Annotated in this window: 53 protein-coding genes (2 of these 53 cut by a window edge); 30 read left to right on the top strand and 23 right to left on the bottom strand. The window is 66.2% G+C overall.

Features of this window, described 5'->3' with window-relative positions:
- Positions 1–1,087, bottom strand: partial view of an HD-GYP domain-containing protein gene (locus IE083_RS00785; protein WP_189351733.1) — the 5' portion only. 62 nt of this gene lie to the left of the window's left edge; the window shows 1,087 of its 1,149 coding nt (coding positions 1–1,087); the start codon lies at positions 1,085–1,087; its stop codon lies beyond the left edge, outside the window.
- A 137-nt stretch (positions 1,088–1,224) separates the two neighbouring features.
- On the opposite strand from IE083_RS00785, the gene IE083_RS00780 reads away from it, so the two are divergent.
- A complete protein-coding gene (locus tag IE083_RS00780; RefSeq protein WP_189351732.1) occupies positions 1,225–1,827 on the top strand; it encodes a phosphorylase family protein in 603 nt (200 codons plus the stop codon).
- Positions 1,828–1,926: 99 nt separating this feature from the next.
- Here IE083_RS00780 and IE083_RS00775 read toward each other — a convergent pair whose 3' ends face one another.
- Positions 1,927–2,322, bottom strand: a complete 396-nt coding sequence (locus tag IE083_RS00775) for a ribonucleotide reductase subunit alpha (protein ID WP_189351731.1) — start codon at positions 2,320–2,322, stop codon at positions 1,927–1,929.
- Between the two features lie 348 nt (positions 2,323–2,670).
- Between IE083_RS00775 and IE083_RS00770 the strand changes: the two genes are divergently transcribed.
- On the top strand, positions 2,671–3,273 hold the full coding sequence (locus IE083_RS00770; protein WP_189351730.1) for a CBS domain-containing protein: 603 nt from the start codon (positions 2,671–2,673) through the stop codon (positions 3,271–3,273).
- A gap of 206 nt (positions 3,274–3,479) precedes the next feature.
- On the opposite strand, the gene IE083_RS00765 is transcribed toward IE083_RS00770, so the two are convergent.
- The gene (locus tag IE083_RS00765) at positions 3,480–3,944 is read right to left on the bottom strand and encodes an Lrp/AsnC family transcriptional regulator (protein ID WP_189351729.1); all 465 of its coding nucleotides are present in this window, start codon (positions 3,942–3,944) and stop codon (positions 3,480–3,482) included.
- Positions 3,945–4,082: 138 nt separating this feature from the next.
- On the opposite strand from IE083_RS00765, the gene IE083_RS00760 reads away from it, so the two are divergent.
- Positions 4,083–4,994, top strand: a complete 912-nt coding sequence (locus tag IE083_RS00760) for a DMT family transporter (protein ID WP_189351728.1) — start codon at positions 4,083–4,085, stop codon at positions 4,992–4,994.
- 19 nt (positions 4,995–5,013) lie between these two features.
- Here IE083_RS00760 and IE083_RS00755 read toward each other — a convergent pair whose 3' ends face one another.
- The gene (locus IE083_RS00755; protein ID WP_189351727.1) at positions 5,014–6,105 is read right to left on the bottom strand and encodes a tellurite resistance/C4-dicarboxylate transporter family protein; all 1,092 of its coding nucleotides are present in this window, start codon (positions 6,103–6,105) and stop codon (positions 5,014–5,016) included.
- Positions 6,106–6,493: 388 nt separating this feature from the next.
- Here IE083_RS00755 and IE083_RS00750 point away from each other — a divergent pair, with 388 nt between their 5' ends.
- Complete coding sequence (locus IE083_RS00750) at positions 6,494–6,688, top strand: DUF1059 domain-containing protein (protein WP_189351726.1); 195 nt, start codon at positions 6,494–6,496, stop codon at positions 6,686–6,688.
- 430 nt (positions 6,689–7,118) lie between these two features.
- On the opposite strand, the gene hutH is transcribed toward IE083_RS00750, so the two are convergent.
- The 6 genes from hutH to IE083_RS00720 all read right to left on the bottom strand — a co-directional run bounded on the left by hutH (position 7,119) and on the right by IE083_RS00720 (position 14,653).
- Positions 7,119–8,654: a histidine ammonia-lyase gene (hutH, locus tag IE083_RS00745; RefSeq protein WP_189351725.1), complete on the bottom strand. Its 1,536-nt coding sequence runs from the start codon at positions 8,652–8,654 to the stop codon at positions 7,119–7,121.
- Positions 8,655–8,897: 243 nt separating this feature from the next.
- Positions 8,898–10,586: a urocanate hydratase gene (gene hutU / locus IE083_RS00740; protein WP_189351724.1), complete on the bottom strand. Its 1,689-nt coding sequence runs from the start codon at positions 10,584–10,586 to the stop codon at positions 8,898–8,900.
- Positions 10,587–10,782: 196 nt separating this feature from the next.
- Positions 10,783–11,715, bottom strand: coding sequence for a formimidoylglutamase (hutG, locus tag IE083_RS00735; RefSeq protein ID WP_229799522.1), 933 nt, complete (start codon positions 11,713–11,715; stop codon positions 10,783–10,785).
- 3 nt (positions 11,716–11,718) lie between these two features.
- Positions 11,719–12,954: an imidazolonepropionase gene (gene hutI / locus IE083_RS00730; RefSeq protein ID WP_189351723.1), complete on the bottom strand. Its 1,236-nt coding sequence runs from the start codon at positions 12,952–12,954 to the stop codon at positions 11,719–11,721.
- Positions 12,955–13,152: 198 nt separating this feature from the next.
- On the bottom strand, positions 13,153–13,878 hold the full coding sequence (gene hutC / locus IE083_RS00725; RefSeq protein ID WP_189351722.1) for a histidine utilization transcriptional repressor HutC: 726 nt from the start codon (positions 13,876–13,878) through the stop codon (positions 13,153–13,155).
- 76 nt (positions 13,879–13,954) lie between these two features.
- Positions 13,955–14,653: a dienelactone hydrolase family protein gene (locus IE083_RS00720; RefSeq protein WP_189351721.1), complete on the bottom strand. Its 699-nt coding sequence runs from the start codon at positions 14,651–14,653 to the stop codon at positions 13,955–13,957.
- 122 nt (positions 14,654–14,775) lie between these two features.
- Here IE083_RS00720 and IE083_RS00715 point away from each other — a divergent pair, with 122 nt between their 5' ends.
- Positions 14,776–15,645, top strand: coding sequence for a D-hexose-6-phosphate mutarotase (locus IE083_RS00715; protein ID WP_189351720.1), 870 nt, complete (start codon positions 14,776–14,778; stop codon positions 15,643–15,645).
- Between the two features lie 35 nt (positions 15,646–15,680).
- Positions 15,681–16,265, top strand: a complete 585-nt coding sequence (locus IE083_RS00710) for a hypothetical protein (protein ID WP_189351719.1) — start codon at positions 15,681–15,683, stop codon at positions 16,263–16,265.
- Positions 16,266–16,500: 235 nt separating this feature from the next.
- Here the strand turns inward: IE083_RS00710 and IE083_RS00705 are convergent, their stop codons facing one another.
- Positions 16,501–17,229 carry a 16S rRNA (uracil(1498)-N(3))-methyltransferase gene (locus IE083_RS00705; protein WP_189351718.1) on the bottom strand — a complete coding sequence of 243 codons (729 nt, stop codon included), beginning with the start codon at positions 17,227–17,229 and terminating at the stop codon, positions 16,501–16,503.
- Positions 17,230–17,400: 171 nt separating this feature from the next.
- Here IE083_RS00705 and IE083_RS00700 point away from each other — a divergent pair, with 171 nt between their 5' ends.
- Positions 17,401–18,186, top strand: coding sequence for an inositol monophosphatase family protein (locus IE083_RS00700; RefSeq protein ID WP_229799528.1), 786 nt, complete (start codon positions 17,401–17,403; stop codon positions 18,184–18,186).
- A gap of 148 nt (positions 18,187–18,334) precedes the next feature.
- On the opposite strand, the gene IE083_RS00695 is transcribed toward IE083_RS00700, so the two are convergent.
- Positions 18,335–21,829: an indolepyruvate ferredoxin oxidoreductase family protein gene (locus IE083_RS00695; RefSeq protein ID WP_189351716.1), complete on the bottom strand. Its 3,495-nt coding sequence runs from the start codon at positions 21,827–21,829 to the stop codon at positions 18,335–18,337.
- Between the two features lie 356 nt (positions 21,830–22,185).
- On the opposite strand from IE083_RS00695, the gene rarD reads away from it, so the two are divergent.
- The 4 genes from rarD to IE083_RS00675 all read left to right on the top strand — a co-directional run bounded on the left by rarD (position 22,186) and on the right by IE083_RS00675 (position 24,975).
- A complete protein-coding gene (gene rarD, locus IE083_RS00690) occupies positions 22,186–23,115 on the top strand; it encodes an EamA family transporter RarD (protein ID WP_189351715.1) in 930 nt (309 codons plus the stop codon).
- 326 nt (positions 23,116–23,441) lie between these two features.
- A complete protein-coding gene (locus IE083_RS00685) occupies positions 23,442–24,005 on the top strand; it encodes a YIP1 family protein (protein ID WP_189351714.1) in 564 nt (187 codons plus the stop codon).
- Positions 24,002–24,439, top strand: coding sequence for a DUF488 family protein, N3 subclade (locus tag IE083_RS00680; RefSeq protein ID WP_189351713.1), 438 nt, complete (start codon positions 24,002–24,004; stop codon positions 24,437–24,439). Before IE083_RS00685 ends, IE083_RS00680 begins: the two co-directional genes overlap by 4 nt.
- Before the next feature lie 86 nt (positions 24,440–24,525).
- Positions 24,526–24,975, top strand: a complete 450-nt coding sequence (locus IE083_RS00675; protein ID WP_229799521.1) for a MarR family transcriptional regulator — start codon at positions 24,526–24,528, stop codon at positions 24,973–24,975.
- Positions 24,976–25,147: 172 nt separating this feature from the next.
- Here IE083_RS00675 and lptM read toward each other — a convergent pair whose 3' ends face one another.
- Positions 25,148–25,258: an LPS translocon maturation chaperone LptM gene (gene lptM, locus IE083_RS16030; RefSeq protein WP_189351712.1), complete on the bottom strand. Its 111-nt coding sequence runs from the start codon at positions 25,256–25,258 to the stop codon at positions 25,148–25,150.
- Between the two features lie 88 nt (positions 25,259–25,346).
- On the opposite strand from lptM, the gene cyaY reads away from it, so the two are divergent.
- The 9 genes from cyaY to IE083_RS00625 all read left to right on the top strand — a co-directional run bounded on the left by cyaY (position 25,347) and on the right by IE083_RS00625 (position 32,558).
- Positions 25,347–25,664 carry an iron donor protein CyaY gene (gene cyaY / locus IE083_RS00665; RefSeq protein ID WP_189351711.1) on the top strand — a complete coding sequence of 106 codons (318 nt, stop codon included), beginning with the start codon at positions 25,347–25,349 and terminating at the stop codon, positions 25,662–25,664.
- Positions 25,665–26,075, top strand: a complete 411-nt coding sequence (locus IE083_RS00660; protein WP_189351710.1) for a YqaA family protein — start codon at positions 25,665–25,667, stop codon at positions 26,073–26,075.
- A gap of 187 nt (positions 26,076–26,262) precedes the next feature.
- Positions 26,263–27,045, top strand: a complete 783-nt coding sequence (gene rsmA, locus IE083_RS00655; protein WP_189351709.1) for a 16S rRNA (adenine(1518)-N(6)/adenine(1519)-N(6))-dimethyltransferase RsmA — start codon at positions 26,263–26,265, stop codon at positions 27,043–27,045.
- A gap of 113 nt (positions 27,046–27,158) precedes the next feature.
- Complete coding sequence (locus tag IE083_RS00650) at positions 27,159–27,893, top strand: amino acid ABC transporter ATP-binding protein (RefSeq protein WP_189351708.1); 735 nt, start codon at positions 27,159–27,161, stop codon at positions 27,891–27,893.
- Between the two features lie 104 nt (positions 27,894–27,997).
- A complete protein-coding gene (locus IE083_RS00645; RefSeq protein ID WP_189351707.1) occupies positions 27,998–28,897 on the top strand; it encodes a glutamate/aspartate ABC transporter substrate-binding protein in 900 nt (299 codons plus the stop codon).
- Positions 28,898–29,018: 121 nt separating this feature from the next.
- Entirely contained in the window at positions 29,019–29,762 is a 744-nt protein-coding gene (locus tag IE083_RS00640; RefSeq protein ID WP_189351706.1) for an amino acid ABC transporter permease, read from the top strand.
- Positions 29,762–30,427 carry an amino acid ABC transporter permease gene (locus IE083_RS00635; protein ID WP_189351705.1) on the top strand — a complete coding sequence of 222 codons (666 nt, stop codon included), beginning with the start codon at positions 29,762–29,764 and terminating at the stop codon, positions 30,425–30,427. The genes IE083_RS00640 and IE083_RS00635 overlap by 1 nt, the downstream gene beginning before the upstream one ends.
- Before the next feature lie 2 nt (positions 30,428–30,429).
- Positions 30,430–31,164 carry an amino acid ABC transporter ATP-binding protein gene (locus tag IE083_RS00630; RefSeq protein WP_189351755.1) on the top strand — a complete coding sequence of 245 codons (735 nt, stop codon included), beginning with the start codon at positions 30,430–30,432 and terminating at the stop codon, positions 31,162–31,164.
- A gap of 188 nt (positions 31,165–31,352) precedes the next feature.
- On the top strand, positions 31,353–32,558 hold the full coding sequence (locus IE083_RS00625; RefSeq protein ID WP_189351704.1) for an EAL and HDOD domain-containing protein: 1,206 nt from the start codon (positions 31,353–31,355) through the stop codon (positions 32,556–32,558).
- A gap of 78 nt (positions 32,559–32,636) precedes the next feature.
- Here IE083_RS00625 and IE083_RS00620 read toward each other — a convergent pair whose 3' ends face one another.
- Together IE083_RS00620 and IE083_RS00615 are read right to left on the bottom strand one after the other, a co-directional pair.
- Positions 32,637–33,773 (bottom strand): PilT/PilU family type 4a pilus ATPase, encoded by a 1,137-nt coding sequence (locus tag IE083_RS00620; RefSeq protein WP_189351703.1) that lies wholly within the window; start codon positions 33,771–33,773, stop codon positions 32,637–32,639.
- Between the two features lie 15 nt (positions 33,774–33,788).
- Positions 33,789–34,826, bottom strand: coding sequence for a type IV pilus twitching motility protein PilT (locus IE083_RS00615; RefSeq protein WP_189351702.1), 1,038 nt, complete (start codon positions 34,824–34,826; stop codon positions 33,789–33,791).
- A gap of 115 nt (positions 34,827–34,941) precedes the next feature.
- On the opposite strand from IE083_RS00615, the gene IE083_RS00610 reads away from it, so the two are divergent.
- The 6 genes from IE083_RS00610 to aroG all read left to right on the top strand — a co-directional run bounded on the left by IE083_RS00610 (position 34,942) and on the right by aroG (position 39,464).
- Positions 34,942–35,634 carry a YggS family pyridoxal phosphate-dependent enzyme gene (locus IE083_RS00610; protein ID WP_308426726.1) on the top strand — a complete coding sequence of 231 codons (693 nt, stop codon included), beginning with the start codon at positions 34,942–34,944 and terminating at the stop codon, positions 35,632–35,634.
- Positions 35,635–35,687: 53 nt separating this feature from the next.
- Positions 35,688–36,497: a pyrroline-5-carboxylate reductase gene (proC, locus tag IE083_RS00605; protein WP_189351701.1), complete on the top strand. Its 810-nt coding sequence runs from the start codon at positions 35,688–35,690 to the stop codon at positions 36,495–36,497.
- Positions 36,494–37,078: a YggT family protein gene (locus tag IE083_RS00600; protein WP_229799520.1), complete on the top strand. Its 585-nt coding sequence runs from the start codon at positions 36,494–36,496 to the stop codon at positions 37,076–37,078. Before proC ends, IE083_RS00600 begins: the two co-directional genes overlap by 4 nt.
- A 76-nt stretch (positions 37,079–37,154) precedes the next feature.
- Positions 37,155–37,460: a c-type cytochrome gene (locus IE083_RS00595; RefSeq protein ID WP_189351700.1), complete on the top strand. Its 306-nt coding sequence runs from the start codon at positions 37,155–37,157 to the stop codon at positions 37,458–37,460.
- A gap of 271 nt (positions 37,461–37,731) precedes the next feature.
- Entirely contained in the window at positions 37,732–38,142 is a 411-nt protein-coding gene (dksA, locus tag IE083_RS00590; protein ID WP_189351699.1) for an RNA polymerase-binding protein DksA, read from the top strand.
- A gap of 245 nt (positions 38,143–38,387) precedes the next feature.
- Positions 38,388–39,464 carry a 3-deoxy-7-phosphoheptulonate synthase AroG gene (gene aroG, locus IE083_RS00585; RefSeq protein ID WP_189351698.1) on the top strand — a complete coding sequence of 359 codons (1,077 nt, stop codon included), beginning with the start codon at positions 38,388–38,390 and terminating at the stop codon, positions 39,462–39,464.
- Between the two features lie 164 nt (positions 39,465–39,628).
- On the opposite strand, the gene IE083_RS00580 is transcribed toward aroG, so the two are convergent.
- The 4 genes from IE083_RS00580 to IE083_RS00565 form a co-directional block, all read right to left on the bottom strand.
- On the bottom strand, positions 39,629–39,853 hold the full coding sequence (locus IE083_RS00580) for an HP1242/YdcH family protein (RefSeq protein WP_189351697.1): 225 nt from the start codon (positions 39,851–39,853) through the stop codon (positions 39,629–39,631).
- Positions 39,854–39,984: 131 nt separating this feature from the next.
- On the bottom strand, positions 39,985–44,109 hold the full coding sequence (locus tag IE083_RS00575; RefSeq protein WP_189351696.1) for a DEAD/DEAH box helicase: 4,125 nt from the start codon (positions 44,107–44,109) through the stop codon (positions 39,985–39,987).
- Between the two features lie 80 nt (positions 44,110–44,189).
- Positions 44,190–45,467, bottom strand: coding sequence for a glutamate-1-semialdehyde 2,1-aminomutase (gene hemL / locus IE083_RS00570; protein ID WP_189351695.1), 1,278 nt, complete (start codon positions 45,465–45,467; stop codon positions 44,190–44,192).
- 622 nt (positions 45,468–46,089) lie between these two features.
- Positions 46,090–46,407 carry a thioredoxin family protein gene (locus IE083_RS00565; RefSeq protein ID WP_189351694.1) on the bottom strand — a complete coding sequence of 106 codons (318 nt, stop codon included), beginning with the start codon at positions 46,405–46,407 and terminating at the stop codon, positions 46,090–46,092.
- A 251-nt stretch (positions 46,408–46,658) separates the two neighbouring features.
- Here IE083_RS00565 and IE083_RS00560 point away from each other — a divergent pair, with 251 nt between their 5' ends.
- Positions 46,659–46,850, top strand: a complete 192-nt coding sequence (locus IE083_RS00560; RefSeq protein ID WP_189351693.1) for a YgaP family membrane protein — start codon at positions 46,659–46,661, stop codon at positions 46,848–46,850.
- Between the two features lie 56 nt (positions 46,851–46,906).
- On the opposite strand, the gene IE083_RS00555 is transcribed toward IE083_RS00560, so the two are convergent.
- Both IE083_RS00555 and ompR read right to left on the bottom strand, forming a co-directional pair.
- A complete protein-coding gene (locus tag IE083_RS00555; RefSeq protein ID WP_229799519.1) occupies positions 46,907–48,217 on the bottom strand; it encodes an ATP-binding protein in 1,311 nt (436 codons plus the stop codon).
- The gene (gene ompR / locus IE083_RS00550; protein ID WP_189351692.1) at positions 48,214–48,945 is read right to left on the bottom strand and encodes an osmolarity response regulator transcription factor OmpR; all 732 of its coding nucleotides are present in this window, start codon (positions 48,943–48,945) and stop codon (positions 48,214–48,216) included. Before ompR ends, IE083_RS00555 begins: the two co-directional genes overlap by 4 nt.
- Positions 48,946–49,142: 197 nt before the next feature.
- Between ompR and IE083_RS00545 the strand changes: the two genes are divergently transcribed.
- Both IE083_RS00545 and IE083_RS00540 read left to right on the top strand, forming a co-directional pair.
- A complete protein-coding gene (locus tag IE083_RS00545; protein WP_189351691.1) occupies positions 49,143–49,547 on the top strand; it encodes a hypothetical protein in 405 nt (134 codons plus the stop codon).
- Between the two features lie 58 nt (positions 49,548–49,605).
- Positions 49,606–49,929 (top strand): hypothetical protein, encoded by a 324-nt coding sequence (locus tag IE083_RS00540; RefSeq protein ID WP_189351690.1) that lies wholly within the window; start codon positions 49,606–49,608, stop codon positions 49,927–49,929.
- Positions 49,930–50,014: 85 nt separating this feature from the next.
- Here the strand turns inward: IE083_RS00540 and IE083_RS00535 are convergent, their stop codons facing one another.
- Both IE083_RS00535 and IE083_RS00530 read right to left on the bottom strand, forming a co-directional pair.
- On the bottom strand, positions 50,015–50,989 hold the full coding sequence (locus IE083_RS00535; RefSeq protein ID WP_189351689.1) for a quinone oxidoreductase family protein: 975 nt from the start codon (positions 50,987–50,989) through the stop codon (positions 50,015–50,017).
- Between the two features lie 215 nt (positions 50,990–51,204).
- Positions 51,205–51,963, bottom strand: a complete 759-nt coding sequence (locus IE083_RS00530; protein ID WP_189351688.1) for a substrate-binding periplasmic protein — start codon at positions 51,961–51,963, stop codon at positions 51,205–51,207.
- 125 nt (positions 51,964–52,088) lie between these two features.
- Here IE083_RS00530 and metH point away from each other — a divergent pair, with 125 nt between their 5' ends.
- Positions 52,089–55,417 carry the 5' portion of a methionine synthase gene (gene metH, locus IE083_RS00525; RefSeq protein WP_189351687.1) on the top strand. 406 nt of this gene lie beyond the right edge of the window, so only the first 3,329 of its 3,735 coding nucleotides appear in the window; the start codon lies at positions 52,089–52,091; the stop codon falls past the right edge of the window.

Below are 55,417 nucleotides of genomic sequence, written 5' to 3'. Positions count from 1 at the left end.
CCGCCTTGCAGATGCGGAATGACAGCTGGCGGGTATCGCGCAGCAGCGGCTCGGCGTAGGGCGGGCCGTCGCGGCGGCGCAGCGCCGCCACCCGCGGCGTGTTGGCGCTGTCGCCACGGTAGGTGACCACCGCGATCTCGCCGCTGGCCAGCTCGACGAAGCTGCCCGGCGGGTACACGCCCAGCTCCTTCACCAGCGCCGCCAGCTGCGCCGGATCGTGGCCGCCGGCCGGATCGCGGAACAGCGTCGCCAGCGCCTGCGACGGCAATAGCCGTCCGCTCTCCACCTGTTCGCCGATCTGGTCCAAGAGCGCCAGCAGGCGCGCCAGCGGCGGCACCTCGTCGCCGCAGAGCGCCTGCGGGTAGCCGCTGCCGTCCGGCTTTTCGTGGTGACGCTGCACCAGGCTGTGCCACAGCTCGTCGTCGATGCCGGCCTCGCGCAGGATGGCGGAGCCGGTCACCGGGTGGGTGAGCAGGGCCGCGCTCTGCGCCTCGCTCAGCGGCTCGTCCTGCTGCCGCAGCTTGCCCAGCAGGCCGACGATGGCGATGTTCATGGTCAGCGCCGCGCCGCAGGCGCTGTAGAGCGTCGCCGCGTCCAGCCCCAGACGGCGGCCGAGTACCGCCAGCGTGGTCGCCACCCGCAGCCCGTGCGCGGCGGCGGGCAGGCGGCTGTCCAGCAGCAGGCTGGCCGCCAGCATGCCGTCCGGCAGGCGCTGGCTCAGCTCCAGCAGGCAGCCGAGCACCTCGTGCAGCGCACTGCCCAGGCCGCGCACCGCCAGGCCGTGGCAGAGCAGGCCCTCGGTGCGGTGCAGCAGGAATTCGAACTCCACCAGCGGATTGCACGGCTGCACCAGGCTGTCCTGCTGCCGCCGCACCGCGCGTTCCTGCTGCTCGCGTTCCAGCCGTGCCGCCACCGCCTCGCTGTCGCCGTGGCCGGCGGCGAGCAGGCGCTCGCGCTGCTCCGGGGTCAGCACGTAGTGGCCCTTCTTCAGCAGCAGGATGCCGCTCTCGTGGTAGACATCGACCGGCAGCGGCTGGCCGAGGCGGACGAAGGAGGACGGCAGTCGGGTCTTGGCGGGATCGGCCATGGCGATGGCACCGGCAAACGGGATTATTCAGTAATGGCTCAAATTCCTGAAAAGAACACCACTAAATTCAGGCTGCCGCCCGGCCGCGCCGGCCGCTATAGTGGCGGCTGTCCCTTGTCACCCGCCCGCGAGCCGCCATGAGCATCTGCATCCTGTTTCCCACCGCCACCGAGGCGCGCCAGTTCCAGCACCCCGGCGTCGACACCGTGATCAGCGGCGTCGGCCTCACCGCCACCGCCTACGCCACGCTGAAGGTGATCCGCGAGCAGCGGCCGGCGCTGCTGATCCTGGCCGGCATCGCCGGCATGTATCCGCAGGCCGGGCTGGCCATCGGCGAGGTGGTGCTGGTCAGTTCGGAAGTGGAGGGCGATCTCGGCTTTTTCACGCCGCAGGGCTTTACCCATCTGGCGCAGCTGCCGCTGGAGATGGCGTTCGAGCGCCGCCATACGCTGCACTGCCCGCACCTGCCGGCGGCAAGCACGCTGCGCCGCGCGCGCAGCCTGTCGCTGAACGCGGCGCTGGCGCCGTTCGTGGACAGCAGCGAGGTGGAGATCGAGAACATGGAGGGCGCCGCCTTCTTCCATGTCTGCCAGCAGGAAAACGTGCCCTTCATCGAGCTGCGCGCCATCTCCAACGTGGTGCAGCCGGGGCACGACGACTGGGACATGGACGGCGCGGTGAGCGCGCTGCACGCGGCGCTGCAGCAGCTGCTGGCGCAGTTGCCGGCGGAGAACGCGTAATCCCCGTTCCTGATGCGGCCGGCCGTGTGCCGGTACGCACGCAAAAACGGCCCGCCGCAGGGGAACCCCTGCCCGGGCCGTTCGACACGATGATGCTGTTTACAGGAACTGCAGCAGCGCGCCGTCGCGGTTGAACGCGAGGTAACGCGCCACGTCGCCGCCGGTCTGGATGGTCTGCACCATGCGTTTCAGCGGGCCGTCGGCATCGGCGCTGCTGTTGCTGTCGATGGCGGCGACGAATACCAGCTGCCAGCGCTTGTCCAGCGCATCGGCATCTTGCGCCAGCTGCGCGAAATCGCCCAGCTCGGCCGGGGTCTTGTCGACGCACAGGATGGGCTGCAGGATGCCGCCCTCGCCGGCGGCGAAGCGCTCTGCTTCCTGCGGAGTGTGATCGTCATGCAGGCGGCGTTCGCAAAAGGCGAACAGCAGGCGCTGCGGGGTGGGTTGGGCACGGGCGGCGGCCAGCAGGCTGGCGAAATCGGTAATGGCGGTCATGGCGGGTGATCCTGAAATACACGGGGCGGGAATCTGCAATCCTCGGCCGGGCTGCGCAGCACCGGCATGAGGACCACAGCCTGTTACGGCCACGGGCGGCGGCAGCAGGCGGTAACGGATTCTAGCAGTATACGGGCGGCAACGACTGTTGCCGATACGCCAAAAGACGGAAACAAGCCGCGGCGAAGACCGGAAAAAGCACGCCGGCTGCCGGCAAAGCATGCTTAGATAAAGACACCGGGGCGCCAATGGGGAGGCGTGATCATGTCGTCCCGGTATCGTGCCCCGCCGCCGGCATGCCGTAGCCGGCGTGCGGCAAAACCAGAATCCCGACGAGGAGCACCCGCCATGGACACCCAGTACCAAGCCCTGAGCACCCTTTCCCTGCCGCAAACCACCGACCTGATCCACGTCGAGCAGCGTCCGCAGCGCGCGCTGACGCTGAAAAGCCCGGCGCTGGAGGTGATGACCGACCTGAAGGTGATCGACCCGGTCAGCATCTGCGAGGACGCACTGCTGCACGACGCGCACGAGCGCATGGTCAGCCACGGCATCCGCCTGCTGTTCGTCACCGACCGCGAAGGCGCACTGACCGGCCTGCTTACCGCCTCCGACGTGCTCGGCGAGCGGCCACTGAAATGCACGCAGGAGCGCGGCAAGCAGCGCAAGGAGCTGCTGGTTTCCGACGTGATGACGCCGCGCCGCGAGCTGGAGGCGCTGGACATGGCCGAGGTGGCGCATGCCAGCATCGGCCAGCTGATCGCCACCATGAAACATACCGGCCGCCAGCACGCGCTGGTGGTGGAGCTGAACGGCAGCAGCAAGCACCTGGAAGTGTGCGGCCTGTTTTCCACCTCGCACATCGCGCGCCGGCTCGGCATCTCGCTGAACTTCATCCGCGTGCCGCAGGCCTTCTCCGAGATCGAGCACGCGCTGCTGCACGAAGACTGAGCCGCGGCGCGACCTTGAACAGGGCCCGGGCGCGGCCCGGCACCATTGCGGCCAACCTTGAAGGTTGGCCGCATTCATTGCCGGCCGCCGTTCAGAGCCGCTAACAAAACCTCGCAGCGCACCTGAGCCAAGGCGCGCCGACGCAGACAGTACACGTAGTACGGCAAGGAGGCGCAACGCAGGATCAGGGGTTTTGTTAGCGGCGTTCAGCCCGGATCGGTCGGTACCGCGGTGCGATACTTGCAGGTATTGATCACCACCAGCGATTCGAACTCGCGCACATGCGGGTTGTTCATCAGGTGGGCGCGGGCGAAGCGTTCGTAGTCGCCCATGTCGCGCACCAGCACCATCAGCACGAAATCCGGCCGCCCGGTCACGTTGTAGCACTCCATCACCTCCGGCGCCGCCTCCATCGCCGCCTTGAATGCGTCCACCAGCGGCGCCTGCGCGCGCTGCAGCATCACGTTCACCACCAGGCGCAGGCTGCGCCCGAACAGCGCCGGGTCCACCAGCGCCACCTCGCGCTGGATGACGCCCTCGCCGCGCAGCCGCTTCAGGCGGCGGGTGACGGCGGTGGGCGACAGGCTGACCGCCTCGGCCAGCGTATCGTGGGTCTGGCGTGCGTCTTCCTGCAGCAGTGCCAGCAGTTTGCGGTCGTAAGCATCCAGCATGTCAGGATTCCTGCGTTGAAGTGCATTGAAAAGCAGCCTGGCTGCGCTGTGGTGCATGATAACGCAGCAGGCGGCAGCGGCGGGCTTTCTACACTGTGGGCATCGCATCGGGCACATGCCCGCTACCGGAGCCGCCACATGAGCACCCTCAATCCCGCCCGCCGCCTTGCGGCCAACCTTTCCGCCAGTCTGACCGCCAGCCGCTGGCTGCCGTATGCGCTGTTCGCCGGGCTGGTGACCATGTGGGCATACAACTACGTGGTGATGAAGGTAACGCTGCAGGCCGCCACGCCGATCACCCACCTGATCATCCGCACCGCCATCGGCAGCGTGACGCTATTCGGCGTACTGCTGGCGCGCGGCCACGGCATCCGCCCGCAGCGGCTGCGCGACGCCTGCCAGGTGGGGCTGTCCAGCAACTTCCTGTACGGGCTGGCGGTGACGCTGGCGCTGGTGGCCGGCGCCGCCGGGCGCACCTCGGTGCTGGTGTTCACCATGCCGTTCTGGGTGGCGCTGCTGTCGCGCTGGCTGCTGGCCGAGCCGTTCTCGCGCAATGCGCGCCGGGCGATGGCGGCCGGCTTTGCCGGGCTGATGCTGATCGTGGCGCCGTGGCAGCTGCACGGCGGCGTGCTGCCGATGCTGTGCGCGGTGCTGGCCGGCCTGTTCTGGGCACTGGGCTCGGTGCTGTCCAAGCGTGCTACCCAGCGCGGCCAGCTGGACAGCCTGAATTTTTCCGGCTGGCAGGCGCTGATCGCCCTGTTGCCGATGGCCCTGCTGCTGCCGTTTGCCGATTTTGCCGCCATCCGCTGGTCGCCGGCCTTCGTGCTGGGCATGGTGTACTCCGGCGTGTTCTCCAGCGCGGTCGGCTGGCTGGCCTGGCTGTGGCTGCTGCGCCGCCTGCCGGCGTCCACCCTCAGCTTCAATGCGCTGGTGATCCCGGTGCTGGCGGTGGCGATGGCCGCCTGCAGCCTGGGCGAATGGCCGCGCCCCGACGAGCTGCTGGGCATGCTGCTGATCGGCGCCGGCATCGTGCTGATCGCGCGGCGCTGATCCTGTCCCGCTTGCCGCGTTATGGGCCTCCGTGCCGCCAGTGCCGCAGCAGCGAGCGGACAAAGCCCGTGAACACCGTCATCCACGCCGCGAGTGCGATGTAGACGAAGGTATCCGGCAGGAAGCGCAGAAACCCGAAGCCCATCGCTTCTATCATCTGGTGCGTGCAGACCGTATACATGCCCAGGGGGAACACCGCCCCCCAGTACAGCGGGTCGTAGGTCAGCGGAAAACGCCGGTAGCCGTGGCGCCATATCACCAGGATCAGCAGCATGGGTATCCACCACGTGCCCGTCGCCCAGTAAAAAATGGTGAAGCCCTTGATGAAGGGCTGCAGCGACAGCAGAAAAGGCGCATCGCGCGAGTTCAGCAGCAGCAGCGATCCTGCCAGCGTCGAGATCGCCATCGCACCCATGTTGATCCAGTACGGCGGCGACAGATCCGCCGGAGAAAACTGGAAGAACACATAGCGGTAGAAGATCAGCGACATCATCCAGATGTAGAGCATGCCGCCCCACAGCCACATCGACAGCACCAGGAAGTTCATCTCCAGCCTGCCGGGCTGCCCCAGCCGCGCCGCCAGCAAGGCACCCAGCACCGCGATCGACTGCGTGGCCACTACCGCCAGCAGCCAGCCGCCGCTGATGCCCTGCTGCAGCGGCGGCTTGTTCTCCTTGATCGTGAAACCGGTGAAGATCGAGTAGGTCAGCCCGATCCACAGCAGCACCGCGCCGGCCCACAGCACCGTGGCGATACGATACTGCCCCGCCAGCAGCACGAACTGGCTGCCGAGCACCGACGTGCCCGCCACCGTGGTGAAAAACCCCGGCCCGCGCAAGTGATCGATCAAGTCCTCGAAAACCCGGCGCGGATAGCGGACGATACGCAGCAGCGTAAGCGCCCACAGCACGACATAGACGACGCCATTGAGCAGGAACAGCGCCTTTGCCACCCCGGGCATGTGCATCACGTGCGCGGCAAGCGAGACGATGCCCGTAGCCATCGTCATGCCGAAATACGCCGGGGACATTTCGGACAGGCCTGCCACCTCAACGCGACGGGGAACGGCCGGGGCGGCGCTCCCGGCTTCATCCGCGGGGTTCTTCATCATATACGGGCGCCTTTGCGTGACACGGCAGGAACCGCATGCCGTGCTCTCAGCATAGGCGATGCGCCGGGACCATGGCCGGCGCATGGAAAGACGGCACCCCGATCGCATGCGGCCAAGACTCGCCCCGGCAGGTGGCGGATCCGGCGTGCCGCGTTATGCCGGCACACCCATGAGCGGCACGATGGCGATACCCGCCCGCCCGCCCTGTCCGGGCCGGCCGAAAATGCGGGCAAAGGTGCTATAACGGTGGTGCCAACAAGAAAAAACAGCCTCCCGGACGACAGCGCCCTTGCCTGTTAACGACAAGCCCGACGGCCCTGGCGAGGCAGCACGGCGCCTGTGATGCAGGATCGCCCCTGACTGCACATCAAGGGAACAGGAGACCATCATGGCCAGGAAATACATCGACTGCCGGACCTTTCCCGGCTCGCAATGCACCGTGTCGATTGCTGCCGACAGCAGCGACGAACTGCTGACGGCCGCCGTGCAGCACGCCATCGCCGCACACGGCTACGAAGACACCCCGCAACTGCGCGAGCAGCTGCGCCAGATGTTCCAGGAGGAAAAAAACGAGGACGGCTGACCGCGGGCGCAGCGGCAATCGGCCGGTCCGCACGCATGACGGAAGCCCGCAGGGGCATTCCGCCACATCGCAAGGAAAACAGGCCGGAGCCGGCACGGAAAAGGTTGGCCGCAGGCCCCTTACCGATAACGTTGGCCGCAAGTCGTGTCGGGTTACGCTGCGCTAACCCGACCTACGATTGGCCCACGCTATGTGTTGGGCTTCGCTGCACTCAGCGCCAACCGGCCAACCCGAACATCATACATCGCACCCATGACAAAAGGGCAAGCCCTCATCAGGCTTGCCCTTGTTCACATCATGTTGCGGCCAACGTTGGCCGCAAGCTAGTGTAGTGTTTCACGCTATTTGAAACATATGAAAACCAATATCCATGCGGGTTTCAAGCTGATTTCAAGTTCCATCAAGAACGCAGCACTACACTAGCCCACCCTTACAGCGACGGCAGCAGGCCGTCGATGGCGAAGCGGTTGTACTCGGCACGCTGGATCAGCGCGCAGGCTTTTTCGATGTCCGGCGCGAAGTAGCGGTCCTTGTCGTAGAACGACACTTCGGCGCGCAGCATGGCCTTGGCGCTTTCCAGCGCGTCGGCGGCCTTGTTCGGGGCGCGGAAGTCCACGCCCTGGCAGGCGGCCAGCAGCTCGACGGCCAGGATGCCGGCGGTGTTGTCGGCCATGTCGCGCAGGCGGCGGCCGGCGAAGGTCGCCATCGACACGTGGTCTTCCTGGTTGGCGGAAGTCGGCAGGCTGTCGACGGACGCCGGGTGCGCCAGCGACTTGTTCTCGGAGGCCAGTGCCGCGCCGGTCACCTGGGCGATCATGAAGCCGGAGTTCACGCCGCCGTTGTTCACCAGGAACGGTGGCAGCTTGGACAGGTTGCTGTCGATCAGCAGCGCCATGCGGCGTTCGGACAGCGAGCCGATTTCGGCAATCGCCAGCGCCAGGTTGTCGGCGGCGAAGGCCACCGGTTCGGCGTGGAAGTTGCCGCCGGACAGGATGTCGTTGTCGTCGGCGAAGACCAGCGGGTTGTCGGAAACGGAGTTGGCTTCCACCAGCAGCACGTCGGACGACTGGCGGATCTGGGTCAGGCAGGCGCCCATCACTTGCGGCTGGCAGCGCAGGCTGTACGGGTCCTGCACCTTGCCGCAGTTGGCGTGCGAGTCGGCGATCTGCGAGCCGGCGCCCAGCAGCGCGCGGTATTGCGCGGCGGCGTCGATCTGGCCCTTATGGCCGCGAACCTGGTGGATGCGGTCGTCGAACGGGGTGCGGCTGCCCTGGGCGGCTTCCACCGACATGGCGCCAGCGACGGAGGCGGCCACGTACAGGTCTTCGGCGGCGAACAGGCCTTCCAGCGCGAAGGCGGTGGACGCCTGGGTGCCGTTCAGCAGCGCGAGGCCTTCTTTCGGGGCCAGCACGATCGGCTCCAGACCGGCGGCGCGCATCGCGTCGCCACCGTGTACGCGGTCGCCATTCACGAAGGCTTCGCCTTCGCCGATCAGCACCGCGCTCATGTGCGACAGCGGGGCCAGGTCGCCGGAGGCGCCGACGGAACCCTTCTGCGGAATCACCGGGTAGATGCCCTTGTTGAACAGGGTGATCATCGCTTCCAGCACCAGACGGCGGATGCCGGAGAAGCCGCGCGACAGCGAGTTGATCTTCAGCGCCATGATCAGGCGCACGGTGGCATCCTTCATCGGCTGGCCGATGCCGGCGGCGTGCGACAGCACGATGGAGCGCTGCAGCAGTTCCAGCTCGTCCGGGGCGATCTTGGTGTTGGCCAGCAGGCCGAAACCGGTGTTGATGCCGTACACGGTGCGGTTTTCGGCCAGCACGCGCGCCACGGTGGCGGCGGAGGCGTCGATGGCGGCGTGGGCGGCCGGGTCCAGTGCCAGTTGCACGGAGGCGTCACGGGCGATCAGGCGCAGTTGGGCCAGTGTCAGCTTGCCCGGGGTGATGGTGATGGTGGTCATGATGAATACCTTATTTGTCGGCCACGAAAACCACGAAATAACACGAACAAAACCTTTTTTTAGCCACGGAATCCACGGAAAACACGGAAGAAAAACAAAACCATCTGCGGTCGATGGCGGGTTTCCGTATTTTTCTGTGCCTTCTGTGGATTCTGTGGCTAAAAAAGGTTTTCCATGTCCTTTCGTGGTTTTCGTGGCAAAAAATCTGGCCCCTGCGGCCAACGTTGGCCGCAGGGTACGGCTTTACTTGATCATCGGCAGCTTGAGGCCGAAGCGCTTGGCGGCGGCAATGGCCTGCTCGTAGCCGGCGTCGGCGTGGCGCATCACGCCGGAGCCGCAGTCGTTGACCAGCACGCGCGCCAGGCGCTCGGCGGCGGCGTCGGTGCCGTCAGCCACGATCACCATGCCGGAGTGCTGCGAGTAGCCCATGCCGACGCCGCCACCGTGGTGCAGCGATACCCAGCTGGCGCCGCCGGCGGTGTTCAAGAGCGCGTTCAAGAGCGGCCAGTCGGAGACGGCGTCGGTGCCGTCCTTCATGGCTTCGGTTTCGCGGTTCGGGCTGGCGACCGAACCGGTGTCCAGGTGGTCGCGGCCGATCACGATCGGGGCCTTCAGCTCGCCGTTCTTCACCATCTCGTTGAAGGCCAGGCCGGCGATGTGACGCTCGCCGAGGCCCAGCCAGCAGATGCGTGCCGGCAGGCCCTGGAAGCTGATGCGCTCGCGCGCCATGTCCAGCCAGCGGTGGGTGTGCTTGTTGTCCGGGAACAGTTCCTTGATCTTGGCGTCGGTCTTGTAGATGTCTTCCGGATCGCCGGACAGCGCCACCCAGCGGAACGGGCCCTTGCCTTCGCAGAACAGCGGACGGATGTAGGCCGGCACGAAGCCCGGGAAATCAAACGCGTTCTTCACGCCCTTGTCGAAGGCGACCTGACGGATGTTGTTGCCGTAGTCCACGGTCGGGATGCCCATGGCCTGGAAGTCCAGCATCGCCTGCACGTGCACCGCGCAGCTCTGCGCCGCTTCGTCGGTCAGGCGGGCGTGCAGTTCCGGCTTGGTCTGCGCGTCTTTCCACTGTTCCACGGTCCAGCCGATCGGCAGGTAGCCGTTGATCAGGTCGTGGGCGGAGGTCTGGTCGGTCACCAGGTCCGGCTTGATACTGCCGGCCTTGGCGCGTTTCACCAGCTCCGGCAGGATGTCGGCGGCGTTGCCCAACAGTGCGATGGAGACCGCTTCCTTGCGGGACGTGTGTTCCTTGATCAGTTCCAGCGCGTGGTCGATGTCGCGCGCCTGCTTGTCGACGTAGCGGGTGCGCAGGCGGAAGTCGATGCTGCTCTGCTGGCATTCGATGTTCAGCGAGCAGGCACCGGCCAGCGTCGCGGCCAGCGGCTGTGCGCCACCCATGCCGCCCAGGCCGGCGGTGAGGATCCACTTGCCGGACAGGTCGTTGTTGTAGTGCTGACGGCCGGCTTCAACAAACGTTTCAAAAGTACCCTGCACGATGCCCTGCGAGCCGATGTAGATCCAGCTGCCGGCGGTCATCTGGCCGTACATGAACAGGCCCTTGCGGTCCAGCTCGTTGAAGTGTTCCCAGTTGGCCCACTTCGGCACCAGGTTGGAGTTGGCCAGCAGCACGCGCGGGGCGCCCGCGTGGGTCTTGAACACGCCGACCGGCTTGCCGGACTGCACCAGCAGGGTTTCGTCTTCGTTCAGGTCTTTTAGCGACGCCAGGATCTGGTCGTAGCACTCCCAGTTGCGCGCGGCACGACCGATGCCACCGTACACCACCAGCGCCTGCGGGTTCTCGGCGACGTCCGGGTCGAGGTTGTTCTGGATCATGCGGTAGGCCGCTTCGGCGATCCAGTTCTTGCAGTGCAGTTCGGTGCCGTGCGGGGCACGGATCACGCGGGAGGGGTCAAAACGCGGGTCGGTCATGGGAGTCTCTCCTCTAAAAATCGTTGTCGGCCACCAAACAAAAATCTATTTGCCACAGAATCCACAGAAAACACGGAAGAAAAACCACTGTACTTTTGAATTTATTTCTGTGTCTTTCCGTGGATTCTGTGGCTAAAAAAGGTTTTTCGTGTCTTTCGTGGCAAAAATGTTTTTGCCGTTTCGTGGCCGATAAAAACTATCGGCGCAGGTTGCGGGCGATGCTCCACGCCAGCCGCGCCGCCGCCTTGGCGCCGTGGCTGTCGATGTCGTATCCCGGGTTGAATTCCACCAGATCGGCGCCCACCAGCTTGCCGCTCTTGGCGATCTTGCCGACCAGCGCTTCCACCACGCTGATGTCGACGCCGTAGCCGGCCGGGGCCGATACCGCCGGCATCTGCGCCGCCGGCAATACGTCGAGGTCGATGGTCAGGTACACCGCGTCCACGCTGTCGATGAACTCGGCCAGCTGGTGGCGGGCGTCGGCCAGCTGCCAGGCGGTCATGTCGCTGTCCAGCCGCCACTCGGCGCCAAGGTTGGCCGCAGCGTCGAACAGCGCGCGGGTGTTGGCGGTTTCGGCGACGCCCAGGCACAGGTAGCGGAAGTGCTGGCCACGGCGGGCGCACTCGGCGGCGATCTGCGCGAACGGCGTGCCGCTGGTGGCTTCGTCCGCGGTGCGCAGGTCGAAGTGGGCGTCGAAGTTGACGACGCCGATACGCTTGTCCTGATGCGCGTCGGCGAGGCCCAGCCAGTGGCCGTAGGCGGTCTCGTGGCCGCCGCCGAGCACCAGCGGCAGGTGGCCGGCGTAGACGATGGCGCTGACGCGTGCGGCCAACCTTTGGTGCGCGGCGTCCAGATCGCCGTCGTCGCAGCTGATGGTGCCGGCGTCGTACAGCGGCAGCGTCGGGTGATACGCCAGATTGGCCAGTGCGCGGCGCAAGGCCTGCGGGCCGGCGGCGGCGCCGGTGCGGCCCTGGTTGCGGCGCACGCCTTCGTCGCAGGCAAAGCCGAGGATGGCGATGCCGGGCGCGGCACCGGCGGCCAGCGGCTGCACTACCTGGTGCCAGCGACGGGCGGCGTCGCCTTCGGCGGCGTCGATGCGGCCAGTCCACATGCTCATGTCGATAGTCATGGTTTATCCCTCGTGCTGCACCACGCCACGGAACACGCGGCGGGTCAGCGGGTTGGTGCCGAGGCCGTACACGATCTCGGCCGGATGGTCGATGTCCCACAGCAGCAGGTCGGCGACATAGCCGGCGGCCAGCTGGCCGTGCGTGGCGCCGCGACCCAGCGCCTGCGCCGCGTGGCGGGTGGTGCCCAGCAGCGCTTCTTCCGGCGTCAGGCCGAACAGCACGCAGGCCTGGTTCATCGCGAGGCGAATGGAAGCGAACGGGCTGGTGCCCGGGTTCAGGTCGGTGGACACCGCCATCGGCACCTTGGCCGCACGCAGCTTGTCCACCGGCGGTTTCTGCGTTTCGCGCAGGAAGTAGTAGGCGCCGGGCAGCAGCACCGCCACGGTGCCGGCCTCGGCCAGCGCGTCCACGCCGGCGTCGTCCAGGTATTCGATATGGTCGGCGGACAGGCCGCCGAATTCGGCCACCAGCGCGGCGCCATGCAGGTTGGACAGCTGCTCGACGTGACCCTTCACTTTCAGACCATGCGCCTGTGCCGCTTCGAACACCTGGCGGGTCTGCGCCGGCGAAAAGCCGACGCCTTCGCAGAACACGTCCACCGCCTCGGCCAGCCCTTCCTGCGCCGCGGCGGGAATGATGACCTCGCACACGTGGCGGATGTAGCCGTCGGCGTCACCGGCGAATTCCGGCGGCAGCGCGTGGGCGGACAGCAAGGTGGTGGCCACTTCCACCGGCAGCGCCGCTTCCAGCCGGCGCGCGGCGCGCAGCTGCTTCAGCTCGTCGGCCAGCGTCAGGCCGTAGCCGGACTTCATCTCGATGGTGGTGACGCCTTCCTTCATCAGCGCCTTCAGGCGCGGCAGGCTGGTGAGTGCCAGCTCGTCCTCGTCCAGGCCACGGGTGGCGCGCACGGTGGAGATGATGCCGCCGCCTTCGGCCGCGATCTGCTGGTAGGGCACGCCGGTGAGGCGCTTTTCCCATTCCGCGGCGCGGTTGCCGCCGTACACCAGGTGGGTGTGGCAGTCGATGAAGCCGGGGGTGATCCACGCGCCCTTGGCGTCGCGCACCTCGCCGCTGCCGGCGAAGGCGGCCAGCGCCTGCGTTTGCGGCAGCACGGCGTGGATGCGGCCGTCACGCAGCCACAGTGCGTGGCCGTCCAGCGCGCCGTACGGCGCAAGGTTGGCCGCGTCGAAGGTGGCGAGACGGGCGTTGATCCACAGGGTGTCGGTGCTGCTGCTCATGGTGGTGTCCGCTGTTTTGCGATGAATTGTATATACATTTAGTTGATCGCAAGGCGGGCGTCAAGATTTTTCTGCGGCGGGATTGTTGGCGGCGCGAGGTGCTCCGGGTCGTCAGGCTGGCAAAAAAGCCAATAAAAACAAAAGGCCACGCGCTGGCGTGGCCTGTTTCCGGGTGTTGCGTAAATGTATATACATTTACTATTTGCGTACCCGCGTCTGCGAGCGCAGTTTGTAGCCGGCTCCGGGGTGCAGCAGCCGCGCGAAGCTGACCAGGTGCTTGCCGGACCAGGTGCGGCGCAGCACGCGCAGGCAGGGTTCGCTGGCCTGCAGCCCGAGCAGGCTCTGCGCCTCTACGTCCGGCAGCACCGCCTCGACGGTGTGCTCGACATCGGTCAGCGGACAGGCGCGCATCAGGTAGGCGTTGGGCGTGTCGCGGCCGAAGTCCTGCGCCAGGTAGTCCGGCGCCCACTGCGGATTGATGTAGCGGTCTTCGAGCTGGATCGGGGTGTCGTCCTCGAAGTGCACGATCAGCGAGTGGAACACCGGCATGCCGACGCCCAGCGTCAGTCGCAGCGCCACCTCCTCGCTGGCGGCCTCCTCGCGTACGAAGTGCACCTCCGCGCGGTAGGCGTGGCCGCGCAGCGCGATCTCCTCGGCGATGTTGTTGACGTCCAGCAGCGGCGATTCCGCCTTGCGCTCGGCGACGTAGGTGCCGTCGCCGGCGTAGCGCAGCAGCACGCCGGCCTCGGCCAGATCGCGGATCGCCTTGTTGACGGTCATGCGCGACACGCCGAACTGCTTCGCCAGCTCCACCTCGGGCGGAATCTTGGCGCCGGGGGCGAAGCTGCGGCTCCTGATACCGTCTAGAATGAAATCGCGGATGCGCAGATAGTGCGGCTTGGAGGCGGGTTTGGGCGTGTTCATGCCGGCATTGTAAGGGAAAGTCGGACTACAGGCGTCAGGCTTGGCCGCAAGCGCGCGGCCAACCCTGTGCGCCCGCTCAGCCCAGCGCGTCGGCCAGGAACTGCAGGCTGCGGCCGTGCGCCAGCGCCGCGGCGCGCTGGTCGTACATCGGCCGGCCCCAGCAGTTGAAGCCGTGGTCGACGCCGGCGTAGTCGTGGAACTGCGCGTTCGGCTTGCCGGCAAAGGCCGCCTTCACCGCCGCCACCATGTCCTGGCTGATGTGGCCGTCCTGCGCCGCGTAGTGGAACAGGATGGGCATGGTGATGTCGGCGGTCACGTCCAGGTGCTGCTGGATGCCGCCGCCGTAGTAGCACACCGCGGCGTCGGCCCGGCTCAGCGCCGCGGCGCGGTAGGCCAGCTGGCCACCGAGGCAGAAGCCCAGCGTCGCCACCTTGCCCGTGACCTGCGGCAGCTGGCGCAGCGTGGCCACCGCCGCCGCCACGTCGCTGGCGGCCAGCGCGGTGTCCACCGACTGGTAGTAGCCGAAGGCCTGCTGCGTGCCGGCGTCGTCGTAGGGGAGGTCCACGCGCGGGCTCAGGCGCCAGAACACGTCCGGCGCCAGCACCACGTAGCCGTCCAGCGCGTACTGCTCGGCCACGGCGCGAATGTGTTCGTTGACGCCCCAGATCTCCTGCACCAGCACGATGCCGGGGCCGCTACCGGTCGGCGGCAGCGTCAGGTAACCGGAGAAGGTTTCGCCTTGTGCGGTTTGAATGTCGATCCAGCGTGAATTCACGGCATCACTCCTTAAACGGGGGTTGGAACGCGGAACGCCGGCGGCATAACGCGCTTGGCAAGCCGGCAGAAACTGTTGCATTGTAGCCCTCACCCCGCTACTACGCCTGCAAGGATGTCATCATGACCCACCCTGTCCATCCCGACCTGCTGCCCGCCGGCGTGCGTGCCATCGAACTGGCCCCCGGCATGCCCGGCCTCGCCTTCAGCCACCCGGATTTCAGCGCCGTGCTCAGCCTGTATGGTGGCCAGCTGCTCGATTTCATTCCCGCCGGCGGCCAGCCGCTGCTGTACCTGTCGCCGCAGGCGCAGCTGCAGCCGGGCAAGGCCATCCGCGGCGGCATCCCGCTGTGCTGGCCGTGGTTCGGCCCCCACCCGACCGACGGCAGCCGGCCGCAGCACGGCGTGGCGCGCACCGCGCTGTGGACGGTGAACGCGGTGGCGCGCAGCGACGACGGCTTCCATGTCAGCCTCAACGGCCCGCGCGAGGGCGAGCTGCAGGCGTCGCTGACGCTGCTGCTGGCCCCGCAGCAGCTGTCGCTGACGCTGACCACGCGCAACCTCGGCAAGACGCCGCAGCCGCTGAGCCAGGCGCTGCACAGCTATGTCGCGGTCAGCGATATCCGCCGGCTGCGCCTGCTGGGTCTGGCGCAGGCGCCGTACCACGACAAGCTCGACGGCCAGTTCAAGCGCTGGCCGGACGGCGACTGGATGCCGCAGGCGGCCACCGATGCGGTAGTGGCCAGCGCCGCGCCGCTGCAGCTGCACGATGCCGGCTGGCAGCGCCGGCTGCAGCTCGCGAGCAGCGGCAGCGCCAGCACCGTCGTGTGGACACCGTGGCAGCAGGGCGCGGCCAAGCTTGCCGATCTGTCCGCCGACGGCTGGCAGCACTTCCTGTGCCTGGAGGCGGCCAATGCCGGCGCCGACGCGCGGGTGCTGGCCGCCGGTGAGGCGCACAGTCTGACGCAGCAGCTGCGCGTCGCGGCGTTATAATCGCGCTTTACCTGATACACCGGAGCGTGACGAGTATGCTCAAGCCCGATCGACTAGATCGATTCCTGCCGCAGGTCTTCCCCAGCGGCGTCAAGGTCAGCAGCTTTGCCAAGCACTGCCCGCACTGCAAGAAGCTGGTCAAGTCCGCGGCCATGCACGGCGTGGCGCTGATGGTGGTCGACCGCGTGTTCATCCTGGCGCGCGCCGAATGCCCGCAATGCGGCAGCCGCTTCGAAGTGAAGTGCATGTTCGACGACAGCAAGCAGGTGCACCCGGTGCTGCTGCCGACGCTGATGGTGCGCTGGCTGATGCAGTGGCACGCGTACCAGCTGCGCCGGCGCGGCATCCCGCTGAAACCGCTGGTGACGGTGGTCGGCGACGAGCAGCAGGACGCGGTGACGACGCAGGAGCGCGTCGGCCTGCTGCTGGCCGACAGCGAGGTGACCAAGTCGCCGGAAATGGTGGGCAGCTATCTGGGCCTGCCGATCGTGGCGTGGATCGAATACCAGGGCCTGCGCTACAACTACGACCGCGCGGTGCCGGAAGAAGGCCAGTTCCGCCTCGGCCAGTACGAGGCGCTGTTCGACCGCCGCCTGATCTACCGCCGCAGCGGGCACTGAGCGGCGCGCGACGGGCAAGCAAAACGGTGGCATGCAGCCACCGTTTTTCATTTGGCCGGGAGTCCGGCGAGGGCGTTGCGGCCAACGTTGGCCGCATCGTTTTAGCGCAGCGAACAAAACCTCGCAGAGCACCTGAGACTAGGCGTACCGACGCAGACAGTACAAGTAGTACGGCAAGGCGGCGCAACGCAGGATCAGGGGTTTTGTTCGCTGCGCTTAACGGCCAAGCGCGGTCTCAGGCGCCGTAGTCGCCCCACACCGTCTGCATCGCCGCCGCCGCCGCCAGCGCCGCGGTTTCGGTGCGCAGGATGCGCGGGCCGAGCTTGAGCGGCGTCCAGCCGCCAGCGATCGCCGCCGCCTCTTCCGCCGCCGACAGCCCGCCCTCCGGCCCCGCCATCAGCCACGCGCGTACCGGTGCGGTGGCGATGTCGGCCAGCCGCTGCGTGCCCAGCGGCGACAGCACCAGGTGCGCGTCGCCGTCTGGCTTCGCCGACAGCCACTGCTTCAGCGTCAGGATGGGCAGCACCTCGGGGATGGTGTTGCGTCCGCACTGCTCGCAGGCGGAGACGATGATCTCCTGCCAGCGCGCCAGGCGCTTGTCGGCGCGGTCGCCGGCCAGCTTGACGATGCTGCGCTCGGTCATCAGCGGCTGGAACACGCTGACACCCATCTCCACCCCCTTCTGCAGCGTGAACTCCATGCGGTCGCCACTGGAGATCGCCTGCGCCAGCCCCAGCCACAGCGGCGACTCGCGGCCAACGTTGTCAAAGCGGCTTATGTCGCAGTCGACATCGCGCTTGGCGATGGCGGTGAGCGTGGCCTGGTACTCGCCGCCGCGGCCGTCGAACAGGGTGATGGCGTCGCCTTCTTTCAGCCGCAATACCTGCACATGGCGCACGACATGATCGGGAAGGGACAGCAAACGCAGGCCGGCGAGGGGCGTGGCAACAAAAAACCTGGGCATGGTGTGTTGAAAGTCTGTGGTGATGGCGGTATTTTGCTTGTTTTGCTGCAATTGCAACAACCACTGTTTTCGGTTCGCCCCCGCAGGGACGGATCGGGCGGCGGGCCGCCGGCCTGCTAACCGTGTCAACCCGTCCGCTTGCCGGCGGACGCCCAGGAGAAGTGCATGCAGGTGGTCGACGAGGTCATCCGTACCGTCCGTAACGTGGCCCAGACCGAGGTCATGCCGCGCTTTCTGCGCGTCGGCAAGACGCGCAAGGACGACGGTTCGCTGTTTACCGAGGCCGATCTTGGCTGCCAGCAGGCGCTGCAGCGCGACCTGCCACAGATCCTGCCGCACCCGGTGCTGGGCGAGGAGATGACGCGCGAGGAGCAGGACGCGCTGTGGGCGGCCAATCCGGACGGGCTGTGGGTGGTCGATCCCATCGACGGCACCACCAATTTCGTCAACGGCCTGCCCTACTTCGCCATCTCGGTGGCGCTGATGGTGAACGGCATCAGCGAGCTGGGCGTGATCTACAACCCGGTGGCCGACGAGATGTTCTACGCGCGGCGCGGCAAGGGCGCCTACCTCAACGGCAACCGCCTGCCGCTGAAGACCACGCGCAACAGCATGGGCGACGCCATCGCCGCGGTGGAGATCAAGTACCTGCGCTCCGGCAAGCTGGCGGCGCGCATGAGCAGCGTGGCACCGTTCGGCAGCCAGCGCAGCATGGGCTCCAGCACGCTGGACTGGTGCTTCCTCGCCGCCGGCCGTTACGACCTGTATCTGCACGGCGGCCAGCGGCTGTGGGACTACGCCGCCGGCGCGGTGATCCTGGAAGAAGCCGGCGGCCGCATCGCCAGCCTCAATACCGATGACTACTGGACGGACACGCTGTGGAAGCGCTCGGTGATCGCGGCGCTGGACCCGGAGCTGTTCGGCCACTGGCACCGCTGGGTGCGCGCCAACCAGTAGGGTCTGTTGACGTTTCGTTTGCGATCCACAAACGAAACGTCAACAGACCCCAAGAACCTGTTCAAAAAAAGGGCGGGCCGCCGGCCCGCCCGAACACCCTCAACTGTCATGACGCTTGTTTTGTCGCGGCACGGGCCCTGACTGTCATTTACGCCACGGCATCCTTGCCGCCGTGCGGTAACGCGGTGAGCGCCTGGCGCAGTTCCGCCAGTCTGGCGCGGGCGCTGGCAAGGCCGGCTGCCTTGACATGGCCGAAGCCGCGAATGCCTTCGTACAGCTTCACCATCTCCGTTGCGGTGGCAAGGTTGGCCGCCGTCAGCTGGCCGCACAGCCCGGTTACCAGTGTCTCGAACTCGCTGATCAGCACGCGCTCCAGCTTGCGGTCGGCCTGGTAGCCGAACGGGTCGAGCGCGCTGCCACGCAGCCTCTTGAACCTGGCCAGCACGCCCATCGCCTTCAGCGCCCACGGGCCGATGTCGATCTTCTTCGGCTGGTGGCCAGTCATCCAGCTGGCACCGAAGTGGAAGGTGAGCTTCAGGTCGCCGTCGAACTGTGTGGCCAACTCGCGCCGGAACACGCCGTCACTGTACAGGCGCGCCACTTCGTACTCATCCTTGTAGGCCAGCAGGTGGTAGTAGTTCTTCGCCACTGCCAGTGTCAGCGTGCTGCTGCCGGGCTTGGCCTGTTCTTCCGCCGCCTGCACGCTGGCCACCAGCGCCTTGTAACGCTCGGCCAGTTTTTCGTCCTGATAGGCCACCAGCTCCTTGCTGCGGTGATGCAGTACGCCGTCCACGGTTTCACGTGGAACGAATTGCACCACTGCCGACGGCGACACCAGCGTCTCCACCTTGAGCAGATCGTGCGCGGCATGGCGGCCCCAGCTGAAGGCGTCCTGGTTGAACCGGACCGCGGCACCATTCAGCTCGATGGCTTTCATGATCGCTTCCAGCGATACCGGCACCAGCCCCTGCTGCCAGGCGTGACCGAGCATGAACATGTTGGCGGCAATGGCGTCGCCCATCAGCGCGGTGGCGATGCGGGTGGCGTTGACTTCGGCAAAGTTGGCCGCACCCACCGCTTCGATGATCGCGTCCTTCATCGCCCGCGCCGGGAAGCGCACGTCCGGGTTCTTCAGGAAGGCGCTGGTCGGCGATTCGTAGCTGTTGACCACCACGTGGCTGAAGCCGTCGCGCATCTTGGCCAGCGCCTCCTCGGCGGCGGTGACCACCAGGTCGCAGCCCAGCACCAGGTTGGCGTCGCCGGCGGCGATGCGTACTGCGTGCAGCTTGTCCTGGCGGTCGGCGATGCGCACGTGCGACCACACCGAGCCGCCCTTCTGCGCGAGGCCCGCCATGTCCAGCACGGTGATGCCCTTGTTGTCGAGGTGGGCGGCCATCGCCAGTACCTGGCCGATGGTGACCACGCCGGTACCGCCGACGCCGGTAATCATGATGCCGTACGGCTCGTGCAGCGCCGGCAGCCGCGGCGCCGGCAGCGCGCCCATATTGTCGAGGCCGGCCTTGTTGGCGCCGGACTTTTTCAGCCTGGCGCCGGCGACGCTGACGAAGCTGGGGCAGAAGCCCTCGACGCAGCTGTAGTCCTTGTTGCAGCTGGACTGGTCGATCTTGCGCTTGCGGCCCAGTGGCGTTTCCACCGGCAGTACCGACAGGCAGCCGGACTTCTTGCTGCAGTCGCCGCAGCCCTCGCACACGCGTTCGTTGATGAAGATACGGCGGTCCGGGTCCGGGAATTCGCCGCGCTTGCGGCGGCGGCGCTTCTCGGCGGCACAGGTCTGGTCGTGGATCAGTATCGTGGTGCCTTCCACCTCGCGCAGCTCGCGCTGGATGCGGTCCAGCTCGCGGCGGTGGAATACCTCGACCCCCGGTGCCAGCCCTTCCTTCAGCCCGTGCGCGGTGCGGTACTTGTCCGGGTCGTCGCTGGTGATCACGATGCGCGCGACGCCCTCGGCCGCCACCTGGCGGGTGATCATCGGCACGTCCAGGTAGCCGTCCACGTGCTGGCCGCCGGTCATCGCCACCGCGTCGTTGTACAGGATCTTGTAGGTAATATTCACCTTGCCGGCCACCGCGGCGCGGATCGCCAAGAGGCCGGAGTGGAAGTAGGTGCCGTCGCCCAGGTTGGTGAAGATGTGGCGGGTGGTGGTGAACGGCGCCTGGCCCAGCCAGGTAATGCCCTCGCCGCCCATCTGGGTGAAGGTCTTGGTGCTGTCGGCCTCGATCCAGTGCGCCATGTAGTGGCAGCCGATGCCGGCCACCGCGCGGCTGCCTTCCGGCACCTTGGTGGAGGTGTTGTGCGGACAGCCGGAGCAGTAGTGCGGCACGCGGGCGATGGATTCGCGCGGCTTGACCAGCTGCGCCTCCTTGTCGTCGTAGAACTTCAGGCGGTCGTGGATCACCGGGCTGTCGAAGATATTGGCCAGCCGGCTGGCGATGGCGCGCGCGATCATCGCCGGGGTCAGCTCGCCGGCGGCCGGCAGCAGCCAGTCGCCGTGCGGCAGCGCCCATTCGCCTTTTTCGGCGAACTTGCCCACCACGCGCGGACGCACGTCGTCGCGCCAGTTGTACAGCTGTTCCTTGAGCTGGTACTCGATGATCTGGCGCTTTTCCTCGATCACCAGGATCTCGTCCAGCCCCTCGGCAAAGTGGCGCACGCCTTCCGGCTCCAGCGGCCACACCATGCCCACCTTGAAGATGCGCAGGCCGATGTCGGCGGCCAACGTTTCGTCGATGCCGAGGTCGTCCAGTGCCTGCATCACGTCGAGATACGATTTGCCACAGGTGATGATGCCGAGGCGCGCCTTGGGCGAATCCAGCGTCACGTGGTTGAGCTTGTTGACGCGGGCGTAGGCCAGCGCCGCGTACAGGCGGTGGTGCAGCACGCGCTTTTCCTGCGCCAGCGGGCTGTCCGGCCAGCGGATGGACAGCCCGTCCTCCGGCAGCGGAAAGTCGTCGGGGATCACGCAGTTGACGCGATCCGGGCTGATGTCGACCACCGCCGAGCTTTCGATGGTGTCGGTGATCGCCTTGATCGACACCCAGCAGCCGGAGTAGCGGCTCATCGCCCAGCCGTGCAGGCCGTAGTCGATCACCTCCTGCACGCCGGATGGCGACAGCACCGGGATCATGCTGGCGGCCAGGATGTGGTCGGACTGGTGCGGGAAGGTGGAGGATTTAGCGGCGTGGTCGTCGCCGCAGATCAGCAGCACGCCGCCGTGGCGGCTGGTGCCGGCCACGTTGCCGTGCTTGATCACGTCGCCGGAGCGGTCCACGCCCGGGCCCTTGCCGTACCACAGCGCGTACACGCCGTCGTACTTGGCGCCGTCGAACAGGTTGACCTGCTGCGTGCCCCACACCGCGGTGGCGGCCAGATCCTCGTTGAGGCCGGGGTGGAACACCACGTTGTGCGCCTTGAGGTATTTCTCCGCCTTCTGCATGGTCAGGTCGACGTTGCCCAGCGGCGAGCCGCGGTAGCCGGTGACGTAGCCGGCGGTGTTCAGCCCGGCGGCGCGGTCGCGGTCCTGCTGCATCATCGGCAGGCGCACCAGCGCCTGGATGCCGTTCAGCAGCACCTGTCCGCTAGCGGCCGTGTACTTGTCTTCCAGTTCGACGTGGCGTATCGACATGGTTTCTCCTCCATCATTCTGTGCTTGTGGCAACGGGGCGAGGCCGGCCTTGTGAGCGGCGCTTGCTGGCAATCCCTATTTCTAGTTGTAGCGCCTGTGGCGTCTTTTTGTGGCGATGGCCGGCGGGTACGGCATCGGGCGCAGACTAGGTGACGTAAACGTAAACGTCAATATAATTGTCGTTTTGCCACGGCCGGTGCGGCTTATGTGCCAGTGCAGCATGCATGGCCGGCGGCGGCAGGCAGAACACAGCGTTCCGTCCCCGCCATTGAGCCGTGCAGCAGCGGGCGGTAGAGTGCACCATCGACCCCGGCCGCCAGCCGGCTTGTGGCCAACCTTTCTTTGCGGTGCCTTCCATGCCTACCTCCCGTCAGGAAACCTCGCGCGGCGTGCTCTATGCCGTCGGCGCCTTTTTCATCTGGGGCCTGTTCCCGCTGTACTGGAAGCCGCTGCACGACGTGCCGGCGTTGCAGATCCTGTGCCACCGCATCGTGTGGTCGGCCGTGTTCGTGGCGCTGATCCTGCTGCTGCAGCGCAACTGGGGCTGGCTGGCCGATAGCGTGCGCGACACCCGCCGCCTCGGCATCTTCGCGCTGTCCTCCTTGCTGTTGTCGCTGAACTGGCTGATCTATATCTGGGCGGTCAACGACGGCCGCGTGGTGGAGGCCAGCCTCGGCTACTTCATCAACCCGCTGGTCAACGTGCTGCTGGGGCGCTTCTTCCTCGGCGAACGGCTGACGCGGCCGCAGGCCGGCGCCGTCGGCCTCGCCACCCTCGGCGTGGCGTTAATCACCATCGGCGTCGGCAGCCTGCCGTGGGTGGCGCTGGGGCTGGCCGGCACCTTCGGCGTCTACGGCCTGCTGCGCAAGCAGGCGTCGTTGCCATCGCTGGAGGGGCTGGCGCTGGAAACCTTCCTGATGCTGCCGCTGGCGGCGGCGGCGCTGCTGTGGTTCGAGGCCAATGGCAGCGGCGGCTTCGGCCACCTCGGCCTCGCGACCGACCTGCTGCTGGTCGGCGGCGGCATCGTCACCGCCATCCCGCTGCTGCTGTTCGCCAGCGGCGCGCGGCGGCTGAAGCTGGCCACCGTCGGCCTGATCCAGTACCTCGGCCCGACCATCCAGCTGCTGCTGGGCGTGCTGCTGTACCAGGAGCCGTTCGGCCCGGAACGCGCCATCGGTTTCGCACTGATCTGGAGCGGGCTGGCGCTGTACTCCGGCGCCGGGCTGCTGGGCTACTGGAAGCAACGCCGCCTGCAGCAGGTCCGGCCGGCAGCCGCGGCAGAATGAACAGGTACCGGCCCTGCGCCGGAACATGCACAAACATTGCGGCCAACCGGTAAAGGTTGGCCGCATTGCCTTGAGCAGCCCCCCGGATTACCGCACGGGCCGGCGAGGTCGTTGTTGCCATGCAAAACATTGACGGGAAATGACCGGCGCAAGCCTTGCCAGTACGGCCTGTACCGCGATATTGCAGCGCGGCAGGTGCAGGACAGTGCCGGTTCCGGTGCCGGCGCGGCTCGATAAGCACCTTGTATTTGTATCGCAATGCGATATATTTCAGGACAGGATGTGCCCTGTCGTGCCCATCCGCAACGTCAGCAAGGAGTGCTACCATGACCCCGCTTACCCCGCTTCGCATGTTGCTGTCTTCTCACCACGGCTGGGACGAAGTTGCCGGCCACCACCTTTCGGTCTCGCGATCCTTCTTCAGCATTGTGTTGCCGGCATCACTGTTTGCCGCCGGCATGCTGTGGTATGCCGCCTACTTCAATGGCAAGGTGTACGCGCCACAGGTACCGTTGGCGCAGTGGGAGGCGGTGATCATGCTGTTCCTGCTGCTGAACTGGTTCAGCGTGCACCTGATGGCCGGCTTCATCCGCCTGGCGGTACATGCCGAGGCGCGGCCGCCGTATGCCGATTGCTACCACCTGGCGGCGCTGGCACCGCTGCCGATCTGGCTGTCGGCACTGTCGCTGCTGCTGCCGTTGCCGTTCTTCAACATGGCGATCGGCCTGCTCGGGTTGCTGGCTTCCGGCCTGCTCATCTATCACGGCCTGGACGCCATGTTCGAGCATGATGATTCGGTGCGTACCGAATCGCTGGCCTACACCGTGTTTACCGTCGGGGCCCTGTTGTGGGCATTGCTGGTAGCGCTGATTGCGGTGCCCCTGCTATGACGACAGCGGCAACGACCTCTGCCATCCGGCTGTTGCCGGCCAGCCAGTGTCCGCAGCAATGCGACAACGTGTTCCTGCTCGCCGCCCGCTGGCCGGCAGCCCTGCCTCGCGGCAGTCTGCCGCGCGCGCACTGGCTGCCGCGGACACTGCCGGCGCCGGGGCTGCTGGCCTGGCTGCAGCGTGACCCGCTGCGTTATCCGCTGTTCTGTGAAACCTACTGGTCCGATCTGGCTGCCAACCCTCCACGCTGGCAGGCGCTGCTCGAGGCGGCGGCGGCTGGCGAAGTGGTGCTGCTGTACGATGGTGAGGATGGCCAGTTTAATCCGGTGCGGGCCCTGGCGAGCTTTCTTGAGGCGCGCCTGGCCGCACGGAGTTACTGGCAGGATGCCACCCTGCGCAGTTCACCGGTCTGCTACGCCGGCTTGCAGCATTGAGCATGGCGGCGTAGCACCGGCCGGCGGCGCTGCCGGCGGTGCGGAAATCTGTTACGCTGACGGGCCTGTTGCCTGGTGTTGCCGCCATGATGCTTTCTTCCCCTCCCTCCCTGTCCAAGGACGACTTCGAGCGTCTGGCCGATTTCCGCTACCGGCTGCGCCTGTTCCTGCGTTTCAGCGAGGAACTGGCCCAGAACAACGGTATTACCCCGCTGCAATACCAGTTGTTGCTGCAATTGCGCGGCTATCCGGGACGTAACTGGGCGACGGTGGCAGAGCTGGCGCAGCGGCTGCAGTCCCACCACCACAGCGTGGTCGGGCTGGTCAGCCGCTGCGAGGCGCAGCAGCTGATCGTGCGCAATCCGGGACGTGGCGACCGCCGTTGTGTCGAGATCAGCCTGTCATCAAAGGGCGAGGAGCTGGTGCAGCGTCTGGCGCGTGCGCACCGCGACGAGTTGCTGGCATTGCGCCAGACCAGCGGTGGCCTGTCACTGGATCTGCTGCTGCAGGCGGCACAGAGCCTGGTGCCGGGCTGAATCGAGGCCGACGGCCATTCCACGCCACCGCCGCGCCCCTGCTCCCGGGGATGATCCGGCACTCCCCAGGTTCTTCATGTTGCCGTTGGCTGCCTGCCGATGCGGCCAACCTTCCGTCCTGCTCCGGCTACGGCGACACGGATGCCGGCCGGCGGCGGAGAATGGCAGTCTGTCACGAAGCGGCCTGTTGCTGGCCGGCCGGGGCCGGCAGATACAGCGGACCCTTGAAGCCGCAGGCGGTGACAACGGTGGCGACAAGGACAAACATCAGCGCAGTACGCATACGGAATCCGGTAGCTATGGCAAAATCGCAGTCTAACAGGCGCGAGCCTCCCACCCCAAGCCATGCGGCCAACCTTTAGGACTTTCCCATGACTGAAAGCGAATTCCTGACCCTCACCGACGGTATTTTCACGCGCATCGAAGCGGCACTGGACGAGGCGGAGCTGGATCTGGATTGCCTGAAGATGGGGAATGTGCTGGAAATCGAGTTCGACAGCGGCGAGAAGGTGGTGATCAACCGCCACGTGCCGAACCGGGAGCTGTGGATCGCGGCCAGGAGCGGCGGTTTCCACTTCGCGCTGCGCGACGGGCAGTGGCTGGCGGCGCGCGACGGCAAGGAGTTCGGCGCCACGCTGTCGGCGGTGGTCGGTCACGCCGCCGGCTGCGACTTCGTGTTTGCCGTCTGAGTGAGCAGCTGGCTGCTGCTGGGCGGCCTGGCGGCGTCGGCGTTCCTGTCCGCCACCGTGCTGCCGGGCAATTCCGAGCTGGCGCTGGGCGCCTTGCTGCTGCAGCGTCCGGAGCTGCTGTGGCCGGCGCTGCTGGTCGCCACCGCCGCCAATGCGCTGGGCAGCGTCAGCAGTCTGTGGCTGGGGCGCTGTGTGCCGCCCGGGCCGCTGCCGCCGCGGGCGGCGGCGTGGTTCGGGCGTTTCGGCCCGGCGGCGCTGTGGCTGAGCTGGGTGCCGCTGGCCGGCGACGCGCTGCCGCTGGCCGCCGGCTGGTTGCGGCTGGCGTTCTGGCCCTGCGTGCTGTGGATTACGCTGGGCAAGGCCAGCCGTTACGCCCTGCTGGCGTGGGGAATGCAGGGCCTTATCCGGTGAGGCGTACGTGCCGGCCGGCCGCTGTCCGGATTTCCGGACACCATGCCGGCGGTAGCCGTGTCATGGCGTTGTACTGGCGCGCGGCACGATCGCCGCTATGCTTGAGTCAGGACTTTATCTTTGTGCGACAGTATTCGCCCGCCAGCGCCGGCCGGGCCTGTCGCCGTTTTTCATCCAGAAAGTAGCAATGAGCAAACACATTCCGCGCAAGCGTTTCGGCCAGAACTTCCTGCAGGACAGCAAGGTGATCGAGGACATCGTCAGCGCCGTCGGCGCCCGGCCTGGCGATGTGGTGATCGAGATCGGCCCCGGCCTCGGCGCGCTGACCAGGCCGCTGCTGCAGCGGCTAGACCACCTGCATGTGGTGGAGATCGACCGCGACATCATCAGCCGCCTGCGCGGCGAGATCCCGCCCAAGCGGCTGACCATCCACGAGGGCGATGCGCTGGCCTTCGATTTCGGCAGCGTCTGCGACGGCCCGTTCAAGCTGGTCGGCAACCTGCCGTACAACATCTCTACCCCGCTGCTGTTCCACCTTGCCCGCTACGGCAACCGCGTCACCGACATGCATTTCATGCTGCAAAAAGAGGTGGTCGACCGCATGGTGGCGGCGCCGTCGACGCCGGATTACGGCCGTCTGACGGTGATGTTGCAGTACCGTTTCGACATGGAACAGATCTTGCTGGTACCGCCGGGTGCATTCTACCCGCCACCGAAAGTGGATTCCGCGGTGGTAAGGATGATTCCTGATGCCGGTCGCTGCGGTGTGGCAAGCGACGAGGCGCTGCTGGAAGAGATCGTGGCGCAGGCCTTTGCCCAGCGGCGCAAGACCTTGCGCAACAACCTCAAGGGCGTGATCGGCGACGAGGCCCTGCAGTCGCTGGGCATCGACCCGGCGGCCCGTGCCGAGACGCTGAGCGTGCAGCAGTATGTGGCGCTGGCCAACCATCTGGCCGCCGCGCGCGGCTGACCATGTTGCGTTGCGGCTTGCTGTACCAGGTTGGCCGCAGCACAATCCGTTTGCAATGATGCGGACCGTGCCGCACCGTGAGGCTGGCTGTCACAGGAATTAAAGGAAAAGCGATGATTCGTTTCAACAATGTCCACAAGTGGTTCAAGGACTTGCACGTACTGAACGGGATAGACCTGCAGGTGGCGCAGGGTGAAGTGGTGGTGGTGTGCGGGCCGTCCGGCTCCGGCAAGTCGACCATGATCCGCACCGTGAACCAGCTGGAGAGCATCAACGAGGGCGAGATTTGGGTCGACGGCAAGAACGTCGCCGATCCGAAAACCGATCTCAACGCGCTGCGCGCCGAAGTCGGTTTCGTGTTCCAGCACTTCAACCTCTACCCGCACCTGTCGGTGGTGGACAACATCACGCTGTCGCCGATCAAGGTCAAGGGTATGGACAAGGCTGCCGCCGACAAGCAGGCGGTGGCGCTGCTGGAGCGGGTCGGCCTCGCCCACAAGAAGGATGCCTTCCCGGCGCAGCTGTCCGGTGGCCAGCAGCAGCGCGTGGCCATCGCCCGCGGCCTGGCGATGGAACCGCGGGTGATGCTGTTCGACGAACCGACCTCCGCGCTGGACCCGGAGATGATCGGCGAAGTGCTGAAGGTGATGAAGGATCTGGCCGAATCCGGCATGACCATGATGGTGGTCACCCACGAAATGGGCTTTGCCCGCGAAGTGGCCGACCGGGTGGTGTTCATCGACCACGGCAAGATCGTGGAACAGGCGCCGCCGGAAGCATTTTTCAAGAACCCGCAACACGAACGGGCACAACAGTTTTTACGGCAATTGCTCACCCCGATGAGCTGATTGCCTGCCGGCACCGCCGCACCGGCGGTGCCAGGTTTCCGGGCCATACCTGGTCGGTACGGCTTGATAAAAGCAGCAAAACCCAAGAGAAAATGGAGAAACCAATGCGTCTTACGACTCGTCTGCTGACTACCGCTGTCATCGCTTCCGCCTTTGCCGCTCCGGCCATGGCCGAAGGTACCCTGGACAAGATCAAGAGCTCCGGCGTGATCGTGCTCGGCCACCGTGATGCCTCTATCCCGTTCTCCTACCTGGCGAACGACCCGAGCAAGCCGATCGGCTACTCGCACGACCTGCAGCTGAAGGTGGTCGAGGCGGTCAAGAAACAGCTGAAGATGCCCAACCTGCAGGTGCGCTACAACCTGGTGACCTCGCAGACCCGCATCCCGCTGGTACAGAACGGCACCGTGGACCTGGAGTGCGGTTCCACCACCAACAACCTGGAGCGCCAGAAGCAGGTTACCTTCTCCGTCGGCATTTTCGAGATCGGCACCCGCCTGATGGCCGCCAAGACTTCCGGTGTCAAGGACTTCCCGGACCTGAAGGGCAAGAACGTGGTGACCACCGCCGGTACCACTTCCGAGCGTCTGCTCAAGGCGATGAACGCCGAGAAGCAGATGGGCATGAACATCATCTCCGCCAAGGATCACGGCGAGTCGTTCCTGATGCTGGAATCGGGCCGTGCCGTTGCCTTCATGATGGACGATGCGCTGCTGTACGGTGAAATGGCCAAGGCCAAGAATCCGGGCAACTGGGTGGTGACCGGCAAGCCGCAGTCCTTCGAAATCTACGGCTGCATGCTGCGCAAGGAAGACCCGGCCTTCAAGAAAGTGGTGGACGACGCAATCAAGGCCACCTACAAATCCGGTGAGATCAACAAGATCTACAGCAAGTGGTTCATGAGCCCGGTACCGCCAAAAGGCCTGAACCTGAATTTCCCGATGTCCGACGAGTTCAAGGAACTGGTTGCCAAGCCGAACGACAAGTCTGCCGAGCAGATGTAATTACTGCATGAACACCCAAGCGGGTCTGTTCAGGTTGCGGCCAACGTAACCGGGCCGGGGCATGTCCCCACCCGCTTGCGAAGGGGCGCGGCTTGCGCCCCTTTTTCTTTGGAGACAATGTATGAATTACAACTGGGACTGGAACATCTTCTTCAAGTCCACAGGCATCGGCAGCGAAATCTACCTCGACTGGTTTATTTCCGGTCTGGGCTGGACCATCGCGGTGGCGCTGGTGGCCTGGATCGCGGCGCTGGCCATCGGCTCGGTGCTGGGCGTGATGCGCACCCTGCCGGGCAAGGTGCTACCGGCGATTGCCACCGCCTATGTCGAGCTGTTCCGCAACGTGCCGCTGCTGGTGCAGCTGTTCATGTGGTATTTCGTGGTGCCGGACTACCTGCCGGAAGCGACGCAGATCTGGTTCAAGCAAGAGCTGAACCCGGCGACCTCGGCCTATATCTCGGTAGTGGTGTGCCTGGCGCTGTTTACCGCGGCGCGGGTGTGCGAGCAGGTGCGCACCGGCATCCAGGCGCTGCCCCGTGGCCAGAGTGCCGCCGCGCTGGCGGTCGGTTTCAGCATCGGGCAGACCTACCGCTACGTGCTGCTGCCGCAGGCGTTCCGTGTCATCATCCCGCCGCTCACCAGCGAGTTCCTCAACATCTTTAAGAACTCCTCGGTGGCATCGCTGATCGGCCTGATGGAGCTGCTGGCGCAGACCAAGCAGACTGCGGAATTCAGCGCCAATATCTTTGAGGCGTTTACCCTGGCCACGGTGATCTACTTCGTGCTCAACATGAGCCTGATGACGCTGATGAACCTGATCGAGAAGAAAGTGCGCATTCCCGGCATGATGGGAGGAGCCAAATAATGGATTTCAGCCAGATTATCCCGTCGTTGCCCAGCCTGTGGGACGGCATGAAGCTGACGCTGCAGCTGCTGGCACTGGCGGTGCTGGGCGGCATCGTCCTCGGCACCGTGCTGGCGCTGGCGCGCATGTCCAGCAATACCGTGCTGTCCGGCTTGGCCAAGGCCTACGTCAACTACTTCCGCTCCATTCCGCTGCTGCTGGTGATCACCTGGTTCTACCTGGCGGTGCCGATGATCCTGAACTGGATCACCGGCGAGTTTATCGCCGTCGGCGCCTTCACTTCCTGCCTGGTGGCGTTCGTGATGTTCGAGGCTGCCTACTACTGCGAGATCGTGCGTGCCGGTATCCAGTCGATCTCCAAGGGGCAGCTCAATGCCGCTTACGCCCTGGGCATGAACTACGGTCAGGCGATGCGCCTGATCATGCTGCCGCAGGCCTTCCGCAAGATGACGCCGCTGCTTTTGCAGCAGTCCATCATCCTGTTCCAGGATACCTCGCTGGTCTATGCCGTCGGTTTGATCGACTTCCTCAATGCCGCGCGCGCGCGCGGCGACATCATGGGGCAATCGCACGAGTTCCTGATTTTTGCCGGTGCGGTGTACTTTGTTATCAGTTTCGGCGCGTCCACTGTGGTGAAGCGTCTGCAGAAGAGGTTGGCAGTATGAGCATGATTGCGATCAAGAACGTCAGCAAATGGTACGGTGACTTCCAGGTGCTCACCGATTGCACCACCGACGTCAAGAAAGGCGAAGTGGTGGTGGTGTGCGGTCCGTCCGGCTCCGGCAAGTCCACGCTGATCAAGACCGTCAACGCGCTGGAGCCGTTCCAGAAGGGCGAGATCTTCGTCGACGGCGTGTCGGTCGGCGACCCGAAGACCGACCTGCCCAAGCTGCGCGCCCGCATCGGCATGGTGTTCCAGAACTTCGAGCTGTTCCCGCACCTGTCGATCACCGAGAACCTGACCATCGCGCAGCAGCGCGTGCTCGGCCGCAGCCAGGACGAGGCGATGCAGAAGGGCATGCACTACCTCGACCGCGTCGGCCTGAAGGCACAGGCCGGCAAGTTCCCCGGTCAGCTGTCCGGCGGCCAGCAGCAGCGCGTGGCGATCGCCCGTGCGCTGGCGATGGACCCGATTGCGATGCTGTTCGACGAACCGACCTCGGCACTGGACCCGGAAATGGTCAATGAGGTGCTGGACGTGATGGTGGAGCTGGCGCACGAAGGCATGACCATGATGTGCGTGACCCACGAGATGGGCTTTGCACGCAAGGTCGCGGATCGCGTGATCTTCATGGACCGCGGCGCCATCGTCGAGGACTGCGAGAAGGAAGAATTCTTCGGCGATATCGACGCCCGCTCCGAGCGCGCACGTCACTTCCTGTCGAAGATTCTGCAGCACTGAGCACAAGGTTGGCCGCAAGTGTCGCGGCCAACCTTGCGCAGGCAACGCCACGCAGGTCGTGGCGTTTTTTGCGCCTGCGGCTGCGGGTGTGGTTTTTTCCCCCGTCATGCTTGCGCCCGGCCATGCCCGGCATCAGCCGGTCATGATTACGGTTTTGTTTGACGATGGCATCCTTTAATATCGCTGACATGTACACTACCATCTATCTTGGTCGCCAACCGATTGTCGATGCCCGGCAGCAGCGTGTCGCCTACGAACTGCTGTTTCGCTCCGGGCCGGAAAACCGTGCGCAGATCCTGGATGACGTCAATGCCACCGCCTCGGTGATCCGGCATACCTTCATCGACCTGGGCATGGCGCGGGTGCTGGAGGGCTGTCCCGGCTTCATCAATGTCAGTGAATGGCTGCTGAAAAGCCCGGTGCTGGACCTGCTGCCGCCGGAGAGCATCATCCTCGAAATCCTGGAAAGCGTGCCGCTGGACGACACGGTGCGTGAGCGCTGCCGTGAGCTGCAGGCGCGCGGCTACCGGCTGGCACTGGATGACGTCAGCGACATCACTCCGCAAATCCAGGCGATGCTGCCGCTGGTGTCCTATCTGAAGATCGACCTGCAGCAGGTGTCGCTGGCGCGGCTGCCGGTACTGCTGCAGCGGCTGCAGGGTTACCGCGGCCAGCTGCTGGCGGAAAAGGTGGACAATTACGAGCAGTTCGAGCGCTGCCGCGAGCTGGGCATCCGCCTGTTCCAGGGCTATTTCTTCGCCAAGCCGACCGTCATGCAGCAGCAGCGCGCCCATCCGCACCGCGCGCTGCTGCTGCGCCTGCTGGGGCTGGTGATGCAGGATGCCGGGCTGCTGGAGCTGGAAGAAGTGTTCAAGGGTGCGCCGGACATGGTGGTCAGCCTGCTGAAGCTGGTCAACGCGGCGGAAAATTACGGTCGGCCGGTGCGCTCCATTCGCGAGGCGTTGACCATGCTCGGCTCGTCGCGGCTGAAGCGCTGGGCGCTGGTCATCCTGTTTGCCGCCGATTGCCGGCCGGGCGACGGGCCCAGCCCGCTGCTGGAAATGGCGGCCGTGCGCGGCCGCATGATGGAGCTGCTGGCACCGCCTGCCGAGCGTGACGAGGCGTTCATGATCGGCGTCCTGTCGCTGGCCGACAGCCTGCTGGGCATGAGCATGCAGTCGCTGGTGGCATCGCTGTCGCTGCACGACAAGGTGCTGCAGGCGCTGCTGTATCGCGAGGGCATGCTCGGCAACCTGCTGGCACAGGCCGAGCTGGCCGAATGCCGCGATATCCAGGCGCCGCTGCCGTCGCTGGCGGCGGACAGTTTCAACCAGGTGCAGCTGGAGGCGCTGGAGTGGGTGCGCCGGATGTGGCAAGACAGTCTTCCTGCCTGAACGGCCGCCCTGGGGCATGCCGGGAGACCTTGAACAGGCTCTAAGGTTGGCCGCAAGCCGGTGCGGCCAACCTTTTGCCTACACGATGTCGAGGTGATCGAGCCCGCCCAGCGGATCGCTGTGCTTGCCCTCTTCGCCGTAGAGCTTGATCTGCAGGCGCAGGTCGTTGACCGAGTCGGCATTGCGCAGCGCATCCTCGAAGCTGATCTGGCCGCTTTCATACAGTTCGAACAGTGCCTGGTCGAAGGTCTGCATGCCGATTTCGCGCGAGCGCGACATCACCTCCTTGATGCCGGATACATCCCCCTTGAAAATCAGGTCGGCGATCAGCGGGCTGTTGAGCAGTATCTCCACCGCCGCGATGCGGCCCTTTACCTGCTTCAGCGGGATCAACCGCTGCGATACGATGGCGCGCATGTTCAGCGACAGGTCCATCAGCACCTGCTGGTGGCGCTCTTCCGGGAAGAAATTGAGAATGCGGTCCAGTGCCTGGTTGGCGTTGTTGGCATGCAGCGTGGCCAGGCACAGGTGGCCGGTCTCGGCGAACTGCAGGCCGTACATCATCGACTCACGGTCGCGGATCTCGCCCATCAGGATCACGTCCGGCGCCTGGCGCAGCGTGTTTTTCAGTGCCACCTCCCAGCTCTCGGTATCCACCCCGATCTCGCGCTGGGTGACGATGCTCTTCTTGTGCTGGTGCACATATTCGATCGGGTCTTCCAGGGTGATGATGTGATCGGCGGAAGTACTGTTGCGCCAGTCCACCAGCCCGGCCAGCGTGGTCGACTTGCCGGAGCCGGTGCCGCCGACGAAGATCACCAGCCCGCGCTTGATCATGGCGATGTCCTTCATCACCTCCGGCATGTCCAGCTGGTCCAGTGTCGGGATTTCGGTGTTGATCTTGCGCAGCACCATGCCGGCCTTGCCTTGCTGCATGTAGGCGCTGACGCGGAAACGGCCGATGCCGGGCGGACTGATGGCGAAGTTGGCCTCGGAGCTGGATTCGAACTCCTCGGTCTGGCGATCGTTCATCACCGAGCGCACCAGTTCCTTGCAATGCTGTGCCGTCAGCGCTTGCGGCGCCACCGGCACGATCCGGCCGTCGATCTTCATCGCCGGCGGAAAATCGGCGGTGATGAAGATATCGGAAGCGTTCTTGCTGGCGGCGTGCTTGAGCAGATCGTGGATGAATCTTGATGCCTGGTCCTTTTCCATGTGCGGCTTCCTCGCTTAGAACGCGTCCTTGCTGGACGCTTTTTGCCGGGCTTCCTGAACCGATACCACATTGCGCCGCACCAGCTCCTGCAGGCACATGTCCATGGTCTGCATGCCGTGCTGCTGGCCGGTCTGGATCATCGAGTTGATCTGCGCGATCTTGTTTTCGCGGATCAGGTTGCGGATCGCCGGGGTGCCGATCATGATTTCATGGGCGGCGATGCGGCCGCTCTCGTCCCGGGTCTTCAGCAGCGTTTGCGAAATCACCGCGCGCAGGCTTTCCGACAGCATGGCGCGTACCATTTCCTTTTCGCCGGCCGGGAACACGTCGACAATCCGGTCTATCGTCTTGGCGGCACTGCTGGTGTGCAGGGTGCCGAACACCAGATGGCCGGTTTCGGCAGCGGTCAGCGCCAGGCGGATGGTTTCCAGGTCACGCATCTCGCCGACCAGGATCACATCCGGGTCCTCGCGCAGCGCACTCTTCAGCGCATTGGCAAAGCTCTGCGTCTGCGAACCCAGTTCGCGCTGGTTGATCAGCCCCTTCTTGCTTTCATGCACGAATTCGATCGGGTCTTCCACCGTCAGGATGTGCGAATACTGGTTTTCGTTGATGTAATCGATCATCGCCGCCAGCGTGGTGGACTTGCCGGAGCCGGTCGGCCCGGTGGCCAGTACGATGCCGCGCGGCAAGTCGGCGATGTCGCGGAAGATCTTCGGCGCACCCAGCTCTTCCAGTGACAGCACCTTGGACGGAATCACGCGGAACACCGCGGCAATGCCGCGATTCTGCAAAAACACGTTGACGCGGAAGCGGGCAATGGCGGGCAGCTCGAAGGAGAAGTCGCACTCGAAATGCTCTTCGAACACCTTGCGCTGGTGGTCGTTCATGATGTCGTACACCATGTCGTGCACATCATGGTGCGCCATCGGCGGCAGGTTGATGCGGCGGATGTCGCCATGTACCCGTATGATCGGTGGCAGACCGGACGACAGATGCAGGTCCGATGCCTTGTTTTTGACCGTGAAGGCCAGAAGTTCGGAAATTTCCATATAATTCTCCGCGTCCGCAACAGCCGGGTTCATCAAGCGATGCGGACGATTGTAACGCCGCCGGATGTCGCTGCCCACTGAGGCGGCCGCCCCCGGCGGGCGAGAAAGCGAGCAGATGATGACAGATATCAGCAGCGCCCTGCAGCGGGTGCGCGCGGCGATCGGCAGTGCGGCGCAGGCTGCCGGCCGCGACGCCGACGGCGTGATCCTGCTGGCGGTGAGCAAGACCTTCCCGGCGGCGGCGGTGCGCGAAGCCTGTGCCGCCGGCCAGCGCCGCTTCGGCGAGAACTACGTGCAGGAGCTGCAGGCCAAGGCCGTCGAGTTGCAGGATCTGGCGCCGGAGTGGCATTTCATCGGCCCGCTGCAGTCGAACAAGACGCGGCCGGTGGCGGAGCTGGCGCACTGGGTGCACTCGGTGGAGCGGCTGAAGATCGCCCAGCGGCTGTCGGCGCAGCGCCCGGCAGCCTTGCCGCCGCTGAATGTCTGCATCCAGGTCAACGTCTCCGGCGAGGACAGCAAGAGCGGCTGCGCACCGGACCAGGTGCTGCCGCTGGCGCAGGCCATCGCCGCCCTGCCCGGCCTGCGCCTGCGCGGGCTGATGTGCATCCCGGAGCCGACGCAGGATGCGGCAACGTTGGCCGCACGCTTCGGCGTGCTGGCAACGCTGCAGCAGCGGCTGGCGGCGGCCGGCATCGCCATCGACACGCTGTCGATGGGCATGTCCGGCGACATGGCGGCGGCGATCGCCGCCGGCAGCACCATGGTGCGCGTCGGCACCGCGATCTTCGGCTCGCGCCACTACGGCTAACCGTCCAACCAGGCTTCGCCAGCGGGCGAAGCCACAAGAACCAGGGGAAAACCATGCGTATCACGTTCATCGGTGGCGGCAATATGGCCTCCGCCATCATTTCCGGCCTCTGCAAACAGCCCGGCCAGCAGATCTGCGTGGTGGAGCTGCAAGAAGACAAGCGCGCCAGCCTGCAGGCCGAGTTCGGCGTCACCGTGCTGGCGGCGCTGCCGGACCGCTTTGCCGCCGACGAGGTGGTGCTGCTGGCGGTGAAGCCGCAGGCGCTGCAGGCGGTGTGCCAGCAACTGGCGCCGCGCCTGCACGGCGCGCTGGTGGTGTCGATCGCCGCCGGAGTGCGGCTGGAGGCGCTGAACCGCTGGCTGGGCAGCTCGCGCATCGTGCGGGTGATGCCCAACACCCCGGCCATGGTCGGCAAGGGCGTGTCCGGGCTGTACGCCGCCGCCGACATCGGCGAGGCGGATCGCCGCACCGCGGAGAGCATCATGCAGGCGGTCGGCATCACCAGCTGGCTGGAGACCGAGGGCGGCATCGACGACATCACCAGCGTCTCCGGCAGCGGCCCGGCCTACGTGTTCTACTTTATCGAGAGCATGATCGAGGGCGCCTGCCAGGTCGGCTTCAGCGAGCAGGAAGCGCGGGCGCTGGTGCTGGGCACCTTCGAGGGCGCGGTGGAGCTGGCCAGGCAAAGCCCGCTGCCGGTGGCAACCTTGCGCGACAACGTGATGTCCAAGGGCGGCACCACCGAGCGCGCCATCGCCCGTTTCGAGGCCGAGGGCGTCAAGGCGGCGATCATCGCCGGGGCGCTGGACTGCCGCGCCCGCTCGGTGGAGCTGGGTGACCTGTTGAGCAAGGATGGCGAATGATGCTGCTGGAAACACTGCAATTCCTGATCAAGACCATCAGCGAGCTGTTCGTGCTGGTGCTGCTGATGCGCTTCTACCTGCAGGTGGCGCGGGCGCCGTTCAAGCACCCGCTGACCCAGTTCGTGATCGCGGTCAGCAATTTTGCGGTATTGCCGTTGCGGCGCTGGATTCCGGCGTGGCGCAGTTATGACACTGCCACCATGGTGCTGGCGTGGGCGGTATCGCTGCTGGCACTGATCTGCATCCTGCTGCTCAATCCGCTACCCTACGACCTGCTGCACCCGCAAAGCTGGCTGGCGTTGACGCTGCTGGCGCTGCTTGACGTGTTCCGCCTGTCGCTGTACCTGTTGATGGGTGCAGTATTCGTGCTGGCGATCCTCAGCTGGGTCAACCCCTACAATGGCCTGCGGCCGGTGCTGGAGGCGTTGACCCGCCCTTACCTGCGACCATTCCAGAAGGCGGTGATCGGCGGCGTCGACCTGTCGCCGCTGGTACTGTTGCTGCTGATCCAGGTGATCCTGATGCTGCCGGTGCGGATGCTGGAAATGTCTTTCTTGATGCAACTCAAGATGGCAGTCTGAGTATTCGGTTATCAACCAGAATCGCCTGCCAGGCTATGGCGCCGGGGCAGGCATTCGATCCTGTGGAGAACTTTGCATGAAAAAAATGCTACTGGCCGCGGTGGCCATGGGCGTGCTGACCGCACCCGCTTTCGCCAACCTGCAGCTGGCACAGAAATACGCCTGTGTTGCCTGTCATGCCGTAGACAAGAAGATCGTCGGTCCAGCCTACAAGGACGTTGCCAAGAAGTATGCGGGCAACAAGGCGGCCGAAGCCAAGCTGATCGCCAAGATCAAGGCCGGCGGTTCCGGCGTCTGGGGCCCGGTTCCGATGCCGGCCCACCCGCAGGTCAGCGATGCCGACCTGAAAACACTGGTGAAGTGGGTATTGAGCCAGAAGTAACCGTGTTCAATGCAACAAAAGCGCCGCGTGGCGCTTTTGTTGCATTGGCATGGCGCCAGATTGCCACCGCTGTTCCCGGCCTGCCTTGCCAATGTCCTGAACCGGGCCATAATCGCCCCGTCCTCTTGAGTTCACCCCCGTTCGGCACTATATACACAAAATAAAAGACAGTTGTGACGGAGATGGCGTACGGATTGTGTTGCACTTTCCTTATGCCGTCGGTAATCTTCCACGCCTGTTGCCACAACTTTATAGCTGGAAGCATCAAACTATGGCCAAGCTGACTGAACAAGACATCATCAACTGGTCCGGCGATGACTACATGAACGCCGACCATCTTGAGTTCTTCAAGGAGCGCTTGTTGAACATGCAACAAGAGCTGTTGAGCAACGCCAGTGCTACGGCTAGCCACCTGCAGGAGCAGGAAGCCACGCCCGATCCGGCGGATCGCGCCACACTGGAAGAAGAGTATGCGCTGGAGCTGCGCACCCGCGACCGCGAGCGCAAGCTGCTGCAGAAGATCCAGTCCACCCTGCGTTTGATCGACGACGGCAGCTACGGCTATTGCGAGGACACCGGCGAGCCGATCGGCCTCAAGCGCCTGCTGGCCCGTCCGACGGCATCATTGTCGGTGGAAGCGCAGGAGCGCCGCGAACGCATGAAGCGCCAGTACGCCGACTGAGCACCAGGTTGGCCGCATTATCCAACGAAAGCACCCTTCTGGGTGCTTTTTTCTTTTTTTAATCACCATCATGGCAAATACTGCCGTCAGCACTGTTTTCTGGCAGGCTGATTGGCAGGTCATGCCACAGTGATGGCGCGGAGGAATACCAAAAAATCGCCGGCCGCGATGTGGTTTGGGGCTTGGCATGGCAGGGTGAAGCGGGTAATGTTGCTATGCGAACAAAAGAGACCAAGGACATAGCAATGCACCGCCAGACCGACGACGTCAGAATCCGCGACATCAAAGAACTGCTCCCGCCGATTGCTCACCTGTACGAGCTGCCGATCAACGAATCCGCTGCCGAGCTGATCTTCAACACCCGTCGGGACATTGCCCGTCTGCTGCGTGCCGAGGACGACCGCCTGCTGGTGGTGATTGGCCCCTGTTCCATCCACGATCCGGCCGCGGCGGAAGAATACGCCCGCCACCTGCTGCCGCTGCGCCAAAAGTATGCCAACGAGCTGCAGATCGTGATGCGCGTCTACTTCGAAAAACCGCGCACCACCGTTGGCTGGAAGGGCCTGATCAACGATCCGCACCTGGACGAGTCCTACGACATCAATACCGGCCTGCGCCTGGCGCGCCGCCTGCTGCTGGGCCTCAACAGCATGGGCATGCCGGCCGCCACCGAATTCCTCGACATGATCACGCCGCAGTACCTGGCCGACCTGATCAGCTGGGGTGCCATCGGCGCGCGCACCACCGAATCGCAGGTGCACCGCGAGCTGGCCTCCGGCCTGTCCTGCCCGGTCGGGTTCAAGAACGGCACCGACGGCAACCTGAAGATCGCGGTCGACGCCATCCGCTCTGCCAGCGTGTCGCACCATTTCCTGTCGGTGACCAAGACCGGCCACTCCGCCATCGTCGAGACCGGTGGCAACCCGGACTGCCACGTGATCCTGCGTGGCGGCAAGGAGCCGAATTACGAGGCACGCTTTGTTACGGCTGCCGCTGCCGAGCTGGCCGCCGTCGGCCTGCCGCAGAAGCTGATGGTCGACTTCAGTCACGCCAACAGCCGCAAGGACTACCGTCGCCAGATGGAAGTGTGCGACGACGTCGCCGCGCAACTGGCGGCCGGTGACCAGCACATCTTCGGCGTGATGGTGGAAAGCCATCTGGTGGCAGGCCGCCAGGACCTGAAACCGGGCTGCGAACTGACCTACGGCCAGAGCATCACCGATGCCTGCATCGGCTGGGACGATACCGAAGCGCTGCTGCAGACGCTGGCCGACTCGGTTCAGGCACGCCGCGTCAAGGTCGGTGTGCCGTCCGGCAAGTAAGCCGGCCAAAGGGCAAAAGGTTGGCCGCAATGCTGCGGCCAACCTTGAAGTACCGGCCGGGGCGGTGGCCGGCCGACCCTGGAATGACCAAGGCCTGCGCCGTCCGCCTTGCATCTAGCCATTTGCCGGGCCAGCGCAGCTGCAAATAAGACCTTGAACAGGCCCTAAGTCAGCAGTCCTTGGGCATTTTTCAGGATCAGGTACAACTCGTCTTTCAGCTGCAGTTTTTCCTTCTTCAGGGTTTCGATTTCCAGCGGCATGGCCGGCGCGATACGTGCCTCCATGTTCTTGATCTGCTGGTCCAGCTCGTTGTGCTTGTCGAACAGCCGGCTGAAGTGGCTGTCTTCGGTTTTCAGCCGGGAAATCAGGTCGCGGTATTCCGGGAACATGGGCAGACTCCTTGTGAGCGGGTAATCACCTGAAACAGGTTGTCGCATTCATGCTACGCCGGCGGCCATATCCCGAATTGATCCAGCGCAAGTAACGTCGATGCCTGATGTACAATGCATGATGGCTGTGCTCAGGAGCCCTTGAGCAGCGCCAGCAGCGCCTCCGCATCCAGCCGCGCGCTGACGTCGCCGCCTTCCAGCAGGCTGTCGGCAAGGTCGCGCTTGGCCGTGTGCAGCGCCACGATCTGCTCCTCGATGGTGTGCTCCGCCACCAGTCGGTAGATGGTCACCGGCCGCTGCTGGCCCATGCGGTAGGCGCGGTCGGAGGCCTGGTCTTCCACCGCCGGGTTCCACCACGGGTCGAGGTGGATCACGTAGTCGGCGGCGGTCAGGTTGAGGCCGGTGCCGCCGGCTTTCAGGCTGATCAGGAAGATGTCGCCCTCGCCGCGCTGGAAGGCGTCGACGCGCTCCTTGCGCGCCTTGGCCGGGGTGGTGCCGTCCAGATACTGGTAGGCGACGCCGCGCGCGTCCAGATGCTGGCGCACCAGCGACAGGTGGTCGACAAACTGGCTGAACACCAGCGCCTTGTGGCCGTTTTCCAGCAGTTCGTCGGCGATGTCGGCAAACGCCGCCAGCTTGCTGCCGGCGATGGTGCTGTCCTTCAGCACCAGCTGCGGATGGCAACAGAAACGGCGCAGCTTGGTGATCTCGGCCAGCACCTGCATCTGCTTGCCGTCGGCGCCCTTCAGCTCGTCCAGCTTGGTCACCGCCTGCTGGCGCATCGCCTCGTACAGGTGCAGCTCGTCGGCCGACAGCGGCACCTTGCGCGTGATCTCGGTGCGCGGCGGCAGCTCGTCCAGCACCTGGGTCTTGGTGCGGCGCAGGATGAAGGGCTGGATCAGCGCCTTGAGCGCCTTTTTCGCGCCCTTGTCGCCGCGCTCGATCGGGTTGCCGAAGCGCTGCGCGAAGCGTTCCTGGCTGCCGAGCAGGCCGGGGTTGAGGAAGCGGAACAGGCTCCACAGCTCGCCGAGGTGGTTTTCCACCGGCGTGCCGCTGGCCGCCAGGCGGAAGCCGGCCTGCAGGTCCATCACCGCCTGCGCGCGCTTGGTGCCGGCGTTCTTGATCGCCTGCGCCTCGTCCAGCACCACGCTTTGCCACTCGATGGCGGCAAAGGCGGCGGCGTCCTGCTGCAGCAGGCCGTAGCTGACCACCACCAGATCCAGCGGCCCGAGATCGACCAGCGAGCGGAACTGGTGATACGGGCGCACCTTCAGCGTCGGCGCGAAGCGCGCAGCCTCCGACAGCCAGTTCAGCGCCACCGAGGTCGGCGCCACCACCAGCTGCGGCCCGCCCGGCGCGCGCGCCAGCAGCAGCGCCAGCGTCTGCACCGTCTTGCCCAGGCCCATGTCGTCGGCGAGACAGGCGCCGACGCCCCAGTGCGCCAGCCGCGCCATCCAGTCGTAGCCCTCGCGCTGGTAGTCGCGCAGCTCGGCCTGCAGCGTGGACGGCAGCTGCGGCTGGAACGCCTGCAGCGACTGCAGGCGCTCGGCCTGCGCCAGCCACGCGTCGTCGGCGTCGAAGTCGCCGACCTCGCCGGCCAGCTCCGCCAGCTGCGCGGCGGCCAGCGCCGACACGTGCAGGCCGTCGCGGCCAACGTGGTCGGCCAGCAGCGCCAGCTCTTCCAGCCGCTTCTTCATCGCCTCGGTCAGCGCCAGCCAGTCGTCGTCGCCGAGTTTGAGGAAGCGCCCCGGCGCCTCGCGCATCAGTTCCAGCAGCTCGCGCAGCTGCAGCACGCGGCCGTCGTCCAGCTGCAACGCGCCGTTCAGCACGAACCAGTCGCCCTGCTGCTTGATGCCCAGGCTCAGCTGCGTCAGGCCGCGGCGCGACTTGATGCGCAGGCGCTCGCCCTCCGGCCACACGCACTCCAGCAGCGCGCTGTCCAGCGTCTGCAGCTCGGACAGCACTTCCAGCGCCGCCTGCGGCTCGGCCAGCAGCCACTCCTGGCCGTCGTTGTCGCTGGCGGCCAAGAGCGGACAGGCGGCCAGCACGCTCTTGAGCGCCTTCTGTTCCTTCTTCAGGTTGCGACGGGTCTGCACCGCCTTGCCGTCGATGTCGCCGACGATGTTCTCCAGCCCGGCGCCGGGCTTGCACCAGTTGCCGCCCGGCAGCGGCCGCACCAGGAGCTGTAGGCGCAACCCCTCGCTCAGCGGCAGCAGGTGGGCGTAGATGCGGCCGTCGGCCGGCACGCTGTCGATGTGCGCCGCCAGCTCCGGCATGTCGGTGTGCACCGGCACCAGCGGCGCGATGTCGCGCACCGCCTCCAGCAATTGCGCCTTGGCCGCGCGCGGCACGGTCAGCTCCTTGCCGAGGATGGTGGCGATCTGGCGCACCTCCTTGCTGATGCTGTACACCGCCAGCCGCGTCGGCGTCGCCTTGTCCCACACGATCTCGCTGTCCGGCGCGATCTTGCCCGGCACCAGCTTGATGCGGATCTGCTCGCCGCTCTCCTGCAGCTGCAGCGCCACGCTGCCGGCGACGATGTCGATGCCGACATCCGGCGCGTCGCTCCAGTACACCGCCGGGTGGCTGATCAGCTGCGGCAGCGCCTTCTCGGCGTCGATCTCGTAGATGCTGCTGGCGTGGTAGTGGTGCTCGTGCTGCGCGCGCAGCACCTTGATGATCTGCTGGTCCTGCGGCAGCAGGTAGTCGAGGCTGTCGTCGCCGTCGAACAGGCGGCGCCACGACACGGTGCGGCCGCGGCTCCACTGGTTCTTGGCCGAGCGCTTCTGCTCGCGCGCTTCCAGCATCACGCCGTGGGCGCCGGCGCTGAGCAGCCACGCCAGCCGCGTCTGGCCCTGCGCCGCCGCGCTGCGGCTCTCGCTCTTGTTGGGGCCGAGCTGGCGCAGTGCGTGCAGCGCCTGCTGCCACGCCTCCTGGCGCTGGAACGCCTCCAGCAGCGGCTTCAGCCGGTACTGCTTGTGCCAGTCTGCTTGCTGCCGCGGCAGGCCGAACTGCGCCGCCAGCAGCGCGTCCAGCTCGGCGGCCACCCACAGGTAGCCCTCGTCCTGCATCTGCTCGCGGAAGTTCTGCAGCGCCGCCTGCCACTGCGGCGTGCGCGCCTGTTTCACGTCCAGCCAGTACATCGCCAGCGCCAGCAGCAGGCCGTCGAGGCCGGCCAGCGTCGAGGCGTCCGGCAGGGTCAGGTTGTTGCTGATGGCGCCGCCCTCGTGCTGCAGCACCAGATGCTGCAACACGTAGTAGCTGTGGCCGAAGTGCTGGCGGATGCCGCTGCTGATCGCCTGCTTCAGCGCGCTGCTGCGCTGCGGGCTGTCCGGGCTGCCCAACAGCGCGATGCAGTGGAAGGCGTTGAGGTCGGCCGGCAGATCGATCTTGCGCTTCTGCGTCTGCGCCTTCAGCTCGTCCAGCCACTGCTGCAGCGTGGCCAGAGCCTCGCCGTAGCGGCCGGACACGGTGTGCAGGAAGAACAGGCTGCTGATGGCGAAGCCCTCGCCGGCGGCGGCCTCCTGCAGCAGGCGCTGGATGTCGCCGCGCCACAGGAACTGCAGCATCAAGAGGCTGGTGAGCTGGTCCCAGTCGCGGTAGCCGTCGTCCAGTCGCGACAGCGCGTAGCGGTAGCCCTCGCGGAAGGTGTCGAAGCGGTAGTTGGCCTCCGGCAGGTAGTCCAGCAGCAGCAGCACCTGGATGTCGTCGACCAGCTGGTCGAACAGCTGGCGCCCGGCGGCGTTGGCGAACAGGCGCTTGAACGGTGCCTGCGGCAGGCTGCTGCTGTGCAGGGCCGCCGCCTGCTGGTAGCGCTGCAGCCAGTCCTGCGCCGCGCCGACCTGGCCGTGCAGGATCGCCAGCCACAGCCGCAGCTGGATCTGCGCCAGATCAGGCTTGCCGCGCGCCGCCGGCGACATCGACAGGTGCTCGGTGAGCAGCTCGTCCCACGCGGTGCGCTCCTGCCGGTCGTGCAGCAGCTGCAGCAGCACGGTATTGCGCGCGCCCGCCGCGATGCGGTACGGCAGGCCGGCGGTGCGCACGATCCAGCCCTGGTGCTCCAGATCGCCGAGGATCTCGCCGAGCTTGTCATTGTTCACCGCCTTGCCCTGCTCGTCGCGGATCAGGTTCAGCTGCAGCAGCGTCAGCAGGTTGGGCCTGGATTCGCCGGCCGGCAGCAAGGCCAGCGCGTGCAGTACGGCCAGATGCGCCGGTGCGAGTTGATCAATGGTGTGGGCGGCAAACAAATCGGTCATTGGCGGCGATCGGGAAATACAAAAACAAAAAAGCCGCACACCCGGTCAAGGGCATGCGGCCAACCTTGGGCAGGGCAAGATTATACGCGGCTCAGTGCACGGCGTGCGGCGGAGATGGTCTGCTCGACCAGCTCGTCGGTGTGGGCGATGGAGATGAAACCGGCCTCGTAGGCCGACGGCGCCAGGTACACGCCCTCGTCCAGCATCGCGTGGAAGAAGGCCTTGAAGCGGGTGATGTCGCAGCGGGTGGCCTCGGCGTAGCTGGCCGGCACCGTGTCGCTGAAGTAGAAGCCGAACATGCCGCCGACGCTGTCGGTGCTCATCGCGATACCGGCGTCGCGCGCGGCGTCGGCGAGGCCGGCGGCCAGACGGGCGCTGCGGCGGCCCAGGGTGTCGTGGAAGCCCGGCTGCTGGATCAGGCGCAGCGTCGCGAGACCGGCGGCCACCGATAGCGGATTACCGGACAGCGTGCCGGCCTGGTACACATTCCCCAGCGGCGCGATCCTGCCCATGATGTCGGCGCGACCGCCGAAGGCCGCCAGCGGCATGCCGCCGCCGACCACCTTGCCCAGCGTGGTCAGGTCCGGCGTGATGCCGTGCAGGCCCTGCGCACAGCCCAGCGCCACGCGGAAGCCGGTCATCACCTCGTCGTAGATCAGCACCGCGCCGTACTGCTCGGTCAGCGCGCGCAACGCCTGCACGAACTCGGCCGACGGCTTGATCAGGTTCATGTTGCCGGCGATCGGCTCCAGGATCACGCCGGCGATCTGGTCGCCCAGCTCCTTGAAGGTGTCGGCCAGCTGCTGCACGTCGTTGTACTGCAGCACCAGCGTGTGCTTGGTGCAGTCGGCCGGCACGCCGCCGGAGGACGGGTTGCCGAAGGTCAAGAGGCCGGAGCCGGCCTTCACCAGCAGGCTGTCGGAGTGGCCGTGGTAGCAGCCCTCGAACTTCACGATCAGGTCGCGGCCGGTAAAGCCGCGCGCCAGACGGATCGCCGTCATCGTCGCCTCGGTGCCGGAGGACACCAGCCGCACCTGCTCCACCGACGGCAGCAGCTTGCAGATTTCCTCGGCGATCTCGACCTCGCCCTCGGTCGGCGCGCCGAAGGACAGGCCGCCAACGGCCGCGTCCTGCACCGCCTTCACCACCTCCGGATGGGCGTGGCCCAGGATGGCCGGGCCCCAGCTGCCGACGTAGTCCAGGTACGGCTTGTCGTCGGCATCCCAGAAATAGGCGCCCTCGGCGCGCTTGACGAAGCGCGGCGTACCGCCGACCTGGCCAAAGGCACGCACCGGCGAATTGACGCCGCCGGGGATCACCTGCTTGCCACGTTCAAACAGTTCGAGATTGCGGGACATCGTTTTCCTTTCTGGCGGCGTCGCACGCCGCACGGGCTAATGGGCAACGGGCCGCCCGTGGCAGCCCGGCAAAATCCTGTCGGTCACGATACGGCAGCGCACGCGGCGCGGCGTTGACCTGTATCCAGAAGCGTGCGCCCTACGCGGGCGTCTGTTATCGAGGCAGGATTGTCCGGCAAATCGCCGCGCAAGGCCACCACCGGACGGGAACGCAGCGTTCGGCCAGCGCGATGGCGCCGGGCGGCCGGGCTTGTCACGGTAGGCGGGCTTGGTTTTTGGCTACGGAAAAACAGGGACAAAGGCAAAGGCTTCTTTGGCCACGACACCCGCGAAAGAACACGAGAATAAGGTTGGCCGCAAACCATTTCAATCGCCAGCCAGGGCGTAGGTCGGGTTAGCGCAGCGTAACCCGACACGGCTTGCGGCCAACCTTGTCGCGGTAAACGGTTCTGGTTTTTGCCACGGAAGCACACGGAAAAACACGGACAAAGGCAAAAGCTTCTTTGGCCACGAAACCCACGAAAAGACACGAAAATGAAAACGGAAAGGTTGGCCGCAAGCCGTCACGGCAGGGTGCGTCACCCGCAGGGCGACGCACCGTCAACCGTGGCAAGAGACAAGGTCACAGCGCCAGCAGCGGCGCCACCTCGTCCACCGTCAGCGGCCGCACCACGCGGCCGGCCTCCACCCCGTCGCGCAGCAGGATCAGCGTCGGCCACAGCTTGACGCGGAAACTGCGCCCCAGCTGCCGCCCGGCGCCGTCTTCTACCTTGATGTGCGTCAGCGCCGGCTGCGCCGCCAGCGCCTGCTCGATGGCCGGCTGTGCCGCCTGGCAGTGCGGGCACCAGTCGACGCCGAATTCCAGCAGCAATGTGCCGGTGCTGGCGTCAAGCGCGGCGCGTTCCGGCGCGGCGGCGGTGTAAGTGGCAAGGTAAGGCATCGCGGGATTCCTTCAGGTACATGCCGGTGCGGCGTCACCAGCCAGGGTTGGCCGCCGGCGCGGTGCCGGAACGGCAGACAAGGCGAGCAGTCAAAGGTAACCCGCCATCCGCTGCGCAACAAGCACGGCCGTCTGCCGTCGCCCGGCTTGCGGCCAACCTTGGCGGGCCTGATGGTGAATGCCATATCCGTATATTGGAAAATAATTTATATATGTATATAATGAACCATCGACAACCAAAGGAGCAGGCGATGAAACAGAATATCGGCAATATCGAACGCGCAATCCGTATCGTGGCAGGACTGGCAATCGCCAGCCTCGCCTTTGTCGGCCCGGCCTCGCCGTGGGCGCTGCTGGGACTGGTGCTGGTCGTGACCGGCATCTTGGGCTGGTGCCCGCCATATGCATTGCTGGGGATCAATACCTGCAAGTGCAAGTCGTGATCGCGGCATAGCCGCCATGGAAAACCGGCCGTCGTGGCCGGTTTCTGCTTGCGGGCTCAGCCGGTAGCGGCCGGCAGCGGCAGCGTGATCGCCACCGTGAAGCCGCCGTCCGGCGGATAGTCGAAGCGCAGGCTGCCGCCGTGCTGCGCCACCACGCGGCTGACGATGGCAAGGCCGAGGCCGCTGCCGCCGTCGCTGCCGCGGTGCGCGGCCAACCTTTCGAACGGTATCAGCGCCGCCTGCTGCAGTTCCGGCGCGATGCCGTCGCCGCTGTCGTGCACGCGCAGCTCGCAGTGGCTATCGCCGGGCTGCAGGCTGACGCAAAACGGCGCGCGGCCGTAGCGGCGCGCGTTTTCCAGCAGGTTGGACAGCAGGCGCTGCAGTGCCAGCGCATCGCCGTTGACGGTGGCGTCGCGGCGCTGCCAGGCGATCTCCATGCCGTCACGGCGGAACCCGGCGAGTACGCTGTCGACCAGCTCGCCCAGCGCCAGCGGCGTCAGCGGCCGTGTTTCCTCGCTGCGCGCGAAGTCGATGAACTGGCCGACGATGCGCGACAGCTCGTCGATGTCGTTGAGCATGCCCTGCTTGTCGTGGTGGTCATCCTGCAGCGCCACTGCCAGCTTCAGCCGCGTCAGCGGCGTGCGCAGGTCGTGCGACAGCCCGGCCAGCATCAGCCGCCGCTCGCTGGCGGCCTTGTCCAGCGCCAGTGCCATGGTGTTGAAGCGCTCGATCACGTCGCGCACCTCACGCGGGCCGCTGACCGGCACCGCCTGCGGCATGCGTCCGGCTTCGAGATGGCGCGCGGCATTGGCCAGCCGGCTCAGCGGCCGCGTGGTGCGCCATGCCAGCGCGAAGGCGGCCAGCACCGACAGCAGTGCCACCAGCCCGGCGGCCTGCAAGGTTGGCCGCAGCGCCGGCGGCAAATAGCGGCGCAGCGGCATCACCAGCCAGTAGTGGCTGTCCAGCACCGGTACCTTGATCCACAGCTCGCGCCGCTGGGCGCGGCTCATGCGCACGCTGACCGGCTCGCCGACGGCATTGCTCAGCCACTGTTGCAGCGATCTGGCGACGGCGGGGGCGGGAAAGGTCTCTGCCGGCGCCTGCGCCAGCGGCAGCAGCCGCGGCAGGCCGGGCAGGTTGTTGCGCAGCAGGAAGGCGTCGCGCTCCACCGCCGGCATCCGGTCGAGTGTTTCCTCGTAGTCGGCCAGCGTGTCCAGCACCTGCGCATACAGCTGCCGCGCCAGCAGCGCGCTTTTCTGCTGCTCGCTCAGCCACAGCGTGAACACCTGGCTGGCCAGTACCGCCAGCACCACCAGTGCCGCCAGGCGCAGGAACAGGGTGCCGCCGAAGCGCGCCAGCAGGCTCATGTCGTGTCCCTTGCCTTGCCGTCGGGCACGAACACGTAGCCGTAGCCCCACACCGTCTGCAGGTAGCGCGGCGCACCGTCGCCGTCCTCGATCAGCTTGCGCAGCCGCGAGATGTGCACGTCGATGCTGCGGTCCTGCGATTCGCCGCCGCCCTTGCCCAGCGCCAGCTCCATCAGCTGTTCGCGCGTCAGCGGCCGCCGCGGGTGGCTGGCCAGCGCCAGCAGCACCGCGTACTCGGCGGTGGTCAGTGTCACCGGCTGGCCGCCGCGCAGCAGCTCGCGCCGTGCCGGGTGCAGCTCGCAGTTGCCGAAGCCCAGCACCTCGTCGGCGTCGTGCTGCGCCATCACCACCGGCGTCTGCGCGTGGCGGCGCAGCACCGCGTGGATGCGCGCGGCCAGCTCGCGCGGGTTGAAGGGCTTGGCCAGATAGTCGTCGGCGCCCATTTCCAGGCCGAGGATGCGGTCGATGTCCTCGCCGCGCGCGGTGAGCATGATCACCGGGATCGGCTCGCCCTGTGCGCGCAGGCGGCGCACCACCGCCAGCCCGTCGTCGCCGGGCATCATCACGTCCAGCACCAGCAGGTCCGGGCGGTTGCGCGCCAGCTTGCGGTCGAGGTCGCGCGCGTCCGGCAGCGTGTCGACGCTGAAGCCCTGCTGCGCCAGGTAGCGCTGCAGCAGCTCGCGCAGGCGCACATCGTCGTCGACGACCAGTATCTTGTGGTTTTCCATCCGTTACACCCCGTCTCTTTATCTGCCAAGCGTAACGCGCCTGCCGCGCCAAGTCAGCCCGGATATGAACAGCCGTTAACGCGGCGGCGGCAGTTAACACCTGTTAACACTTGCCGCCGCCGCGGCAATACCCGGGCAAAACCTGCCGCGTACAGTCAGCTCATCCCCTTTTGATGTCGTAACCGAGGAGTCTGACCATGAATGCCAAACGTACCGTTGCCGTGACCCTGCTCGCCAGCCTGCTGGCCGGCGTATCGCTGACTGCTTTCGCCTTTGGTGGCGACGGCAAGCCGCAGCGCGAGGAAATGCGCCAGCACATGCGCGCCTACCACGAGGCGGTGATGTCCGGCGCGCTGACCGACGCCGAGCTGAGCCAGCTGAAGAAGGAGCGCGACGCCGTACACGCGCAGATGCAGAAGCTGCACCAGCAGCTGCAGGCCAAGACCAAGGCTTTGATCGCCAACAACGATCGCAGCGCCAAGCGCGAGACGTGGCCGGAAGCGGCGGCCGGCAAGCAGTACCGGGGCGACAGGATGCGTCACCATCACGGTGACGGGCATTGCGGCGCGCCAGCGACCCCGCCTGCCGCCAAAAGCAACTGAAACTGAGCACCGCGCGGCAGCCGTGGCAGCCGTGCGCGCTGCGGGATAAAATGCACGCATGAAAGCCCTTTTCCTGCTCCTGCTGGCGCTGCTGGCCGGCAACAGCGCGCTGGCGGCCCCGCCCTGGCGTGCCGACAACGGCCCGCCCGCGTGGCAGGCCGGGGCGGCGCCACCGCATCGCCTGCGCGACCTGCGCCTGCGCGAGGCGGTGGAGCGCGGTGAGCTGACGCGGGAAGAGGCGCACGCGCTGAAACAGCTGCGCCGCTGGCACTACCTGCCGCCGGATGGCGATGCTGCCGGGCCCGGTCCGCGCCATGAACGGGGCGACAGGCCGCCGCATCACCAGCGCTGGCGCCAGCAGCAGGATGCCGAGCGCGATTAGGCCGGAACAGTGATACAAGGAAAAGGTTGGCCGCAACACCGTGACGGTGTTGCGGCCAACCTTTTGTCGTCCGGAAGCGTCGCGCTCAGGGCAGCAGAATGAGGGAGCCGGTGGTGCGCCGCGCTTCCAGGTCGGCGTGCGCCTGTGCCGCGTCGGCCAGCGCGTAGCGCGCCGACGGCTGCACCTTCACCGCGCCGGCGCCGATGCGCTCGAACAGCGCCGCGGCGCTGGCCTCCAGCTCGGCGCGGGTGGCCACGTAGTCGCCCAGCCGCGGGCGGGTGAAGTACAGCGAGCCCTTCTGCGACAGCAGCAGCGGCGCGAACGGCGGCACCGCGCCGGAGGCGTTGCCGAAGCTGACGAACATGCCGCGCGGCGCGAGGCAGTCCAGCGAGATGTCGAAGGTATCCTTGCCCACCGAGTCGTACACCACCGGCACGCCGCGGTCGCCGGTCAGCTCGCGCACCCGCGCCACCACGTCTTCCTCGCGGTAGTTGATGACGTGCGCGCAGCCGAGCGCGCGCGCCAGCGCCGCCTTGGCGTCGGAGCCGGCGGTGCCGATCACCTTGACGCCCAGCGAACTGAGCCACTGCACCGCGATCTGGCCGACGCCGCCGGCGGCGGCGTGCCACAGCACGGTCTGGCCGGGCTGCACCGCATAGGTGCGGCGGATCAGGTACTCCACGGTCATGCCCTGCAGCATCACGCAGGCGGCGCTCTCGTCGCCGATGTCGTCCGGCAGCTTCACCAGCAGCGCCGCCGGCAGCGTGCGCCACTGGCTGTAGGCGCCCTGCGCACCGCCGGCGTAGGCGACGCGGTCGCCGACCTGCAGGTGGCTGACACCGTCGCCGAGCGCCTCCACCACGGCGGCGGCCTCGGAGCCCAGCCCGGACGGCAGCGGCAGCGGATACAGCCCGCTGCGGTAGTAGGTGTCGATGAAGTTGACGCCGATGGCGGTGTGGCGCAGCAGCACTTCACCGGCGGCCGGCACGGGGATGGCGGCGTCTTCGGCGCGCAGGACATCGGGGCCGCCGCAGTGCGGCAGGCGGATGGTCAGGTTCATGGTGCCTCCGGAGCGTGGGGTCGGTAACAGCGGCAGTGTGCCGCAAAGCGCGCGCCACGCGGGGGAACACAGTGTTCGTTAGCGCGCGGTCTGGCGGCGGTCTCGCGCGCCTTCAGCGATTGCGGGCCGGACTGGAAACCGTGCAGATAGAGGTAGCGCTGGTTCATGGCACCTGGCAAGGCTTGAGGCGGGCGGCCAGCCGTTGCGGCCAAGGTTTAGCGGTTGTTCCATTCATAGCGGTCAAGGATACGGCGGATGCTGCCGTTTTGTTCCATCTCGCCGATGGCCTGGTCCAGCCGGCTCTCGCTGTAGCGGCTGGCCGGCGACACCGCGCAGCGCGTCGGCATCGACGACACCACCAGCGGATGCAGGCGCAGATTGGCCGCCTGCGCCGGGTTGGCGCGCGCCCAGGCGCTCATTTCCAGCTCGGAGTTGATCACCACGTCGACCATGCCGGTCTGCAGCGCGCGCATCAACAGCGGCAGCCGCGGCTGGTTGACGCGGGTGGCGCGCTGGCCCTGCCACAGCGGCTCCACCGTGTTGTAGTGGTAGCCGCCGATCACGCCGATGCGCTGCCCGGCCAGCTCGTCGATGCTGGCTATGGTGCGCGGGTGCGGCTTCAGCGACATCACCCGCTCGATCTGCGGGTAGAACTCGCGCGTCCAGCCGACGCGCGAGGCGCCGACATACCACGCCGGATTGGTGTTGCACACGATGTCGATGCTGCCGTTGTCGATGGCCAGCTCCACCCGCTTACGTGACACCACGATGAACTCCACCGGCGCCTTCAGCGTGCGTCCCAGCTCTTCGCCCAGCTCCTTCGACAGCCCGCCGACCAGCCGGTCGCCGGCCAGCACCACGATGGGGGCGGAGTCGGAATCGGCGATGCCGATGCGCAGCGCCGGCGCCGCCTGGGCGCCACCGGCCAGCAGGGCGGCCGCGGCCATGGTTAGCACCGGAAGTGTGGTTTTCATATGAATCACCAGCCAGATGGTTATAAATGCTCGATCTAAGGATTCGATCTCGCAGCCGCGTGCGCGATGTTAAGATAACCGGCTCCGCATCTACCTAGTTTTACTTAAAAAAAGCCGCCTTTGCCATGTCGAAAAATGCCCAGCACGCCGTCCACGATTTGCTCGCCCGCCGCATCCTGATCCTGGACGGCGGCATGGGCACCATGATCCAGCGCCACCGGCTGGAAGAGGCGGACTACCGTGGCGAGCGTTTCCGCAACTGGCCGCGCGACGTGAAGGGCAATAACGACCTGCTGGTGCTGACCCAGCCGCAGATCATCGCCGGAATCCACCAGGCCTATCTCGACGCCGGTGCCGACATCATCGAGACCAACAGCTTCAACGCCACCGCCATCGCCATGGCCGACTACGGCATGGAGTCGCTGGTGCGCGAGCTGAACTACGAAGCCGCCCGACTGGTGAAGGAGCTGTGCGTGGCGGCCACTGCGGCCAACCCCGACAAGCCGCGCTTCTGCGCCGGCGTGCTCGGCCCCACCAGCCGTACCTGTAGCATCAGCCCGGACGTGAACGATCCGGGCTACCGCAACGTGAGCTTCGACGAGCTGGTGGACACCTACAGCGAGGCCATCGACGGCCTGGTAGACGGTGGCGCGGACTTCCTGCTGGTGGAAACCATTTTCGACACCCTGAACGCCAAGGCGGCGGTGTTCGCGATCCACCAGTATTTCGACTTGCGGCCAACCCTGGCGCGGCTGCCGGTCATGATTTCCGGCACCATTACCGACCAGTCCGGCCGCACCCTGACCGGGCAGACCACCGAGGCGTTCTACAACAGCCTGTCGCACGCCGACGCGCTGAGCTTCGGCCTCAACTGTGCGCTGGGCCCGGATCTGCTGCGCCCGTACGTGGAAGAGATGTCGCGCATTTCCGCCACCTATGTGTCGGTGCACGCCAACGCCGGCCTGCCCAACCCGCTGGCGCCCACCGGCTACGACCTGACGCCGGAAGACATGGCGCCGCAGGTGCGCGAGTGGGCGGAGGCCGGGCTGGTGAACATCATCGGCGGCTGTTGCGGCACCACGCCGGAGCACATCGCCGCCATCTACCAGGCGGTGAAGGACCTGCCGCCGCGGCCGCTGCCGCAGATCGAACCCAAGTGCCGGCTGTCCGGGCTGGAGCCGTTCAACATCGGCGACCACGACCTGTTCGTCAACGTCGGCGAGCGCACCAACGTCACCGGCTCCAAGGCCTTTGCCAAGCTGATTCTCAACGGCGACTACGCGACTGCTTTAGATGTTGCGCGGCAGCAGGTGGAAAACGGCGCCCAGATCATCGACATCAATATGGACGAGGGCATGCTGGACGCCCACGCCGCCATGGTGCGCTTCCTCAACCTGATCGCCGCCGAGCCGGACATCAGCCGCGTGCCGATCATGATCGACTCGTCGAAATGGGAGGTGATCGAGGCCGGCCTCAAGTGCATCCAGGGCAAGGGCATCGTCAACTCCATCTCGATGAAGGAGGGCAAGGAGAAATTCGTGGCGCAGGCGCGCCTGCTGCGCCGCTACGGCGCGGCGGTGATCGTGATGGCCTTCGACGAGGCCGGCCAGGCCGACACCTACGCCCGCAAGATCGAAATCTGCGAGAAGAGCTACCGCATCCTGGTGGACGAAGTCGGCTTCCCGCCGGAAGACATCATCTTCGACCCCAACATCTTCGCCGTCGCCACCGGCATCGACGAGCACGCCCGCTATGGCCTGGACTTCATCGAGGCCACCGGCTGGATCAAGCAGCAGCTGCCGCACGCCAAGATTTCCGGCGGCGTGTCCAACGTGTCGTTCTCCTTCCGCGGCAACAACAAGGTGCGCGAGGCGATTCACGCCGTGTTCCTGTACCACGCCATCCAGCGCGGCATGACCATGGGCATCGTCAACGCCGGCGCGCTGGAGGTGTACGACGAAGTCGACGCCGAGCTGCGCGAGCGCATCGAGGACGTGGTGCTGATGCGGCCAACCTTGGACGGCTCCGACGTCACCGAGAACCTGATCGCGCTGGCGGAGAAGTTCAAGGGCGACGCGGTGGCCGGCAAGCAGGGCGAAGACCTGGCCTGGCGCGAACTGCCGGTGGCCAAGCGGCTGGAACATGCGCTGGTGAAAGGCATCACCACCTTCATCGAGCAGGATACCGAGGAAGTGCGTGCCGGCTGCGCCCGCCCGATCCACGTGATCGAAGGCCCGCTGATGGACGGCATGAACGTGGTCGGCGACCTGTTCGGCGCCGGCAAGATGTTCCTGCCGCAGGTGGTGAAGTCGGCACGGGTGATGAAGGCGGCGGTGGCCTACCTGGAGCCGTACATCGAGGAGGAGAAGATCCGCCTCGGCCTGCAGGACGCGCCGGCCAAGGGCGTGATCATCATGGCCACGGTGAAGGGCGATGTGCACGACATCGGCAAGAACATCGTCGCCGTGGTGCTGCGCTGCAACAACTACAAGGTGATCGATCTGGGCGTGATGGTGCCGTGCCAGACCATCCTGGACGCCGCGCGCGAGCACAAGGCCGACATCATCGGCCTGTCCGGCCTGATCACCCCGTCGCTGGAGGAAATGGGCCACGTCGCCAAGGAGATGCAGCGCCAGGGCTTCGACATTCCGCTGTTGATCGGCGGCGCCACCACCAGCCGCGTGCATACCGCGGTCAAGATTGCGCCGCACTACCACGGCCCGGTGATCTATGTGGCGGACGCCAGCCGCGCGGTGGGGGTGTGCTCCAACCTGCTGTCGGACACGCTGCGCGATCCGTTCGTCGCGGAGGTGGCCGATGATTACGCCCGCGCGCGCGCCATCTTCGAGGGCCGCGGCGAGGCCCGCCTGCTGCCGCTGGCCGAGGCGCGCGCGCAGCGCCACCAGATCGACTGGGCCGGCTACACCCCGCCGGCGCCGCAATGGCTGGGCGTGCGCCGCTTCGAGCACTACGACCTGGCCGAGATCGCCGCGGTCATCGACTGGACGCCGTTCTTCCAGAGCTGGGAGCTGGCTGGCCGCTTCCCGGCCATTCTCGACGACGACATCGTCGGCGAATCGGCGCGCGGTCTGTATGCCGATGCCCAGGCGATGCTGCAGCAGATCATCGACCAGCAGTGGCTGACCGCCAACGCGGTGATCGGCCTGTTCCCGGCGCGCAGTGTGGATTGCGACGACATCGAAATCCTGCAGCCGGGCACCCGCGCACCGCTGCTGACCTGGGTCGGCCTGCGCCAGCAACTGGCCAAGGCGACCAAGGACGGCTCGGCAGCCAACCCTGACTGGGCGCTGGCCGACTTCATCGCGCCGCGCGACAGTGGCGTGGCGGACTACATCGGCGCCTTCGCCGTCACCGCCGGCCTCGGCATCGAGCCGCACGTGGCGCGCTTCGAGGCGGCGAACGACGACTACTCGGCGATCCTGCTGAAGGCGCT

The sequence above is a fragment of the Vogesella fluminis genome (assembly GCF_014652335.1).
GTDB lineage: Bacteria > Pseudomonadota > Gammaproteobacteria > Burkholderiales > Chromobacteriaceae > Vogesella > Vogesella fluminis.
The sequence above is the reverse complement of the archived record's forward strand: the minus strand, read 5'-3'. Positions and strand labels throughout refer to the sequence as shown.

Excerpts from the sequence above, each read along its gene's own strand:
- IE083_RS00780 (WP_189351732.1), top strand. The coding sequence starts at position 1,225 with ATGAGCATCTGCATCCTGTTTCCCACCGCCACCGAGGCGCGCCAGTTC.
- IE083_RS00775 (WP_189351731.1), bottom strand. The coding sequence starts at position 2,322 with ATGACCGCCATTACCGATTTCGCCAGCCTGCTGGCCGCCGCCCGTGCC.
- IE083_RS00770 (WP_189351730.1), top strand. The coding sequence starts at position 2,671 with ATGGACACCCAGTACCAAGCCCTGAGCACCCTTTCCCTGCCGCAAACC.
- IE083_RS00765 (WP_189351729.1), bottom strand. The coding sequence starts at position 3,944 with ATGCTGGATGCTTACGACCGCAAACTGCTGGCACTGCTGCAGGAAGAC.
- IE083_RS00760 (WP_189351728.1), top strand. The coding sequence starts at position 4,083 with ATGAGCACCCTCAATCCCGCCCGCCGCCTTGCGGCCAACCTTTCCGCC.
- IE083_RS00755 (WP_189351727.1), bottom strand. The coding sequence starts at position 6,105 with ATGATGAAGAACCCCGCGGATGAAGCCGGGAGCGCCGCCCCGGCCGTT.
- IE083_RS00750 (WP_189351726.1), top strand. The coding sequence starts at position 6,494 with ATGGCCAGGAAATACATCGACTGCCGGACCTTTCCCGGCTCGCAATGC.
- hutH (WP_189351725.1), bottom strand. The coding sequence starts at position 8,654 with ATGACCACCATCACCATCACCCCGGGCAAGCTGACACTGGCCCAACTG.
- hutU (WP_189351724.1), bottom strand. The coding sequence starts at position 10,586 with ATGACCGACCCGCGTTTTGACCCCTCCCGCGTGATCCGTGCCCCGCAC.
- hutG (WP_229799522.1), bottom strand. The coding sequence starts at position 11,715 with ATGACTATCGACATGAGCATGTGGACTGGCCGCATCGACGCCGCCGAA.
- hutI (WP_189351723.1), bottom strand. The coding sequence starts at position 12,954 with ATGAGCAGCAGCACCGACACCCTGTGGATCAACGCCCGTCTCGCCACC.
- hutC (WP_189351722.1), bottom strand. The coding sequence starts at position 13,878 with ATGAACACGCCCAAACCCGCCTCCAAGCCGCACTATCTGCGCATCCGC.
- IE083_RS00715 (WP_189351720.1), top strand. The coding sequence starts at position 14,776 with ATGACCCACCCTGTCCATCCCGACCTGCTGCCCGCCGGCGTGCGTGCC.
- IE083_RS00710 (WP_189351719.1), top strand. The coding sequence starts at position 15,681 with ATGCTCAAGCCCGATCGACTAGATCGATTCCTGCCGCAGGTCTTCCCC.
- IE083_RS00705 (WP_189351718.1), bottom strand. The coding sequence starts at position 17,229 with ATGCCCAGGTTTTTTGTTGCCACGCCCCTCGCCGGCCTGCGTTTGCTG.
- IE083_RS00695 (WP_189351716.1), bottom strand. The coding sequence starts at position 21,829 with ATGTCGATACGCCACGTCGAACTGGAAGACAAGTACACGGCCGCTAGC.
- rarD (WP_189351715.1), top strand. The coding sequence starts at position 22,186 with ATGCCTACCTCCCGTCAGGAAACCTCGCGCGGCGTGCTCTATGCCGTC.
- IE083_RS00685 (WP_189351714.1), top strand. The coding sequence starts at position 23,442 with ATGACCCCGCTTACCCCGCTTCGCATGTTGCTGTCTTCTCACCACGGC.
- IE083_RS00680 (WP_189351713.1), top strand. The coding sequence starts at position 24,002 with ATGACGACAGCGGCAACGACCTCTGCCATCCGGCTGTTGCCGGCCAGC.
- IE083_RS00675 (WP_229799521.1), top strand. The coding sequence starts at position 24,526 with ATGATGCTTTCTTCCCCTCCCTCCCTGTCCAAGGACGACTTCGAGCGT.
- lptM (WP_189351712.1), bottom strand. The coding sequence starts at position 25,258 with ATGCGTACTGCGCTGATGTTTGTCCTTGTCGCCACCGTTGTCACCGCC.
- cyaY (WP_189351711.1), top strand. The coding sequence starts at position 25,347 with ATGACTGAAAGCGAATTCCTGACCCTCACCGACGGTATTTTCACGCGC.
- rsmA (WP_189351709.1), top strand. The coding sequence starts at position 26,263 with ATGAGCAAACACATTCCGCGCAAGCGTTTCGGCCAGAACTTCCTGCAG.
- IE083_RS00650 (WP_189351708.1), top strand. The coding sequence starts at position 27,159 with ATGATTCGTTTCAACAATGTCCACAAGTGGTTCAAGGACTTGCACGTA.
- IE083_RS00645 (WP_189351707.1), top strand. The coding sequence starts at position 27,998 with ATGCGTCTTACGACTCGTCTGCTGACTACCGCTGTCATCGCTTCCGCC.
- IE083_RS00640 (WP_189351706.1), top strand. The coding sequence starts at position 29,019 with ATGAATTACAACTGGGACTGGAACATCTTCTTCAAGTCCACAGGCATC.
- IE083_RS00635 (WP_189351705.1), top strand. The coding sequence starts at position 29,762 with ATGGATTTCAGCCAGATTATCCCGTCGTTGCCCAGCCTGTGGGACGGC.
- IE083_RS00630 (WP_189351755.1), top strand. The coding sequence starts at position 30,430 with ATGATTGCGATCAAGAACGTCAGCAAATGGTACGGTGACTTCCAGGTG.
- IE083_RS00625 (WP_189351704.1), top strand. The coding sequence starts at position 31,353 with ATGTACACTACCATCTATCTTGGTCGCCAACCGATTGTCGATGCCCGG.
- IE083_RS00620 (WP_189351703.1), bottom strand. The coding sequence starts at position 33,773 with ATGGAAAAGGACCAGGCATCAAGATTCATCCACGATCTGCTCAAGCAC.
- IE083_RS00615 (WP_189351702.1), bottom strand. The coding sequence starts at position 34,826 with ATGGAAATTTCCGAACTTCTGGCCTTCACGGTCAAAAACAAGGCATCG.
- IE083_RS00610 (WP_308426726.1), top strand. The coding sequence starts at position 34,942 with ATGATGACAGATATCAGCAGCGCCCTGCAGCGGGTGCGCGCGGCGATC.
- proC (WP_189351701.1), top strand. The coding sequence starts at position 35,688 with ATGCGTATCACGTTCATCGGTGGCGGCAATATGGCCTCCGCCATCATT.
- IE083_RS00600 (WP_229799520.1), top strand. The coding sequence starts at position 36,494 with ATGATGCTGCTGGAAACACTGCAATTCCTGATCAAGACCATCAGCGAG.
- IE083_RS00595 (WP_189351700.1), top strand. The coding sequence starts at position 37,155 with ATGAAAAAAATGCTACTGGCCGCGGTGGCCATGGGCGTGCTGACCGCA.
- dksA (WP_189351699.1), top strand. The coding sequence starts at position 37,732 with ATGGCCAAGCTGACTGAACAAGACATCATCAACTGGTCCGGCGATGAC.
- aroG (WP_189351698.1), top strand. The coding sequence starts at position 38,388 with ATGCACCGCCAGACCGACGACGTCAGAATCCGCGACATCAAAGAACTG.
- IE083_RS00580 (WP_189351697.1), bottom strand. The coding sequence starts at position 39,853 with ATGTTCCCGGAATACCGCGACCTGATTTCCCGGCTGAAAACCGAAGAC.
- IE083_RS00575 (WP_189351696.1), bottom strand. The coding sequence starts at position 44,109 with ATGACCGATTTGTTTGCCGCCCACACCATTGATCAACTCGCACCGGCG.
- hemL (WP_189351695.1), bottom strand. The coding sequence starts at position 45,467 with ATGTCCCGCAATCTCGAACTGTTTGAACGTGGCAAGCAGGTGATCCCC.
- IE083_RS00565 (WP_189351694.1), bottom strand. The coding sequence starts at position 46,407 with ATGCCTTACCTTGCCACTTACACCGCCGCCGCGCCGGAACGCGCCGCG.
- IE083_RS00560 (WP_189351693.1), top strand. The coding sequence starts at position 46,659 with ATGAAACAGAATATCGGCAATATCGAACGCGCAATCCGTATCGTGGCA.
- IE083_RS00555 (WP_229799519.1), bottom strand. The coding sequence starts at position 48,217 with ATGAGCCTGCTGGCGCGCTTCGGCGGCACCCTGTTCCTGCGCCTGGCG.
- ompR (WP_189351692.1), bottom strand. The coding sequence starts at position 48,945 with ATGGAAAACCACAAGATACTGGTCGTCGACGACGATGTGCGCCTGCGC.
- IE083_RS00545 (WP_189351691.1), top strand. The coding sequence starts at position 49,143 with ATGAATGCCAAACGTACCGTTGCCGTGACCCTGCTCGCCAGCCTGCTG.
- IE083_RS00540 (WP_189351690.1), top strand. The coding sequence starts at position 49,606 with ATGAAAGCCCTTTTCCTGCTCCTGCTGGCGCTGCTGGCCGGCAACAGC.
- IE083_RS00535 (WP_189351689.1), bottom strand. The coding sequence starts at position 50,989 with ATGAACCTGACCATCCGCCTGCCGCACTGCGGCGGCCCCGATGTCCTG.
- IE083_RS00530 (WP_189351688.1), bottom strand. The coding sequence starts at position 51,963 with ATGAAAACCACACTTCCGGTGCTAACCATGGCCGCGGCCGCCCTGCTG.